The following is a 52,977-nucleotide window of genomic DNA, read 5'->3' as shown; positions in this document are numbered from 1 at the left end:
CGCTCGCAATGACGAGCGGAGTCACCCCACCACGATCTCCCCCGCCTCGCCCCCGGACCCCACACCCGGCGGCACCGGCATCGGCACCGTCACATAATCCTTCGGCAGATTCACCGGCCGATAACCGGGCTCCACCGCCATCCGCTTCAACACGCTCTCATGCACATGCGCGCCTTCGGGGATCAGGCGCGGTTCGCAATCGGGAATGTAGAGCCCCATAAACACCTTCCGCTCCGGCCATTCCTTGTAGGTCGCGCTCTTCGGCAGATACTCCAGCACGCGCCAGGGCGCCGTCATCGAATTGTGCAGCTCGCCGGTCTTGCCGGTGAAGGCGGGCGGCACGTATTGAAACGGTGAGTTCTTGCGCTGGATGCCCCAGGCGAGCTGGTTCACCGTGCGCGGGTTGAAGTTCAGCCCCGCCTTGGCCGCCTCCTCGATCATCCAGAGCAGCGGATATTTGGACTCGCCGCTCTCGGCTTCCGGATAGCCGCCGCCGACGTCGCAATGCACGCCGGCGAACCACACCTGCAGGATGTCCTGCGGCTCCTTCTTGTCGTCGGGCACGAAGCGGTTGCGCCAGTAATCCTGCGGCTCCTCATACTGCTTGAGGCGGAACATGCAGCGCCGCTCGTCGATGGCGATCGCCTGGCGGAAGATGTTGACGCTGGGATTGCGCAGCGTGAAGGCGAGCTCCTCGAAGCTCGGCAAATAGCCCCGGTCGGCGCGCGGCACGATCACGCTCGCCACCGTGTCCCAGACGCCGATGAAGTGGATGGTCGGCCAGCGCGACGAGGTGATGCGTGCGAACTGGGCGGCGAGATCGAACTTGTTTTTCGGCAGCGGCCCGCTGTCGTCAAAACCCTCATCGACGAGGTCGCTGACATCGTTGCCGCGCCCGGTGCCGGAATATTGCTTGTAGGCGACGAGGCCACTGCCTGCGAGGTTGGCCTGCTCCGGCGAGATCAGGCCGATCTTGTGGATCAGCCCCGCCAGCACGCGCACGGTATAGGCGCCGCGCGAGAAGCCGAACAGGTAGATCCTGTCGCCCGGCGCGTAGTGCTCGACCAGGAAGCAATAGGCCGACAGCGTGTTGTCATCGAGCCCGTAGCCGGTGGCGAGCCCCAGCACCAGATTGATGTTGGCTTTCCAGCGGTGCCACGTCGACGGCTCGGTCACCGTGCCGACCCCGGGATCGTAGAACACCAGCTGCCGCGGCCGCGTCTTGTCGGTCTTGCGCAGGCAGCGATACAGCTTCAGGACGTTGGAGATGTTTTCGGAAATCTCGTTGCCGGTGCCGTCACAGCAGATGACGAGATTCTTCGGCTCGGATGTGTGGTCGGCGTTGCGCTCGTGCTCCACAGGATACCCCTCCCGCTGATGCTACCCGGGCGAGTATAGCGGAAAAGCACGGGGAGAAGGAGATGTATGGCCGGAAGTTCGACTGCGGCCATCCTTCGAGACGCCCGCCTGCGGCGGGCCCTCAGGATGAGGGATGAGTGTGCGGTGGCATTTCAACGCAGATGAGTGCAGCCAAGCCTCATCCTGAGGAGACCGCGAAGCGGTCGTCTCGAAGGACGAGGCGCTCGCTCAGGCGCCGCTGAGCGTCATATGCGAGAGCCCCGCCGTTGTGAAAGAGGCCGCCCCGCTACTTCTTCTTCTGCCCGATCTCCGGCTGCCACGCCGCATCCTTGCGGCTGGGCGCTGCGGCGCTGGTCTTGATCTTGTCTTTCTTCGGCTTCTTGGTCTCGCGGTTGCTGCGTTGCTGTCCCTTGGCCATGACGTCGTCTCCTCCTGGGTTTCGAGTTCGTCCGCGTGCGAGATCGGCGCTGCAATGGTCGCTGGGCGAGGGCTGTGAGATGCACCCGCCCGAGCCATTGAAGATCGCCGCCGCGCACACGAGGCGCGAAAGATGCAGCGCAACATCGACGCGCGGCAATTGCGTGAGCTGCGCTGACGTGGTCGAGCGTACGCCCGCGCCCTGCCGATGGCGAGGACTAAAACGCCGCGCGCGAGTGTCGCGCTTGCAGCTTAAGTCCCGGCCCGCGCTGACATAAAGCTGGCTATTGCCGGGTAACAAGCGCATGGTTCGCCACGGCTGGCGTCGGTTGGGGCCCCTTCTTTGCGAAAGGCAGGCGCGCATGACCATCCGCTCGCGGCGAGAAACCATCACCTTCAAGCATCCTTTTCACATCCGCGGCCTCGAACGCGAGTTGCCGGCCGGCGCCTATGAGGTCGTCACCGACGAGGAGATGATCGAGGGCCTGTCCTTCGCGTCCTATCGCCGCGTCGCCACCATGATCACCGTGCCCTCCGAGGGCGTGCGCGGTGCGACGGAGATGCTGTCGATCGGCTCGGTCGACCTGGCGGATGCCCAACGTATCGACGCGAGTGCCTGAAATGACTGACATCCCGGTCGATCTCGACAGCCACCGCGGCATGGCCGCCCAGAAGGCAACCGATCTGCGCCGCGCGCTGGCCGATGTCGAGGCCCAGGTCAGGGAGCTGCGCGAGCGCGAGGCCGAGCTCGAAAACCGCATGATGTCGGTGCCCGCCACCTCCTGGCCGGAGGCCGCCGTGAAGGCCCGCCATCTGCTCAACCTCTATGCCGCGAGCCTGCCCACCGAGGACACCCGCCACCGCGCGCTGGTGGCCGCGCTGTTCGACGATTTCGCAAGGCTCAACGGCGACGGCTGACGCGAGCCAATTCGGGCGTCGTCCTGGCGAAAGCCAGGACCCATAACCACCGAAGCGAATTGTTGTGCACCCTCGTGCCACAGCGTGCTTCGATAACGCTGACCGGCGTCCCAATCGCGCACAAGGCCGTCACGACGCGCGGACGCCAAAGGAGTACCCCATGACACTCACCACCAGCCGCTTCATCGCCCACGACCAGGACCGCGGCATCGTCCAGTTCTCGATGCAGGACGGCAGCAAGGAGATCGCCTGCGCGATCTCGACCTCCGCCATGGACGACCTCGAGCGCGGCCCGCGCGCCAGGCCCAGCGAGCGCGAAGAGCAGTTCACCCGCCTGCGCGAACGCATCGAAGCCTGCACCGGACGCAAATATCAGGCGACGGAGTTCGAAGGCACGCCGCCGGGGATCGTGCTGCGGAGCATTGATTTTCGGGGGTAGGGGGAGCCAACATAAAAGGCATGTGCACGACCCGTTCTTGGACCATCTTCTGAGGCCGCGCGCTTATTGCTAGTGCAGCTAGGGCTTCCCATTCATCAGAAGGACGCAAGGGTCGCCCTTGGGGGTTAGGATTGTGGTCTGAAATCGGGCGCGGGTTACGCTGACGCGAAGATTCTGACGATCTTGGCCGATATTGGTGCTGGTGATGTTGTTTCGTACTATCCGATCTGGATTCGAAACGATCTTGCGTCCGGCGAGCCGAGGCCAGCCTTCAAAGATGATGACTTCATCAAATTGTTTACCTTTGGCCTTATGCATATTCATGATGATCACGCCGCGCTCGGGTCGGCCGGCAGTCGCAAAGTGTTCCTGAACGAAAGCTTGTCTGACGATAGCTAGTGCATTCTGGTATTTGCCATGGGCACGCCAGTCTTGGGACAATGACTGACGCAATACCTGGCCTCGCTCTAAGATCCGAATACTGCGAGCCTCCTCGGCAATCTCCCTAAGGCGCGGGCAGTCGCATTCATCAAGCAACGTTCTTAGCTTTATCCAGTCTTTGTCTGGGTCTCCTGAGAGTAGCTGCGACTGGACCTCATCTACAGTGCGGCGTATCGCCTGAACGACGCTGTTAGCAGGCCAAGCCTTCCCTTTTTTACGCTTCTGATAGGCCTTTTCGATCGCGTCGGCTTCCGCAAGGTTTCCCTTACCGGGGTCGTCTCCATCGCGTCCCCGATAGAATGCACACAATAGTTCGATGCAATCTTTAAGGCCTGTGTCGGCTTCTTGTTGGAGCAGGCAAGCAATCGTCTCCGCGGCGAGTATAGGGCCGTCCATGTCGACGGCGGCCGTGTGAGATATCGACGGCATCTTGGCTGTCGGCTCGCGAAGAGATTCGGATACTTGCCGAGTCATTCGTTTTGTTGGAACCAGAATCGCCACCGTCCAATTTTTCTTGCCTGCCTTTAGCCGTCTTTGTCTTGCCTGTAACGTATGTCCGCGTAATGTGGCCAATGCCTGGTTGGCATTCGGCTCAAACCCCGAAAATTGAATGCCTACATAACGATCTTGACTGAAGTGTCCCCTGAGTAAATCGTTTCCAAATTTTGCGATGTCCGTACCTTTGCTCCGGTGATTGTCCGATTTCAGATCAAACTCGTTTGGATGAAATGTGTCTCTGAACTGCTGGAGTCGCTTTTCTTCTGCACCTGCGAATTCAAAAATTCGTTGTTCGGGATCGGCTAGGGCAATTAATGTGTTGTGCTTGCCTATAGCCTTCAGAACGCTCCATTGGTCGGCCGTAGTATCTTGAAATTCGTCCAGAATGATTATTGGAAACGCGGTCGCGATCATTGATCGAATTTTCTTTGAGCCTTTCACGAGCGCGCCTACGAAGTGCGCGAAGACGTCAAAGCAAATCCGCCCCTCCTGCTGGGCGAGACGTATTCGTTCAACGTCCTCGGACTGACGCCTCCTCTTTCGTTCATCTTCTGATAATTTCGAGTTTGATTTGTACTTACGTCGAATAGCAGCGAGAGCAATGGCTTCGTTTGGGGGCGTGACTAGAGTTACGCGCCTTGGCAACCCAACCAGGTACCCGTGCGTTCTCAATATGCGCCAGAAGAATGCATGATAGGTATCAACCTCTATCCTTTGCTTCGCTGTTGGTGAAACTCCTTCTTCCTCGATAGTCTCGATTATTCGGGCTACAGTAGCCCTTGCGAAGCTAAGGAAGAGGATGCATTGAGCCGGCCTTAGAACTGTAGACTGCTGGGCAGCCTTCAGGATTGCGATCGTCGTCTTGCGCGAACCTGGTCCGCCACGGATCAATAGAGGGCCAGCTGCGCCCAAGATTTCGTTCTGCGTCTTTGTGAGATCTACCACGACTCTATTTCGGAAATTTTTCGGAGTGCGGAGACGGGATGACAGGTTCACACGATCGCTTCAGCGAGATGCAAACATCACGTATCCATTGAGGCATCTCAGTCTCGGAGCATTGAGCTAGATAATCAGCGAGCCCCCAGTTTCCCTTGGCGGATCCAAAGAACTCTGCAAGGGCAGCTAGTGGATCGTCCTTCAAGTTGGGATGATTCGCTTTGATGTGCGGGGGCCAGTCTAATCCTGATGCAAATCGTTTTAGCGCGGATTGAGAAGTGTTCTTGAGCACAAGGTTCTCCATGCCTGTCTCATCATGCATAAAGAGAGTCTTCACTACTGCTTCAATCGCAGTTTTGCTGTCATCGGACTGTTTGTCGCAAAAGGCGAATACTTCTTTGTCGAGCTTTGCATATAGACGGGCTAAATCGACAATCTGTGTTTCTGATCCTGCATCAAGGACTGAAATGCCGAGAGCTTCGAGAGATGAGTAACTTTGAGGGTTTAGTTCACTCAGTCGTCGTGCTGCAGACGAGAGTGCAGTCGCCTCGGTTGCGCCTTCGGCTACGAGGACGCGTCGAGCCAGAAGACTTTCACAGAAGCGGGTGCGGAATTGCTGTCGATACCTTTTGAGCTTGATGCTATCGGGCAGGGTTACTGTCGATTGGAGCATTTTTCCTGTTGAGGATCGGCTCAGAACTACCGTTTCTTCGATGGTAAACTCTTCCAGAACGTAGGGAGAATGCGATGTGAAAAGTGTCTGCGCGGAAAGCTTGCGCAGCTCATGCACAATGCGTTTTTGTGCATATGGAGGGATTGCGGTTTCCGGCTCCTCCATCGCAAAAATCACGTTCTGCTTGTCTTCCGCAATCTGCGACAACATCGCGAGGAGCAGCAGGTTGATGGTGCCCGTGCCTTGGCGAAAATAGGGCGCAGAATACGAGCCCGTTCCGGTATCGATAAACGCCGTAATCACTTCCCGCAGATGTCTTCGCGTAAGAGCCGAGACCCTGAGATGAGGTTGGATGCCCCACTCACGCGGGACATACTTTTTTAGTGCTCTATCAATGCTGCTTAGGACACCAGAGATACCTAGCTCGGGGGCGCTTGCTACATCGAAGTTTGACAATTCAGAAAGAGTGGATTCCCACATCTTTGGCCGTATTTCTTTAAGGCGAAGAATTATGTCGAGGAGACTTCCTCGCTCAAGGCTAAGGGCCCTCGCGCCCGTACGGAGCGATCGTAGATATAGAAATCCACATTTCTGCTTGTCCGACTTTGTAAAATGCTCCGGCTTTTCATTTTCATCTATTGTTCGGGTGTAATAGGTCTTCCCTTCAAAGTCGTCCTCCTGGGGATTGTAGCTCCCAATGAACGTGACGCGTAAGGCAGGAATAGTAGCGGACAGATCAAGCTCGGCGGGATCAGATGCATCTGACATCGCGTGTTTCAATACGTCCCACCACTCGATGTAATCTCGAAAGTGTATCTGCTGTTCTTCGGAAAGCCCGGTGACGGTTGCTTCTACAATTATTCGCGGCGCAGTCTCTGAACCATCAGGACGGGCATCGCCTGCCAAATACTGACCAAGATGAAAGTCGTGTTCATCAATGGGGGATTGTCGCGAGAGGCGATCTGGTCCCATGACCAAATCGAGCGCTTCGAGAAGCGTCGACTTGCCGACGTTATTGTCACCTATGAGAACCGCGTGATCTGGAAGGAGCACAGAAGCGGCGCTGATACCGCGAAAATTTTCGATGAAAAGGTGGCTGATCTTCAAAATAACCTCGGACAACGGCGCTCAGTCTAATGCACGTCATGGTTGTCTGATCACTCGCTAAAAGCAATCCATCTTCTTGTTAGACTTCAGTGAGAAAAGCCTCTTGCATCGCACAAACAAAACGGCCGGATCTTCCGATCCGGCCGTCACGCAAAACTCTACTTGGCTCAGCCTACGCCACCCGACGCAAGCCTCCGCCCAATACGAAAATTCTCAGCTCGCCTTCTTCTCCGGTGCCGGCGTCGGGCCGACTTTCTTCTGGATGGCGCGCTTCAGCTCGAGGGCGCGGGGCGAGAGCACGGCGGCCTTGGCCTTGAGCAGGAAGGGATCGAGGCCGCCATTGTGGTCGACGCTCTTGATCGCGTTGGTGGAGACGCGCAGGCGCACGTTGCGGCCCAGCGCTTCGCTGATGAAGGTCACGTTGACCAGGTTCGGCAGGAAGCGGCGCTTGGTCTTGATGTTGGAGTGGCTGACCGTGTGGCCGACCTGGGGGCCCTTGGCCGTCAATTCGCAGCGGCGAGACATGGCTAAATCCTCAATCTTTCCCAACGATGTGCGGCCGCCATTCGGGGCGCCACGGGCAAATTCTCTGTCCTTGCAGGGAGCGGGCGGACGTATAGGGGGGAAGCGGCGGGACGTCAAGGTTTTGGGGCGGGTTTCGTGCTCCAAGGTAGGTGTCATCGCCCGGCTCGACCGGGCGATCCAGTACTCCGAGACGGCGCGGCTGACCAGAGGGGCCGCGGCGTACTGGATGCCCCGCCCCAGTGCGCAAAAGGCGGGGCATGACAGCGGTGGAGGTGGCGGGGTGAGGTGCGCGGTTCTGACCCGCCCCGATCACCAAAACGGCAATGATTATCGCGCCTTACCATCACATAAAGGGCGTATTCGCGCCCGAAGAGTCCAGTGGAGTTCCGGACGCGGAGTGGCCCGGACACATTGCTTGGCGCGCTATTTGGCTTAAGTAACAACCGTTCGCGCCCCGATTGGATTGTTTCGTGCTCACAACGTCTCATCTTGCGCCAAGCCTGCGCCCAAATGAGCTGCGCTCAGCGAAGCGGCGCGCAAGGAATCCACGCGCAAGTCATCCGCGCCCTGCCGGCCGCTGGGTCATGGCGGCCCTTTTCGGGCTGGTGTTGGCGTGGGCGGCGGAGCCTGCGGCGGCGCAGGGCAAGCTCGAGGCACAATACGAGGCGACGCTGTCGGGCATTCCCGTAGGCCGAGGCGCCTGGAACATCGACATCCAGGACGATGTGTTCGCGGCCGCGGCCTCCGGCGGCACCTCGGGGCTTCTAAAATCCTTCGCGGGCGGGTCGGGCACCGGCGCCTCGCAGGGCCGCGTGGTCAACGGCGCGCTGGTCGCGACCGGCTACCAGGCCTCCACCACCACCTCGAAGAAGACCGAAGAGATCCGCATCACGCTCGACAAGGGCAATGTGAAGGATTTTGCCATCCTGCCGGAGCCGCCGGTCGATCCCGACCGCATCGTCGTCACCGACGCGCATCGCCGCGGCGTCTGGGACCCGATGACGGCCTCGCTGGTGCGCGTATCCGGCACTGGCGACGTGCTGTCGGCGGACGCCTGCCACGGCAGCGCCGCCGTGTTCGACGGCCGCATGCGCTACGAGCTCAAGCTCGATTTCAAGCGCATGGAGAGCGTGAAGGCGGAGAAGGGCTATCACGGCCAGGTCGTGGTCTGCTCGCTGTATTTCGTGCCCATCGCCGGCTACATTCCCGACCGTCCCGTGATCAAATATCTCGCCGCCCAGCGCAACATCGAGGTCGCGTTCGCGCCGATCGCGGGAACGCGCATCCTGGTGCCGTTTTGGCTGAAAGTGCCGACCCCGCTCGGGCCGGCCATGCTGGAAGCCACCAGCTTCATCACCACGGCCCAGCCGCCCAGGATCGCGAAGACGCAGTAGAGGGGCGTCCCGTGCTGAATCTCCCTTTTGGCGAAAATAAACGCAAGCGATTTCAATGGCATCCCTACTGTGCATGGGGTTGTTTTCGCACTTTTTGTTTGGGAGGGCTCCAGGGCCGGGAATCCATTTGACTCCTCCCCGATTCTGATTCGACTCCGCGCCGTCCCCAGCTTTAACGAATCCGCCACCGAAACGTCGCTTGTGCGGCGGGCCAAAACTCCATCTAGTGCGAACCACTAAGCCTCCCGCGACATCTTGCGAGAACGGAACAGGACTCAAGGGGGAGTCAGCGATTCGGCCGCGATTCGTTCTCAACTCGTTCCGAAGCTTAAAGCCAACGGGAAAAGCGTCGCAAAGTGAGACAGTTGCGCGAGGTTCGGGGAAGGGCGCCGCATTCTCCGCCGTCATGCCCCGGCTTGACCGGGGTATCCAGTACGCCGCGCCCTCTCGGTTTGATCTGCGCCGCCTCTGGAATACTGGATCGCCCGGTCGAGCCGGGCGATGACAGCAGTGTGTGAGGCCGGCCCTTCGCGCCCTCGCCCCAAAACAGCACTGACATTCGCCCCAATCGCCATTACCTAATCCTCCAGATGCCTTTTTCCTCCTCCCCCTTCGCTTCCGAGCGGCTTCCCGGCGCCGGCGTCACTGCGGTGCTTGGTCCCACCAACACCGGCAAGACCCATCTCGCCATCGAGCGGATGCTCGCGCATCCCTCCGGCATGATCGGGCTGCCGCTGCGCCTGCTGGCGCGCGAGGTCTACAACAAGATCGCAGCAAGGGTCGGCCCCGACGCCGTCGCGCTCGTGACCGGCGAGGAGAAGATCAAGCCGAAATCGCCGCGCTACTGGGTCTCGACCGTGGAGGCGATGCCGCGCGATCTCGACGTCTCGTTCCTCGCCGTCGACGAGGTGCAGATCGCGTCTGATCTGGAGCGCGGCCACGTCTTCACCGATCGCATCCTCAACCGCCGCGGCCGCGACGAGACGCTGCTGCTGGGCGCTGCCACGATGCGTCCGATCATCGAGCGGCTATTGCCCGGCGTCTCCATGATCACGCGGCCGCGTTTGTCGCAGCTGGAATTCGCCGGCGACCGCAAGATCACGCGGCAGCCGCGGCGCACCGCCATCGTCGCCTTCTCGGCTGACGAGGTCTACGCCATCGCCGAGCTGATCCGGCGGCAGCATGGCGGCGCCGCCGTGGTGCTGGGCTCGCTGTCGCCGCGCACCCGAAACGCGCAGGTTGCGATGTTCCAGAACGGCGAGGTCGATTACCTCGTCGCCACCGACGCCGTCGGCATGGGCCTCAATCTCGACGTCGACCACGTCGCTTTTGCCTCCGACCGCAAGTTCGACGGCTACCAGTTCCGCCGCCTGACGCCGTCCGAATTCGGCCAGATCGCCGGCCGCGCCGGCCGCGCCACCCGCAACGGCACCTTCGGCACCACCGGCCGCTGCGCACCGTTCGAGCCCGAGCTCGTCAATGCGCTGCAGAACCACACCTTCGATCCCGTGAAGGTTTTGCAATGGCGCAATTCGAAGCTGGATTTCGCTTCCCTCGGCGCGCTCCAGGTCTCGCTGAACCTGGCCCCCGGCCACGAGGCGCTGACGCGCGCGCCCATCGCCGAGGACATGCGCGTGCTCGACCACGCCGCCCGCGACGCTGAGGTGCGCGATGTCGCGCATGGCAAGGATGCGGTGGAACGGCTGTGGGAGGCCTGCCAAATCCCCGATTATCGAAAGCTGTCGCCGGCCGCCCATGCCGAGCTGGTCACCACGCTGTACGGCTTTCTGATGCGGAAGGGATGTATCCCCGACGCCTGGTTCAGGACCCAGATCGACCAGGCCGACCGCGTCGACGGCGATATCGACACGCTGTCGGCCCGGATCGCGCAGATTCGCACCTGGACCTTCGTCGCCAACCGTCCCGACTGGCTGAAAGACCCCGAACGGTGGCAGGGGATCGCCCGCGAGGTCGAAAATAAATTATCGGATGCGCTCCATGAACGCTTGACTGAGCGTTTCGTTGATCGCCGGACCAGTGTATTGATGCGCCGCCTGCGGGAGAACACGAGCTTGAATACTGAAATCGGCAAGACCGGCGAAGTCATCGTCGAAGGCCATGTCATCGGCCGCCTCGATGGCTTCACCTTTGCACCGGATGCGGCGGAAGCCGGCTCCGATGCGAAAGCGTTGCAGGCTGCAGCGCAGGCCGTGCTCGCCGGCGAGATCAACGCGCGCGCCGAAAAACTGGGCAATGCGCCGGACGAGCAGTTCGTGCTGACTTCGGAAGGCATCATCCGCTGGACCGGCGATGCCGTGGCGCGGCTGTCTGCCGCAGAGGACGCGCTGCATCCGCGCATCCGCATCATCTCCGACGAACGCCTCACGGGCGCCCCCCGCGACAAGGTGCAGGCCCGGCTCGAGCTCTGGCTCAAGACGCATATCGAAAAGCTGCTCGGGCCGCTGTTCGAGCTCAGCAAGGCCGAGGACGTCACCGGCATCGCCCGCGGCATCGCCTATCAGCTCGTGGAGGCGCTCGGCGTGCTGGAGCGCCCGAAGATCGCCAACGAGCTGAAGGACCTCGACCAGCCCTCGCGCGCGACCTTGCGCAAATATGGCGTCCGCTTCGGCGCCTATCACCTCTATTTCCCCGGCCTGCTCAAGCCGGCCGGGCGTGCTCTGGCCGCGCTGCTCTGGGCGCTGAAGCAGGACAATGTCGATCCCTCCGCGCTGTCGGGCGCGCAGCATCTGGCAAGCTCCGGCCGCACCTCGTTCCCGGTGGACAAGCAGCTGCCGCGCGATGCCTATCGCGTGCTCGGCTACAAGCAGGCCGGCGAGCGCGCCGTGCGCGTCGACATCCTGGAACGTCTTGCCGACCTGATCCGTCCGGCGCTGGCCTGGCGCGAGAACGCGTCCGGCGAAAAGCCCGCCGGTGCATTCGACGGCCGCAGCTTCGTGGTGACGCAGGCGATGACCTCGCTCACCGGTTCGGCCGGCGAAGATTTTGCCTCCGTGCTGCGTGCGCTCGGCTATCGCATGGACAAGCGCCCGCCGCTGCCGGCGAAGCCGGCCGCGCCTGTTGCCGAGACGCCTGTTGCTGAAGCCTCCAGCGAAGAGGCACCCGCAACCGAAACGCCGGTCGAGGACGCCGCAGTGCCTGCGGAAACCGCGATCGAAGCCGCCGCCGAGCCTGTGACCGTCGAAGACGCGCCCGGCATGGAGCAGCACGACGAGCCGGTGCAAGACGAGCCGGCGCTTGAAGCTTCCGTCACGCCGGAAGACGCTCCCGGCATCGCGCCGCCTGCGGAAGAGGCTGCGGCACCCGTTGAAGCCGCCGAAACCGCTCCCGCCGAAACCGCACCTGCCGAGACCGCGCCTGCAGAGACTGCTGCAGCCGAAGCCGCTGCGTCGGCCGATGCGGCTGCGCCTGTGGAAGCCGCGGCAACGCCCGCCGAGCCCGAGCTCATCGAGGTCTGGCGTCCCGCCGGCCGTCACGATGATCGCAAGCCGCGCCACGAGCGCCATCGCAACCAGCGTCATCACCAGCCGCGTCCGCAGGCGGCCGCTGAAGCCGGCGCTGCGCCTGCCGAAGGCGAAGCCCAGCCTGCCGCCGACGGCGAGAAACGCGGTGAGCGTCATCGCCATGGCGGCGGTCATCGCCGGGATTCCGGCCGCGATGGCGGCAGGGACTTCCGCAAGCCGCGCGAAGGCGGCGCCGAAGCCGCGCCGCGTCCCGAGGGGCGCGACGACAAGAACCGTCGCTTCGAGGGCAAGAATGGCGGCAACAAGGACCGCGACAACAAGGATCGCAACAAGGGCAAGTTCGGTGGCGGCGATCGCGACAAGGGTCGCGACAACCGTGGCCGCGACCGCGACAAGGGCCGCGACCGCCAGGGCGGACCCTCGCTGCGTCCCTATGCATCGAGCGCCAATCCGCGCGAACGCGATCGTCCTGTCGATCCGAACTCGCCGTTTGCAAAACTCGCTGCGCTAAAGGAGCAGCTGTCCGGGCGTAAGGAGTAGCACAGCGTTTTCAAGCGAAGTGCGGAGCGGTTCGCGTGAAGAAAACGCGTCAGAGGGAATAGGGTCACGACCGAGCGGCAGCGCATCGACAAATGGCTATGGCACGCGCGGGTGGTGAAGGCGCGCACCTCCGCTGCCGAGCTTGTCGAGTCCGGCCATGTTCGCGTCAACGGTGCACGCGAGAAATCGCCGGGGCATGCGATCAAGATCGGCGACGTGCTCACCATCGCGCTCGATCGCACTGTGCGCGTCTTGAAAGTCACCGCCTTCAACGAACGCCGCGGCGATGCCGCCTCGGCCCGTGTGCTCTACGAAGAGCTCGGTGAAGGCCATCCGAATTCTCAGCGCAATTAATTGCGCTTTGAATTCATTTCTTGGTCGATCAAGCGCATAAAGCCGTCATGATCGGCCGTTCCTGAGCTTGCGGCGCCGGGCCATCCGCGCTACGCAAGCCGCGACTTTTAAAAGAGCTTTTCGGAGCGTTGGATGACTTACGTCGTCACTGAAGCGTGCATCAAGTGCAAGTACACCGACTGCGTCGAGGTCTGCCCGGTCGATTGTTTCTACGAGGGCGAGAACATGCTCGTCATCCATCCTGACGAGTGCATCGATTGCGGCGTGTGCGAGCCGGAATGTCCCGCCGATGCCATCAAGCCGGACACGGAACCGGGCCTGGAAAAGTGGCTCACGGTCAACGCCGACTACGCCAAGAGCTGGCCGAACATCACCCAGAAGAAAGAATCACCTGCCGACGCCAAGGATTTCGACGGCATGGAGGGCAAGTTCGACAAGTATTTCTCCGCGAACCCCGGCTCCGGCGACTAATTCGGGTCAAACTTAACCCTATTAGCGGCGTTACCGCCGAAAACCAGCCCTTAAGACCCCTAAATCATTGATTTTTGCGGGAAATGTGCTATATTGGGCACATTGAGCCGAACCCTGGTTAGCCCCGTCGGCCCCGTTGGGTTCCCGTGAAACCAAATGTCGAACAGGGGCGTGGCAGTTTCCGCGCGCAGGCTGTGTCACAGAAAACGCGTAAAAAGAGTACTTCAGCGAAGGCTTCCCATAAGGACGCCAAGAAAGTCGCCACGGCCAGCCGTAGCGCATCCAAGGGTCGGACCGCGACTAAGGCGCCGGCTGCAAAGTCCTCGAAGAACAAAAGAAGCGCAATGCCTAACAAGACTGCCAAGCCGGCCGCGAAAGCGACCGTTGCCAAGCCTGTTGCCGCCAAGCCTGCCGCCAAGCCCGCTGTTGCCAAGACGCCCGCTGCCAAGGCTCCCGCTGCCAAGCCCGCCGCGCCAAAGGCTCCTGTTGCGGCTGCTCCTGCCAAGGCTCCCGTCGCTGCCGCCAAGCCGGCCGTGAAGCCCGCGGCTGTTGCGCCGAAGGTCGAGGAAAAGAAGGTCGTGACCCAGCGTCAGGGCTTCAAGGCCAACGAATTCGTCGTCTATCCCGCCCACGGCGTCGGCCAGATCCTGGCCATCGAGGAGCAGGAGATTGCCGGCGCGAAGCTCGAGCTGTTCGTCATCAACTTCATCAAGGACAAGATGACGCTGCGCGTGCCGACCGCCAAGGTCGCCAATGTCGGCATGCGCAAGCTGTCCGAGCCCGCGCTGGTGAAGCGTGCGCTCGAGACCCTCAAGGGCCGTGCCCGCGTCAAGCGCACCATGTGGTCGCGCCGCGCCCAGGAATACGAAGCGAAGATCAACTCGGGCGACATCGTCGCGATCGCGGAAGTCGTGCGCGACCTCTATCGCTCCGAATCGCAGCCCGAGCAGTCCTACAGCGAACGCCAGCTCTATGAAGCCGCGCTCGACCGTCTCTCCCGCGAGATCGCGGTGGTGCAGCACTCGACCGAGACCGAAGCGGTCAAGGAGATCGAGGCCCAGCTCGCCAAGAGCCCGCGTCGCACCGGCGCCAAGTCCGAAGCCGCCGAAGGCGAAGCCGACGCCGAGGGCGATAGCGACGAGACCGAGGGCGGAGCCACGGTCGCCGACGAGGCCGCGTAAGCGGCTCGCGCGTCGATCGCAACAGATCAAAAGCCCGGCCGTTTGGCCGGGCTTTTTGTTTGGGGCGCCGGATGATCTTGCTCGGTCCGTAGGGTGGGTTAGCCGAAGGCGTAACCCACCATGCTGCCGCAAAGAAGTGGTGGGTTACGCTTCGCTAACCCACCCTACAAAGTTGACCAACCTCACTTCACCGGCCGCTTCTCGAGCTTCCGCGCCAGCGTCCGACGGTGCATCCCGAGCCGTCTTGCCGCTTCCGAGATGTTGAAATCGGTCTCGATCAGGGTCTGGTGGATGCGTTCCCATTCTAGTGTTTTGATCGAGGTCGGCCGGACGTCGAGCGCGACCTCGGCATTGCCTGCGGCCTTGTTGAAGGCGGCCTCGATGTCGTCGGTGTTCGATGGCTTCGCCAGATAGTGGCATGCGCCAAGCTTGATGGCCTCGACGGCGGTGGAGATGCTGGCAAAGCCCGTCAGCACCACGATCAGCATCTCCGGATCGTGCGTGTGCAAGAGCTCGACGCAGGCCAGCCCCGAGGCGCCGCCGAGCTTGAGGTCGACGACGGCATAGCCGAACGATCGCTCCTCCAGAACTTTCCGCACGCCCTCGATCGAGGCGGCGAGCACGACCTCGTAGTCACGGCGCTCGAACGAACGCTTCAGGGTGCGGGCGAAGCCGGCATCGTCCTCGACGACGATGAGCGAACGGTCAGGCGTCAAAGCTGCCTCCGATCGCGAGCGTGGCGAGCGGCAGCGTGAGGCGGACCGTGGCGCCGCGCTTCCTGTGGTTCTCGGCAGTCACGCTGCCGCCAAGCTTGCGCACCACATTCACCACCAGGAATAGGCCGAGCCCGCCGCCGGCGCGGCCCTTGCTCGACTGATAGGGCTTTCCGAGCTGTGCCAGCATCTCCGGCGCAAAGCCGGGGCCGCGATCGCTGATCGACAGCACGAGACTATCGCCCTCGCGCTCGGCAACGAGCTCGACCCAGTCGCGCGAGACCTCGTAGGCGTTGTCGAGCACGTTGAAGATCACCTGTTTCAGCGCGACGTCTGAGGCGATCGCGACGTCTTCGCCGAAGGTGTTGACGAAATACAGCGTGCGCGCCGAGCGCGCGTCGCGCCACTCTTCCACCAGCGCCGTGACGAAAGCCGCCACCGTCGTCGGCGACGATCCTTCGCCGCGTGCTTCGCCCGCCGACACCAGAATGCCTGTCACGATCGACTTGCAGCGTTGCAGCGAGGTCTCCATCTCCGCGAGGTCCTCGGCCAGCTCCTGATCGGCGGCAAGGTCGGGCATGCGGCGCCAATCGCCGAGGATGACCGAGAGCGAGGCGAGCGGCGTCCCGAGCTCGTGAGCCGCGCCGGAGGCGAGCAGGCCCATGCGCACGATATGATCCTGCTCGGCGGCATGCTGGCGCAGCGCCGCCAGATGCGCGTCGCGCTCGCGCAAATTCCTGTTGATGCGGGTGACGAACACCACCAGCAGCACGGCGTTGAGCACGAAGCCCAGCAGCATGCCGGCAACCGTGAGCGTATAGGTCTCGCTCAGCGGGTTCGGCGGCAGATCGAGCGGCCGATAGGCGACGGTCAGCCAGACGAAGCTCGCGCAGGTCAGCGCGACCAGCGACCAGGTCGAGCGGCCATCGAGCAGCACCGCGCCCAGCGTCACCTGGAGCAGGAACAGCGAGGTGAAGGGATTGGTGGCGCCGCCGCTGAGATAGAGCTGCGCGGTCAGCGCAGCGACGTCCAGCATCAGGGCGACCAGCAGCTCGTTGTTGGTGATCGCGGCGCGATGGCGCACCCACACCAGGCTGGAGACGTTGAGAAATATCAGTGCGCCGATCACCGCGCCCATGCGGGTGAGAGGCAGGGGAATGCCGAGCCAGACATGCACGCCGCCGATGGTCACGATCTGCCCGACCACTGCGGTCCAGCGCAGCTGGATCAGCAGCGCCATGTTCTTGCGGTTGGTCTCGTCGTCGGTCGGCGCAGCGCCGATCAGCTCGCTGCGCGCGTCCGCCTGCGATTGCAGCGTGACGGCGACATGCGTTCTTCCGTCGTCAGGTGGGCTCGACGATCGTTCCAGCATCTGATCCCGTCCTGCGGGCGTCGGCATCGGAGCCGTCGGCCGCTTCGTGGACGAAGCCGCTCCAGGGCTTCCTGCGGCGGAACAGCCCGCCGCCGAATGTGACGATAAGTCTGCCGGCTAGCATGAAAGCCAGGGCAAACCACGTCAGCGCGTAGATCAGGTGGTTATTGGGAAAGCTGATCACGGTCAATCCGCCGATTGGGCCGCCGCCGGATTGTGATCCAGCGTCGGCATCGACGAAGAAGGGCGCGACATGGTCGAGGCCGCGTGCCGCCGCAATCGCGGTGACATCCCGCGAGTACCAGCGATTGTGCTCAGGCACGTTGGTCCTGAGGAATCCGCCTTTTGGCTCGGTGACGCGCAAGAAGCCGGTGATCTCGACCTCGCCTTGCGGATTGCCGTCCCGGCGCGTCGAGACGTCGCGCCGGTCGGACGGCACGAAGCCGCGGTTGACCAGTACCAGCGTGCCGTCGTCGCGCCTGAGCGGTGTCAACACCCAATAGCCCGGGCCTTCTTCGGTAACGGCCTGAACCAGCGTCTCACGGTCATGCATGAAACGGCCGCTGACGCTGACGTGCCTGTATTCGTCGTTTGCGGCGGAGACGGTCGGCCATGCCGCTGGCGAGGGGATCGGCTGCGCCGGGGCATGAACGCGCTGCTCGACGCGGTCGATCAGCGCCAGCTTCCAGGCGCGGCGTTCGATCTGCCAGACGCCGAGCGCGATCAGAAGTGCAATGGCCGCGAGCGAGAGGACCGTGAGCCACAAGGACGGGTGCGCAGCGTCGCGGCGCGCCCCGTTTGCCTTGCTCGTCTCGGTCCGGATTTCGTTCATTTCATCCCGTTCATCTGGTGGATCGGCATCATGTTGCTGTTGAGATGGTTCATCACCCACAGCGAACCGGACAGGGCGATCACCACCATGACGATGGTGAAGATCAGCGCCATCATACTCCAGCCGTTCTCGGACGTCGTGTTCATGTGCAGGAAGTAGATCATGTGCACGACGATCTGCACGACCGCGAAGGCCATGATCACGAGCGCGGTGATCTGCTTGCTCGGAAGCGCGCCGCTCATCACCAGCCAGAACGGAATCGCGGTGAGCACGACCGAGAGCACGAAGCCGAGCATGTAGGTCGAGAACGAGCCGTGGGCGTTGGCGTGGCTGTCGCCGTGGTGATGATCGCCCGCATGGGCGGCGTGAGTATCGGTGTTCATCGCAGAACTCCCAGGAGGTAGACGAAGGTGAAGACACCGATCCAGACCACGTCCAGGAAGTGCCAGAACATCGACAGGCACATCAGGCGGCGGCGGTTGGCCTCGATCAGGCCGAACTTCCAGACCTGCACCATCAGGGTCACCAGCCAGATCAGGCCGCAGCTGACGTGCAGGCCGTGGGTGCCGACCAGGGTGAAGAAGGCGGACAGGAAGGCGCTGCGCTGCGGCGTCGCGCCTTCATGGATCATGTGGGCGAACTCCGACAGCTCGATGCCGATGAACGCGGCGCCGAACAGGCCGGTGATCGCCAGCCAGATCTGGGTCTGGGCGATCTTGTTCTGCTGCATCGTCAGCATCGCAAAACCATACGTGATCGACGATAGCAACAGCATCGAGGTGTTCACCGCGACCAGCGGCAGCTCGAACAAATCCTTCGGCGCCGGACCGGCGGCGTAGTTGCCGCCGAGCACGCCGAAGGTGGCGAACAGGATCGCGAAGATGAGACAGTCGCTCATCAGGTAGATCCAGAAGCCGAGCGAGGTGCTGTAGCCTTCCGGATGCGGGTGTTCGTCGGCGAGGTAGAACACCGGCTCGCCGGTTTGCGTGGGATTGACAGCGACAGTCATTTACTTGGCTCCGGCGAGCAGTTTGGTGCGCACGTCCTCGGCCCGGATGACGTCCTCGGCCGGAATGTCGAAATCGCGGTGATAGTTGAAGGTGTGACCGATGCCGACGGCGAGCATCGCGATGAAGCTCGCGGCGGCCAACCACCAGATGTACCAGATCAGGCCGAATCCCATCGCGGTGGCAAGGCCGGCGAGGATGATGCCGGTGCCGGTGCTGCTGGGCATGTGGATCGGCTTGAACCCGGTGAGCGGGCGCTGATAACCGCGCCTCTTCATGTCCCACCACGCGTCATTGTCGTGAACGACAGGAGTGAAGGCGAAGTTGTAGGCCGGCGGCGGCGAGGAGGTCGCCCATTCCAGCGTACGCGCATCCCAGGGATCGCCGGTGACGTCCTTGAGCTGCTCGCGCCTGAGGAAGCTGACTGCGAACTGCATCAGCATCGAGAGGATGCCAAGGAAGACCAGGAAGGCGCCAATGCCGGCGACGATGAACCAGATCTGCAGGCTCGGATCGTCGAACACGCGGAGGCGGCGGGTCACACCCATCAGGCCGAGCACATAGAGCGGCATGAAGGCGAGATAGAAACCCGTGACCCAGAACCAGAACGACAGCTTGCCCCAGAACGGGTCGAGCTTGAAGCCGAACGCCTTCGGGAACCAGTAGCCGATACCGGCGAACGCGCCGAACACCACGCCCCCGATGATCACGTTGTGGAAGTGCGCGATCAGGAACAGGCTGTTGTGCAGGACGAAGTCGGCCGGCGGCACCGCGAGCAGCACGCCGGTCATGCCGCCGAGCACGAAGGTCAGCATGAACGCGATCGTCCACATCATCGGCAGCTCGAAGCGGATGCGGCCGCGATACATCGTGAACAGCCAGTTGAACATCTTCGCGCCCGTCGGGATCGAGATGATCATCGTGGTGATGCCGAAGAAGGAGTTGACGCTGGCGCCCGACCCCATCGTGAAGAAGTGGTGCAGCCAGACCAGGTACGACAGGATGGTGATGACCACCGTGGCGTAGACCATCGAGGTGTAGCCGAACAGCCGCTTGCCCGAGAAGGTCGAGGTCACTTCCGAGAAGATGCCGAAGGCGGGGAGAACCAGGATGTAGACCTCGGGATGACCCCAGATCCAGATCAGGTTCACGTACATCATCGGGCTGCCGCCGAAATCGTTCGTGAAGAAGTTGGTGCCGACGTAACGGTCGAGAGAGAGCAGCGCGAGCACGACGGTCAAAACCGGAAAGGAAGCGACGATCAGCACGTTGGTGCAGAGCGCGGTCCAGGTGAACACCGGCATCCGCATCATGGTCATGCCGGGGCACCGCAGCTTGACGATGGTGCAGATCAGGTTGATGCCGGACAGTGTCGTTCCGACGCCCGCGACCTGTAGTCCCCATATGTAATAGTCGACGCCGACATCCGGACTGTAGCCGATGTTCGACAGCGGCGGATAAGCGAGCCACCCGGTGCGGGCGAATTCGCCGATGAACAGCGAGGCCATCACCAGCACCGCGCCGCCGACCGTCATCCAGAAGCTGAAATTATTCAGGAACGGGAACGACACGTCGCGCGCACCGATCTGGAGCGGCACGACGAAGTTCATCAGGCCGGTGACCAGCGGCATCGCCACAAAAAAGATCATGATCACGCCGTGGGCGGTGAAGACCTGGTCGTAGTGATGGGAGTTGAGATAGCCCTCCGAGCCGCCGAAGGCGAGGGCCTGCTGCAACCGCATCATCAGCGCGTCGGCGAAGCCGCGCAGCAGCATCACGATGCCGAGGATCATGTACATGATGCCGATGCGCTTGTGGTCGACGCTGGTGAACCACTCGCTCCAGAGATAACCCCAGACGCGGAAATAGGTCAGGCCGGCAAACATGATGAGGCCGCCGGTCGCCACCACGGCAAAGGTGCCGACGACGATCGGCTCGTGCAGCGGCAGCGATTCGAAGGTGAGCCGGCCGAAGATGAGCTTGAGAAGATCAGGAGACATGCGGGATCTCTTTACGAATCTGACTTCGGACGTTGTCCGAGGAAGAAGGACGAGGACTTCAGCGGCGTGAAACTCGGCCGCTTCAGGCCAGCGCCGAGCAGCGGCGCGGTGTCGAGAGGCGCCGTGATGGAGGCGGTGGTCCTGCCCTGCGGCGCATCGGGCGTGCAGGTGCCGGCGACGAAGGTCGGCTCCGGCCCAAGCGCCGTGCCGCGGCGAGCGTACTTGTCGTAGGCCAGCGGCAGCGTGTTGTTCAGGCCCTCATGGCCGAGGCCGCCCTTGGCGTCGATTGCCATCATCTCGCTCTGGCACATCTTGCCGGTCTCGACGCACATGTTGAGGATCAGGCGGTAGAGATCGGAATCGACGGTGCCGTAGCGCCGCACCGGCTCGTTCTGGCTGGGTTTTTCGAGCTGGAGATATTCGGCGCGGCCGAGCGAGCCGCCGGACTTGGCGCTTGCGATCCAGGCGTCAAAGCCCTTGTCGTCGAGACCCTGGAAGTTGAAGTGCATGCCGGAAAAGCCGGCACCGCTGTAGTTCGCGGAAAAGCCCCGGTAGGTGCCGGCGTGGTTCACGACGGCGTGGAGCTTGGTCTCCATGCCCGGCATCGCGTAGATCTGGCCGGCCAGCGCGGGGATGTAGAACGAGTTCATCACCGAGGACGCGGTGATGCGGAAGTTGATGGGACGATCGACCGGAGCTGCCAGATCGTTGACAGTGGCGACGCCGTAGTCCGGATAGATAAAGAGCCACTTCCAGTCGAGCGCGACGACGTCGACCTCGAGCGGGGCCTTGGATTGGTCCACGGCGCGGTCGGCATGGATGCGGCCGAGCGTGCGATAGGGGTCGAGCAGATGCGTGCCCATCCAGGTCAGCGCGCCCAGGCAAACGATGATCAAGAGCGGCGCCGACCAGATCACCAGCTCGAGGCTGGTCGAGTGGTCCCATTCCGGCTCGTAGCGGGCGTCGGTGTTAGACTGGCGATAGCGCCAGGCGAACAGCACCGTCAGCGCCATCACGGGCACGACAATCAGGAGCATCAGGACGGTGGAGATGATGACGAGGTCGCGCTGCTGCGCTGCGATATCGCCGGCCGGCGCCAGCACGACGTAGTTGCAGCCGCTGAGCGCAACCGCCAGGGGTAGCAGCGCCAGAATCTTGAAACGGGACAAGGGCCGAGCCTTATGAGAATGAGTTTCTTTTGCGGGGCCAAGGGGTAGCTGCGGCGCAGCAATCCGGACATTGGACAATTTGTCCAATGTTGCACTGCGGGATGTTGCGCCAGACAAGGCTAGATTGCCTGGCGCCTCGCCGGGCGGTCAGCTTTGGTTTTCAGGACGTTAAGGGCGCGCGAATGGCGATGGCACAGACCCCCGCAATGGCAGACCACTCGGGCGAGCACGGCCACGACCAGGCCAGTCCCGGCGAGATCGCTATCGGCGTCATCATCGGCCGCACCTCGGAATTCTTCGACTTCTTCGTCTTCGCGATCGCCTCGGTGATCGTGTTCCCGCGCCTGGTGTTCCCGTTCACGAGTGAACTGACCGGCACCCTCTATTCCTTCATGATCTTCGCGCTGGCCTTCATGGCCCGGCCGATCGGCACCGTCATTTTCATGACGGTCGACCGCGAATACGGCAAGACGGCCAAGCTGATCTCGGCGCTGTTCCTGCTCGGCACCGCCACCGTCGCGATCGCGTTCCTGCCCGGCTATCACGAGATCGGCGTTGCCGCGATCTGGCTGCTGGCGCTGGCGCGCATCGCACAGGGTCTGGCCTGGGGCGGCGCCTGGGACGGCATGGCCTCGCTGCTGGCGCTGAACGCGCCGCCTTCAAAGCGCGGCTGGTACGCGATGGTGCCGCAGCTTGGTGCGCCGCTCGGTCTGATCGTGGCGAGCGGGCTGTTCGCCTATTTCGCCGGAAATCTCTCGGCCGACGACTTCTTCGATTGGGGCTGGCGCTATCCGTTCTTCGTCGCCTTTGCCATCAACGTCGTGGCGCTGTTCGCGCGCCTGCGCATGGTGACGACGGAAGAATATGCCTCGCTGTTCGAGACCCGCGAATTGCAGCCCTCGCGCATCTCCGAGACGGTGGCGCGCGAAGGCCAGAACATCATGCTCGGTGCGTTTGCGCCGCTGGCAAGCTTCGCTCTGTTCCATATGGTCACGGTGTTTCCGCTGTCCTGGGTGTTCCTGTTCACCCGCGAAAGTCCGGTGCGCTTCCTGATCATCGAGATCGTCGCCGCCGTGTTCGGCGTCGGCGCGATCGTGCTCTCCGGCGTCATCGCCGACCGCGTCGGCCGCAAATCGCTGCTGATGGGATCGGCGATCGCGATCGCGATCTACAGCGGCTTCGCCCCGCAGCTGCTCGATGCCGGCGCGTTCGGCGAGACCATCTACATGGTGATCGGCTTCATCCTGCTCGGTCTGTCGTTCGGCCAGTCGTCGGGTGCGATCGCCTCGAACTTCAAGCAGGCGTATCGCTACACGGCTTCGGCGCTGACCTCCGACATGGCCTGGCTGTTCGGCGCCGGCTTTGCACCGCTGGTCGCGCTGTTGCTGGCGACCAACCTCGGCGTCATCGCCTCGGGTGCGTACCTGCTGTCGGGCGCGTTCTGGACCTTGCTCGCGCTCTGGCTCAGCGGCCAGCGCGAGGCCGGCGATATGGACGCGGGGCGCTGATCGGGCGGAGCTTGTAGGGTGGGCAAAGGCGCGTAAGCGCCGTGCCCACCATCTTTCAATAATCCTGATCGGGAATGGTGGGCACGCTTCGCTTTGCCCACCCTACGGCAGTTTAGCGTACGTCAATCCGCCACGACCTTCACACGATCGCGCACCTTCACCTGCGCGTTGCGATCGAGCCCGTTGAGGACGCGAAAACGTTCGGCCGGGTGATCGACGCCAGCCATGCGGTGGGAGAGCGATTCCACGGTGTCGCCGGGCTGCACGGTGATGACCTTGATGCGCAGCGGGCGCGCGGCCTGGATCTCGTCGAGCGTCAGGCGGCGGAATGAACCGACGGTCTCGCGCGCATTGCGCTCGCTCTCGGTCGACTTCTGCCGTGCCGCGAAGATGAAGCGGTAGACGTCGCTGCCGAACCGCAGCGCATAGACCTTGAACTGCCACTGGTCGCCCTTGGCGGTGGCGGACGCAGCCGGAAAACCGTTGATGGTGATGTCCTCGGTGGAGGCCTTCTCGACGCCTTCCATCCAGCCGGAATTCAGGTAATCGCCGAGCGACTGTTCAGCCGGCACCCGCACGACGTCGAACCGCATCGCCTGCGAGCCGCCGTCGCGCACGCCGATCACGGCCTGCGCAGTGTTGTCGAGCGTAAAATTGTCCGGCGCCTGGAAGGTGAAGCCGAGCTTCGGATGCAGGAAGCGCCGGCCGCGGACAAAACCTTCGCTGGGGTCTTCGCCGTAGACGAGGTTGTCGATCGCGGCGAGATAGGTCTCGCGGTCGCGCTCGCCGCCCTCTGGCGCTGCGTATTGCCGCGCGATGGTCTGCGCGTTCTGCACGCGCTCGGGCGTCGCCGGATGCGACGAGGTGAAATCCTGCGCGCGCGGATCGAGCGAGGTCTTGCCGACCTTCAGTTCGGCATTGCGCTCCATCGCCGAGAGAAAGCGTGCGGCACCATAAGGGTCGAAATGGGCCTTGGCGGAAATCCCGACGCCGACGCCGTCGGCCTCGAACTCCTGATTGCGCGAAAAGCTCGCCATGGTCAGCTTGGTCTTGGCGAGCGCGAGCGCAGTGAGATCGGGATCGTTGCTCATGTCGGTGACGACGCGGGTGACGATCGCGGCCTGGCGGGCCTGGTCCTCGCGCATCGCGGCGTGCTTGGACAGCACATGCGCCATCTCGTGGCTGAGCACGGAGGACAATTCCGACGTATCGCTCGCCAGCGCAAGCAGGCCCCGCGTGACATAGAGCTGGCCGTTCGGCAGCGCGAAGGCGTTCACCGCGCCGGAATTGAGGATCGTGACCCGGTAACCCTGGTCGGGCCGATCGGACGCAGCGACCAGCCGGTCGACGGTCTTGGTGACGAGCGATTCGAGCCTGGCGTCGTCATAGGTGCCGCCATAGCTCGCCAGGATGCGCTCATGCTCCTTCTCGGTGGCGGGGGTCTGGGCGACGGCCGGCTTCGGCTTGGGCATCGCGACGGTCGGCGGGGCCGCCGCGGTCTGGAAGCGGCCCATATCGCCGCAGCCGGCAAGGGCTGAACCCAGCACGAGGCATAGCACAGCCGGCGCTGCCCGCAGGCGGCGTTCACCTTGTCCGTGCCGTCCTAGCACCCCATTCACGTCGCTTAACCCGTGCCTGGCCCTTTTTAGGGCCTTACCCCTGTCGGCTCGTTTGCGCCCAGCAACTCGATTTGTCCTACGAGGCGTATATCGATACGCGGCCCCGTATTCCCCTCAGCCCAGCCTCGGACACGAATACGTTTATTTTCCAGAGACTTAAGAGCGATCCCGGCGCTTTCGAACGCGGGTACCATGCGCTTTGAAATAGTCACGGCGAAGCCGCGTGTCCAGTTTCGTCCGAAGTTGAGGTAGGTCATTGCCCCAGCTTGCCGGACCGACAGGACTTTGCCTTCGACCACCACAAAACGCCCGATCCCCGCCAAAATATCGTCCGGACTTTCCGCGTTTTTTATGGCCGACGGGTCAGCCCAGCTGCCCTTTTTTTGGCGCCTCGCCTCGGCCTCCGACGCCATCAGGGCCGCCGCGCAGTCCTTATCGGCAATCTCGGCGGAGACGATGGCGTCGCCCTGGGCGAGGAGCGTCGCCTGCACGGAGATGTCGCTCTCGCCGACAAAGACCAGCGCGCCCTGGCGGCCATAGCGGTCAGGCGTGTCGTCGGCGCTGCGCAGGATCACGTCGTGCCCGACCAGCAGCGAGGTCAGCGCCTGCTTCGTGGTCGCGGTCGGCTCGATGCCGGTCAAGCGGATTTCCCGGCCGTCATCGAGCCGCAGACTGCGCGCATCGATCGCGGTGACGCGGCCTTCGCCCTGGGACTCGAACTGGCACGGGCTCGCGAATGCGCTCTGCCCCGCGACGAGAAGGATTGCGATCAGCTGAAGCCGTTGCGTCACGTTGCCCGGTGAGGTTGCGTTGCGCTCCAATTATAACTCAAGCGCGGTGGGGCGCGAAGACTGTTTGTTCATACTCCGTCATTGCGAGCGCAGCGAAGCAATCCAGAGTCCCTCAGAGGAAAGATCCTGGATTGCTTCGCTGCGCTCGCAATGACGGCGGAGGCACTCTTCCGCATCTCGTCATTCCGCTTTGCGGAAAGCGCGTGTTGATCGCTCATCTGCATCGTCCCGCGCGCTTGCTGCGCTGTCGCGCATGCGGCATGATTGCGGCAACACCAATAACCAAGCCGCCATCAGAGTACGGCGCGATAAGGGAGGCCTTTTTCGATGAAGCATGTTGTGTCGGGTATTTTTGCTGCTGCGTTGGCGCTGAGTGCAAGCGCCGCACAGGCCCAGGACAAGCCGCCACTGAAGATCGGCGGCATCCTCGACATGTCGAGCCTGTATGCCGACATCACCGGCCCCGGCAGCGAGACCGCGGCCAAGATGGCCGTGGAGGACTTTGGCGGTGAGGTGCTCGGCCGCAAGATCCAGGTGCTGGCTGCCGACCATCAGAACAAGGCCGATCTCTCCGCCAATATCGCCCGCGACATGCTCGACAATCAGGGCGTCGAAATGATCTATGACGTCGCGGCGTCCGCGACCGCGCTTGCCGCCGGCGAGATCGCGAAAGCGCGCAACAAGATCATCATGTTCAACGGCCCGGGCTCGATCCGCCTCACCAACGAGGCCTGCGGTCCCTACACCATTCACTATGTGTTCGACACCTACGGCCAGGCCAATGTGACCGGCCTTGCGGCCGTGAAGTCGGGCCTCGACACCTGGTACTTCCTCACCGCCGACTACGCCTTCGGCCAGGATCTGGAGAAGGACACCAGCGCCGTCGTGACCAAGACCGGCGGCAAGGTGCTCGGCAGCGTGCGCCATCCGCTCAACACGTCGGATTTCTCGTCGTTCCTGCTGCAGGCCCAGGCCTCGAAAGCAAAGGTGATCGGGCTCGCGAACGCCGGCGGCGACACCGTCAACGCCATCAAGCAGGCGGCCGAGTTCGGCATCACCAAGGGCGGCCAGAAGGTCTCGCCGCTGCTCGCCTTCGTGACCGACATCGACTCGATCGGGCTCGAGACCGCGCAGGGCCTGTTGCTTGCGGAAGCCTTCTACTGGGATCTCAACGACGACACCCGCGCGTTCTCGAAGCGCTTCCAGGAGCGCATGAAGCGGCCGCCGACCTCGGCGCAAGCCGGTGTCTATTCTTCCGTGACGCACTATCTGAAAGCAGTGAAGGCGGCCGGCACGACCGACGCCGCGACGGTGATGAAAATGATGAAGGAGACACCGATCAACGACTTCTTCGCCAAGAATGGCAAGATCCGCGAGGACGGCCGCATGTTGCACGACATGTACCTGTTCGAGGTCAAGAAGCCGTCGGAATCCAAGGGCCGCTGGGACGACTACAAGCTGCTCGCCACGGTGCCCGGCAGCGAGGCGTTCCAGTCGCTGGAGCAGTCGCGCTGTCCGCTGGTGAAGAAATAAACACCGTCATTGCGAGGAGCGAAGCGACGAAGCAATCCAGGCTGTCTCCGCGGAAACGCTTCGCTCGCAATGACGAGTGTGGTGATAGATCAAGCAAAACAACGACAAGGGAGAAGCCCCATGAACGACATGGTTCTGCAGAAGCTCGAGGGTGGGCTGCTCACCATCACCATGAACCGGCCCGAGCGGAAGAACGCGCTCAACCCGGACATGGTCGCCGGGCTGGTCGTGGCGGCGCGTCGCGCCGCTGATGATCCGGAGGTGCGCGCGGTCTTGTTGAAGGGCGCGGGCGGCTCGTTCTGCGTCGGCGGCGACGTCAAGTCGATGGCGGAGGGCCGGGCGCCGCTGCCGTTCGAAGTGAAGATGGCGAACCTGCGCCGCGGCATGGAGGTGTCGCGCATCCTGCACCAGATGCCGAAACCCGTGGTGGCGCAGCTCGATGGCGCGGCGGCCGGCGCGGGTCTGTCGATGGCGCTGTCGTGCGACCTCCGCGTCGCCTCCGAATCCTGCAAGATCACGACCGCGTTCGCAAAAGTCGGCTTCTCCGGCGATTACGGCGGCACCTATTTCCTCACCCAGCTGCTCGGCAGTGCGCGGGCGCGCGAGCTCTATCTGACCTCGCCGGTGCTGACCGCGAAGGAGGCTCATGCGATCGGCATGGTGACCAAGGTCGTCCCCGACGCCGAGATCGACGCGGCCGCGCACGAGCTCGCGCTGTCGCTGGCGCAAGGCCCGTCGATCGCGCTCGGCTTCATCAAGCGCAACATCAACAATGCCGAGCATCTCGCGCTGGAGGATTGCTTCGACGGCGAGGCGATCCACCACACCCGCTGCAGCGACACCGAGGATCACAAGGAGGCCGCAAAGGCGTTCGTCGAGAAGCGCAAGCCGACCTTCAAGGGCGCATGACGATGGCGCCCTATATGCGGTTGCGGCAGATCTGCCTGGTCGCGCCGCAGCTCGCGCCCGTGATCTCCGACATCGCTGATATCATGGGCCTCGCTGTCTGCTACCGCGACGGCAATGTTGCGAAATACGGCCTGGAGAACGCGCTGCTGCCGGTCGACACGATCCTGCTGGAGGTGGTCGCGCCGTTCAAGGACGGCACCACGGCCGGCCGCTTCATCGAGAAGAGCGGCGGGCGCGGCGGCTACATGGCGATCTTCTGCTGCAACGATCCCGACGAGCGCGGCCGGAACGCCAACGCGCTGGGTGTGCGCACCGCCAACGTCATCGACCACGCGCCCTATCACGGCGTGCAGCTCCATCCCCGCGACTGCCGCGCCGCCTTCATCGAGTTCAACCACACCGAAGGCAGCGACGACATTTTGGGGCCGTATCCACCTGCCGGCCCTGACTGGCAAAAATTCATCCGCAAGGACGTGACGCAGGCGCTGACTTGCGTAGAAATGCAGAGCCCGGACCCGCAACGGCTGGCCGAGCATTGGGGCAAGATCATCGGCGTTGCGCCGACTGGCGATGCCGAACTGAAGCTGCCCAACGCAACATTCCGCTTCGTGAAGGGCGCCAGCGAAATCATGAGCGCGCTGGAGTTTCGGGTCACTGATGTTGCCGGCGTGCTGCATGCTGCGAGGGCGAAGGGACATGCCGTGGCGGGCAACGAGTTCTTGCTCGGTGGGGTGACGTTCCGCGTCAGTTGAGTGCTTGGCAGTGATCCGTCACCCTGAGGTGCTCACCTCTTCGGCGAGCCTCGAAGGGCGACGGCCACCGGCGGGGCCGCTCATCCTTCGAGGCTCCCCGCACGGTGCTATGCAGCGCGCGGCTCGCACCTCAGGATGACGGTCTGGATACGGCGGTGCACGAAGAATAAGAAGGGGATCACTCCATGCCGCATCCGCTCGATAGCTTCTTTGCACCCGCCAGCATCGCGCTGATCGGTGCCTCGCGCGATCATGAGAAGATTCCGGGGCGGCTCTTGTCGATGTTGCGCAAGAACGAGTATCCCGGAAAAATCTATCCGGTGAACCCGAATTACGCCGAGATCGACGGCCTCATTTGCTACAAATCGATCACCGACATCGGCACGCCGATCGATCTCGCAATCATCCTCGTTCCCGCCCGCGCGGTGCTTGCCGCGCTCGAGCAATGTGCCGCCGCCGGCGTGAAGAACGCCGTGATCATCTCCTCCGGCTTTGCCGAGGAGGGCGGGGAGAGCGCGGCGATGCAGGACGCGATCGCGGCGCTGGCGAGACGCACCGACATGCGGATTTCCGGCCCGAACGCCGAGGGTTTTTTCAGCCAGGTGCAGCGCGTGGCGGCGACGTTCAGTCCCGCCGTGGACGTCAAGCCGGGCGTGGTGCCGCTGGTCGCCGCGACGAAGCGGATCGGCATCGTCGCGCAGAGCGGCGGCATCGGCTTTGCCTATTATCACCGCGCCAGCGCGCTCGGCATTGCCGTGAGCTATGTCGTCAGTGCCGGCAACGAATCCGATCTCGGGGCCGGCGAGTTCCTGGACTACATGGTGCAGGACGCTTCCACGGACGTGATCCTGCTGTTCATCGAAGGCATTCGCGACGTCGACAAGTTTCTCGCGGCAGCGCGGCGCGCGGCCGAGTTGAAAAAGCCTGTCATCGTGACGAAAGTCGGCCGCTCCGGCGCCGGAATGCGCGCTGCCGCCTCGCACACCGCGAGCATGGCCGGATGGTCGGCGGCCTACGACGCGGTGTTTGCCAAATATGGCTTCATCGTCTCCAACGATCTCGACGAAGCCCTGACGATCGCAGCGGTGCTTGCGAGCAATCCGTTGCCGAAAGGCGATCGCGTCGCCGTCGTCACCGTCTCCGGCGGTGCCGGCATCTGGGGCGCCGATGCCGTGGCGCTGCAAGGTTTGCAGATGCCGGAGCTCTCCGAAAAAGTCCAGGCGCAGATCAGGACGCTGATGCCGTCCTACGGAACCGCGCGCAACCCGATCGACGTCACCGCGCAGGGCGTGACCTCGGGCGGCTTGCAAAAGAGCGTCGATGTGCTCACCGCATCCGACGAGATCGACGCGATCCTGGTCGTGCTGTCGCTGTCGAGCGAGATCCGCAAGCCCTTTAGGGAAGCCGAGCTGACGCCGGTGCTGGCAGCGCAGCACAAGCCTGTGGTGTTCTATTCCTACACGGTGCCGTCCGATTTCGCCCGGCGCGAGCTTGCCAAATCCGGCGTCGTGGTGCTCTCGGGCCTCACCCATGTCGGCGTCGCGATGCGGCAACTCGTGGACTACGCCAAGTTCAAGCTCCAGAAGCCCTTGGACGTTGCGCAAGTCCCTGTGCGGGACATCTCTGCGCACCTGCAATCGCCGGCGCTCTCGGAAGCCGACAGCAAGGCATTGCTCCGCACCGCGGGCATCGCGCTGCCGGACGAAGTGCTGGTGAAGGACAAGGGCGGGCTCGACGACGCCGTCGCCCGCATCGGCTTTCCGCTGGTGCTGAAGATCCAGTCGCCGGACATCGCGCACAAGAGCGAGGTCGGCGGCGTGCGCGTCAATATCACCACAAAGGGCGAAGTGTTTCTGGCGTTCGAGGCGCTGCTCAACAACGCGCGCAAGCACAGGCCTGAGGCGGCCATTCAGGGCGTGCTGGTCTGCCCGATGGCGAAGCAGGGTGTCGAGATCATCATCGGCACGATGACGGACAAGACGTTCGGGCCGATGGTGATGGTGGGCCTTGGCGGCATCACGACAGAGCTATTCCGCGACGTCGTCTATCGTCCGGCGCCGGTCAGCGCAGAAGAAGCCGGCGCGATGCTGGCGCGCTTGAAAGCCGCACCGCTGCTGACAGGATTTCGCGGGGCCGCGATGGCGGATGTTGCGGCACTGTCGCAGTTGATCGCGGATATCTCTCTGCTTGCCGCGCAGCATGCAGAGGAGATCGCGGAGATCGAGCTCAACCCGGTGCTGGTGCACGCCGAAGGCCAGGGCGTGACCATCGTGGATGCGCTGGTGGTGGGGCGGAGATAACAGTCACAATTAACGCCTTCGCCGGGACGACATGGGAAGTTGTGGCCGCGCCAAAGTGATCCGGCCAAAAGTCGGAATCACCGCCCCCTGAAATTCGCCGCCCGCCGCTCTTCCGTGGCCTTCACGCCTTCCTTGAAGTCTTCCGTCGCGCGCAGCCGCGTCTGCTCCTCGAGCTCGTGATTGGTCGCCGCCATCACGCGATCGGCGAGGCCAGCGCGCATGGTGGCGCGGGTGGAGACGAGGCCGAGCGGGGAGCATTCGGCGATTTCGCCGGCGAGCTTCAGTGCGGCCGCCTTGACCTGGTCCTGCGGCACCAGTTCGTTGGCGAGGCCCCATTTGAAGGCCTCTTCGCCGGTGACGCGGCGGCTGGTGTAGAACATCAGCTCGGCGTTGTTCTTGCCGATCAGCTCGGGCAGCGTCACGGTCAGGCCGAAGCCGGGATGGAAGCCGAGTTTTGTAAAGTTCGCGGAGAAGCGCGCTTCGGGGCAGGTGACCCGGAAGTCCGCGGAGACGGCGAGGCCCAATCCGCCGCCGATGGCGGCGCCCTGCACGGCCGCGACGATCGGCTTCTTGGCGCGGAAGATGCGCACGGCCTGGATGTAGAGGTGATTGATCGCTCCGAGGCTGTCGGCCGGATCGCCCTTGGCCGTCTTATCGGCTTCGCGCGCCTCTTGGGCCTGCCGTGCCGGGTCCTGGAAATTGGCGCCGGCGCAAAATGCCTTGCCCTGCGCCGACAGCACCGAGGCGCGAATCTCGATGTCGCGATCGAACTCGTCGAGCGCGTCCGCGATCTGGTTGATCAGCGAAATGTCGAAGAAGTTGAGCGGCGGGCGGCGTATCTCGATGGTGCCGACGTGACCAACTTTTTCGACGCCGATATCTTTATAGGTGCTCATGATGTCCTCGAAGAGTTAGCGCAAACCAAGCCCGCGGGCGATGATGCCGCGCAGCACCTCGGTAGTGCCGCCCTGGATGGTGAGTTTCGGCGCGGTCTTGATGGCGAAGTCGAGCTGCCGCTCCAGCGTCTCGCGGTTGGTCGCGGTCTCCTCGACGAAGGCGGCGAGATCGCGCACGCGGTGCGGCAGCTGCTGCTCCCACACCGTGCCGATGTCCTTGACGATGGAGGCTTCGACGACCGGCTCCTTGCCGGCCTGCAGCATGCCCGCGACCGAGACCGACATGCGCCGCATGGTGTGGAGCTGCGCCACCAGCCGGCCGATGCCTTCGGCACTGCGGGTATCAGGATTGGGGCCGACCGCGCGAACCAGCTCGGTCAGCACGTAATAGGTCTCCAGGAAACGCTCGGGGCCCGAACGCTCATAAGCGAGCTCGCTCGTCGCCTGCTTCCAGGCGCCGTCGACTTCGCCGAGCACGTGATCGTCGGGTACGAAGAAATCGGTGAACACGACCTCGTTGAACTCGTACTGGCCGGTGATCTGGCCGATCGGGTTCACCCGGATGCCCGGCTGCTTCATCTTGACCAGGAACTGGGTCAGGCCGTGACGGCGGTTCTCCTTGGTCGGCTGCGACGTCCGGAAGATCGCGATCATGTAGTCGGCGATGTGCGCCGACGAAGTCCAGATCTTGGTCCCGTTGATGAGATAGCCGCCGTCAGTCTTGGTCGCGCGGGTCTTCGCGGCGAACAGGTCCGAGCCGGAGTTCGGTTCGCTCATGCCGATCGCGAAGCAGATCTCGCCGCGGCAAATGCGCGGCAGGATGTCCATCTTGATGTGCTCAGGCGCGTATTTGATCAGCACCGGCCCGCTCTGGCGATCGGCGACGAAGAAGCGCCGCGTCGGCGCGTTGGCGACGCGCATCTCCTCGGTCACCACGTAACGTTCGAGGAACGAGCGCTCCTGGCCGCCATATTTCTTCGGCCAGGTCATGCCGAGCCAGCCCTTGGCACCAACCCGCCGGGAGAATTCCGGCGCGTCGGTGTCTTCGCGGTTGGGCTTGTGCGGATCGAAGGTGCCGGCCGCGATTTCCTCGGCGAGGAAGGCGCGCACTTCCTTGCGCAATTGCTCGCATTTCTCGGGCAGGCGGATCGGATCGAAACGGAGGGCAGCGGTCATTGTTGTCTCGTCCCTGATCAGCGCGAAGCCACGAGCGGCCATAATTCGTCGGCGCCGCGGTTGGCAATGAGCTTGCCGAGCTCGACGGCCCAGTGGCTTTCCGAACCGAAATCGTCGCGCCAGGCCAATGCCCGCAGCGAATAGCGGTGCAGGATGTGCTCCAGGGTGAAGCCGATCGCGCCATGGACCTGATGCGCAATGGCGCCGCCCTTTTCCGCGGCTTCCGCGCAGCGGATCTTTGCCGAGGCGGCTTCGAGGTAGACCGCGTCGTCGAACGATCTTGCGTTCGCGATGGCATCGGCGGCCGAGGTCGCCGCGGCAAGAGCGGCAGCCGACTCGCCGGCGAGGCGGGCGAGATTGTGCTGCACCGCCTGGAATTTGGAGATCTTCTTCTCGAAGGCGACGCGCTCATTGGAATAGCGCACGGAGATGTCGAGCATCGATTCTAGCGCGCCCGCGATCTGAAGGCTGCGAGCGACGCCGCCCATCAGCATCATTGTGGTCTGGTCAAAGCCCTTCGGTGCGGGCTTGATGGCGACGGGCTGCACCTTGTCGAGTGTGACGGTGTCGCTGTGGTCGTAGCCGACATTGAGTCCGGTCTCGATCCGACCCTTGCTCGCGTCGACCAGCGCGATCGAGGCGCCGTCCTTGCCGTGGGCCAGCACTGCGAAGTGCTTTGCCGCCTTTGCGAACGGCACGCCGCGGGCACGGCCGGAGAGCGCGCCGTCGGCATCGCGGGTGATGCGATCCTTCGGCGACGCCGGCAGCACCGTCATCTCCCCCTCGGGGGATGCGATCTTCGCCTGCGCCAGCAGCCAGCCGGCCAGCATGGTTTCGGCCAGGGGAACCGCGACTGCGAAACGGCCGGCGGCGTTCAGCAGCGCAAAACCGTCGGCAAGACTCGTGCCGGAGCCGCCGAGATCGTCCGGCACCCAGGCCAACGGCAGGCCGGCTTCGCTCAGCGCCTGCCACAGCGGCGCCTGCCACGAATCCTTCTTGTCGTTGTTGACGGTCTGCGGATCGGCGAGATCGGCGAAGATTTTCTCCGCGGTCTCGACGACGATATTGTCACTCTCCGCCACAGCGTTCCCCGTGTCTTGCCATTGGCGCATCCGGCCCAGTAGGGGCGGACGCGCAGGTTCTTCTTGCGCCCGATGATCCGAAAAAGCCATGGCCCTGACAAGCGTTGATCGCAGATCAACCTGCGGCGCGGGCATGGGCGCAAGGGACTATAGAAGGCTAATTCCGCTTAGCGGAGTTTGCTCGATTTGCAGGGCGCGGCAAACTCGCTAAACAGAACGTCGATATTCAATCAAGGGGAAGGAAATCCGGATGGCAAAGGACAGTTTGTGCGCAATCGTGACGGGGTCCGCCTCCGGCCTGGGTGCTGCGACCGCGGAAATTCTCGCACGGAGCGGGGCGCGGCTCGTCATCAACTATTCCTCGAGCGAGAGGGAAGCCGAGGCGACCGCGGAGCTTTGCCGCAAGGCGGGCTCACCGGAAGTTCTGGTCGCGCAGGGCGACGTCTCAAAGGACGACGATTGCCGCAAGATCGTTGCGGCAGCTGGCGGCTGGGGCCGGCTCGACGTGCTCGTCAACAATGCCGGCACCACCAAGCATGTCGCCCATGCCGATCTCGACGGATTGTCTGCGGAGGATTTCCAGCGCCTGTACGGCGTCAACACCATCGGCCCGTTCCAGATGGTGCGCGCGGCGCGCAGCCTGCTCGAGGCCGGCGCCAAGGCCTCTGGGCGGCCGTCCGCCGTGGTCAACATCTCCTCGGTCGCCGGCATCAGCGGCGTCGGATCGTCGATCGCCTATGCCGCGAGCAAAGGCGCGCTCAACACCATGACGCTGTCGCTGTCGCGCGCGCTGGCGCCGCTGATCCGCGTCAACACGGTATGTCCCGGCTATATCGATACGCCCTGGTTCACCAAGGGCCGTGGCGAGGCGGGCGCCAAGCAGGTGCGCGACAGCGTCGTGGCCAAGGTGCCGCTGAAGGTCGCATCATCGGCGGAAGACATCGCCCAGCTCGTCTGCTTCCTGGCGATGCCGGCCTCCAGCAACATGACCGGCGAGGTCGTGCGCATGGATGCGGGGATGCATTTGGTGACGTGAGGGCGCGCGGCTAGCGCGGCAAATACGGGCGTCGTCCCGGCCTAGTGCGCAATTGCGCACGGGGGGCCGGGACCCATAACCACAGGCCGTGGTTGTTGCGCGAAGTCGGCAATTCCCAATCTTCGCCAAACCAAATTCGGTGGCTATGGGTCCCGGCCTTCGCCGGGACGACACCGAACTTGTTGATCGACCACACCGCAAAGCGACTGTGGTCTACCCCTTGATCACGCCGCTCGCCACCAGCCGGTGCCAGATGAACAGCACCACCACGGCGCCGATGGTGGCCATGATGAATCCCGCGCCCTGGTCGGGACTGTAGTGCCCGATGGCTTGGCCGATGAACGTCGCGAGAAATGCGCCGGCGATGCCGAGGATGGTGGTGAGGATGAAGCCGCTCGGATTGTTCGGTCCCGGCGCCAGCCAACGCGCGATGAGGCCGGCGACGAAGCCGACGACGATGATCCACAACAAGCCACCCATGCTCATGTCCGTGCTCCCCTCGTTTGACTAAACTAAATCAGACTCTGCCCGCGATCTCTTGCTCGGTCGGCAGCCGTCCGTCCGGCGTCAGATGATCGACCACCTGCGGCAGATATTGGCTGAGGCCGGAGAGCAGCTCGTCACGCGACAAGCCGCTCTGGGCCGACAGGCTCTCGATCTGGTCGGCGCCGAGCGCAGTGGCGAGATCGCCTGGTGCGATCGCCTTGTTCTCGCCCTTGCCGACCCAGGTATTGGCGGCGTCGCCATGACCGCTCTGCTGGAGCTGGTTGAGGAGATCGCCGAGACCGCCGCTGAGCACGCTTCCGGCCGCGCCGCCCGCGAGCAGGCCGCCAAGGCCACCCTTCAACAGATCACCGAGGCCGCCGCCAGCGCCTGCATTCACCGACGGGGGGAGATGCGTCGGCGTCGGTGCCGGGGACGGCTGCGGCGCGCTGCCGGTTTGGTTGCCGCTCAAATGCTTGAATGCCTTCCAGGCGAGCAGGCCAAGGAGCGCCATGGTCATGGGCGACATGCCGCCGCTGGATGAGGATTGTGAACTCGGCGTGCTTGGGCCGCGCGGGCCGTTCTGCATGCCGTTGAGGACGTCGAGCAAACCCATGGCGTTCTCCCTTGGCGCTTTCTTGCTGGTAACAAGCCCCGATCGAAAACATATGAGGCCGTCATGACGGTTACAAGGCGATTGCGCCGCAACTGCGGGAATGGGCAGCAGGCAGCGCCTCTGCTATCGAGGGCAGACCGTTAAGGAGACAAGCCAAGGTGGTTACGGATCGACCGATCGTGGTGGCCGGCGCAGGCGCCATCGGATGTTTCGTCGGCGGCACCCTGGCGGCTGCCGGCCGCCGCGTCGCGTTCCTGGTGCGGCCGCGGGTGAAGGCCGAGATCGAGCGGTTCGGCCTGCTTCTGACCGATTTCGACGGCTCCGAGAAGAAGATCGGCGCGGGCCAACTCGCGCTGTCGGAAGATCCCGCGATCTTCCACAGCGCCGGCATCGTGCTGGTCACGGTGAAGAGCGCCGACACAGCCGGTATCGCGGACCAGATCGCGCAGCATGCGCCGCAGGAGGCCGTCATCGTCTCGCTGCAAAACGGCGTCGGCAATGTCGCGGTGCTGCGCGAGCGCCTCGGCGACCGCCGCGTGCTCGCCGGCATGGTGCCTTTCAACGTGGTCGCGATGGGCGAGGGCCGCTTCCACCGCTCGACCTCCGGCGACATTCATGTTGGTCAAGATGATACGAACACGGCCGCAGCGCTGTCGGTGCCGGGGCTCACCATGCGCGCGAGCCGTGACATCATCGGCGTGCAATGGGGCAAGCTGATCATCAATTTGAACAACGCGCTCAGCGCCTTGTCCGACATGCCGCTCGCCGCGCAATTGGCGAACCGCGACTGGCGACGGCTGTTCGCCGATCAGATGGCGGAGGGGCTGGCTGCGATGAGGGCCGCCGGCATCACGCCGGTCTCGGCGACGCCAATCCCGTCGTCCTGGACGCCCACCTTGCTGAGACTGCCCGATCCGATTTTCAACCTCATCCTGGGACGGACCATGAAGATCGATCCCGAGGCGCGTTCCTCGATGTGGCAGGATTTGAAGCAGGGCCGTAAGACCGAGATCGACTATCTCCAGGGTGCGATCATCGCGCTCGCCGAACAAAACAACATCGACGTGCCGCTGTCGCGCCGCATTATTGCGCTGATCAAACAGGCTGAGGCCGCGGGCAAGGGCCCGCCACGCCTGACGCCGCAGCAGATTCGCGGGTAACGCATGAGTGCAGGCTGCGCGACCGGAGGAGCAACGATGAAGCGTCATCTGATGATCGGATTCGCGCTGGCCGTGCTCTGCGCCGCGTCCTTGGTCGCGGAGGCCCGGCCGCCGACGGTCATGAACTCTCCCGGCTATGACAGGCGATTGCAGGAGAGCAGGTCGCAGTTGAGCAGTTCTCCGACGACAACGGCGCCTGCGAATTCCCCGGTAGCTCAACCGAAGCGCAGCAAGAAGAAGCCTCTGAACTGAGGATGTAAGCGCGGTCTCCATCACACCCGTCATTGCGAGCGCAGCGAAGCAATCCAGAATCCCCACGCGGAAAGACTCTGGATTGCTTCGCTGCGCTCGCAATGACGGCGGTGACTCAGCCCTTCTTCGCGGGCTTGCTCGGCGTCGGGCTGAACAGCTTTTTGATGTCGTTCAATCCATCCGACAGCCGCGGCCATTCGCAGGAGAACGAGCCCTTGGTGCACGGGGCGCCTTTCGGCCGCGGTCGCGCGTCGCCGATGGCGGCCTGCTGGACCTTGGGCCGCTCGACCGGCACCGGCACGCGCTCGACCTCGGTTCGCAACGCGACCCGCTGGAGCTGCTGCACCTGTTGTTCCTGCTGCTCGCGCTGCTGGCGCGCGGTGGCCTGCGCGGCTTCATTGCTGCGGCGCTGATTTGCGAGATAGGCGGTGTAGGCTTCGTCGATCTTCTTCTGCTCCTCCGGTGTCGGATTGGGGCCGGCGATGTCGAAGGTGCGGTCCTGGAGGAAGTCGTAATAGGAATAGCCGCCGCCTGCCTTGCGCCGGCCGGCGAATTTGGCGTTGCAGTCTGCAAGCGCAGCCGTCTTCTCGGATTTGGTCGTCGCTTTCTCGGCGGCGTCGGCGCAGGCCTCGAAGTCGACAGGCGCGCGCTTCCACCATTGTGCCTGGGCATGCGACGGCGCCAGCAGGAAAAATCCTGCTGCGGCAGCGACAAGCGCCGCACGACGCGATGCAACTACGTCCGACATTCTACGAGAGCATTCCTTGCAAAACTCAACCCGAACTGAGTCGGACTGATTTTTGCCCCTTTATGGCCGGCTTGTCACCCATGGAACCCGGGAATTTCATGGCTGCGATGCTGACATTTTTTGCTTGACGTGGCGCAGGAGTCACAGCGTCACTTCATCCTGCGCTCGCCTCATTGGCGACGCCAAGAAAACGAAGTGGAAACGCCTGATGCTGCTGCCCCTGTCCGATGTGCCGCGCTGGTACGCCGAGCGCAAACCGCAAGGCACGATCGCCGTCCGTCACGGGCAGGATACGCTGACATGGGACGCGCTCGAACGCGGCGCCAACCGGCGCGCACGGGCGTTCATGGCCAAGGGCGTCAGGCCCGGCGATTTTATCGCAATCGGTTTGCCCAACGGCAATGCGTTCTTCGAGACCTCGTTTGCGGTGTGGAAATGCGGAGCGACGCCGACCTCGCTGTCATGGCGGCTGCCGCGCGGCGAAGCCGCCGCGGTGCTCGATATCCTGAAGCCGGCGCTGGTGGTCGGCGGCGAAGCCGACTGGAACGCACCGAACCGTCTGCCCGCGGATTTCGTGCCGGAAGGATTTTCGGACGAGCCGCTCGCCGCACCGGTGGCGCGCTATTGGAAAGCGATGACCAGCGGCGGATCGACCGGGCGGCCGAAGGTGATCCTCGATCACCAGCCGGCGGTGACCGACACCGTCGCCGCGCCGCCGCTCAACATCCCCTTCGGGGTCTCGCTGCTCAATCCCGGTCCGCTCTATCACAACGCGCCGTTCATCGTGTCGCACTACGCGCTGTTCACCGGCGGCCAGCTCACCGGTCTCGTCAAGTTCGACGCCGAGGAGGCGCTGCGACAAATTGCGCGCGAGCGCGTGCAATGGGTCAATTTCGTGCCGACCATGATGCACCGGATCTGGGCGCTGCCGGAGCACGTGCGCAACGCCTATGACGTGTCGAGCCTGCAGACCGTCTTCCACATGGCCGCTCCGATGCCGCCCTGGCTGAAGGAGAACTGGATCGCCTGGCTCGGGCCTGAGCGGATCTGGGAGCTCTATGGCGGTACCGAGCGACAAGGCTCCTGCATCATCTCCGGCACGGAATGGCTGACGCACAAGGGCTCGGTCGGCAAGATCGGCGAGATGGCGCGCTTGCGCATCATCGGCGAGGACGGCAACGACGTCGCGCCGGGCGAGAGCGGCGAAATCTATTTCCTTAACAATGACGGCAAGGATGCCACCTATCACTATCTCGGCGCCGAGCCGAAGCGCCGCGCGGACGGCTGGGAATCGCTCGGCGACATCGGCAGGCTGGACGCGGAAGGCTACCTTTATCTTGGCGACCGCCTCGCCGACATGGTGCTGCGCGGCGGCGCCAACATCTATCCCGCCGAGGTCGAAGCTGCCGTCTCCGCCTGTCCGGGCGTGCGCTCCTGCGTGGTGGTGGGATTGCCCGATCCGGAATTGGGCCAGCGCGTGCACGGCATCATCGAGCCGGAGGGCGGTGCGGACGGTCAGGCCATCGCCGACGGCATGGCGGATTTTTTGAAGGACCGGCTCAGCCGCTACAAGCATCCGGAAACTTTTGAGATCGTCAGCGCCCCGCCGCGCGATGATTCCGGAAAAGTTCGTCGCACGTTGTTGCGCGACGAGCGCGCGGCGTGGATGAAGGAGGGGCGCGCCTTCCGGATCTGGCCGGCGAAGGCGCGGGCGGACGCAGATTAAGAGAATTCACGGGAAGGACCGAGATTATGACCATCACCATCGCCGCGAACGCCGTGCCGAAGCCGCCGGCCGAGATCATCGAGGGTTTTCGCGGTGCGCCGACCTCGGTCATTTCGGACAATCTCGGCCGGCTGCCGGGCGCAGTGGGCCTCAAGCCCTATCATCGCGGCGCCAAGCTGGTGGGCACGGCCTTCACGGTTCGCACCCGTCCCGGCGACAATCTGGCCATCCACCGCGCGCTCGAGCTGGTGGGCCCCGGCGACGTCATCGTGGTCGATGGCGGCGGCGATGAGACCCGCGCGCTGGTCGGCGAGATCATGAAGAATATCGCGCAATGGCGCAAAGCCGAAGGCTATGTCATCGACGGCGCGATCCGCGATGTCGCGGCGTTCGCGGCCGATGACTTTCCCTGCTACGCTCGCGCGGTGATCCACCGCGGCCCCTACAAGAACGGCCCCGGCGAGATCAACGTGCCTGTTTCGATCGGCGGCAGCGTGATCTCCCCCGGCGACATCGTCGTCGGCGACGAGGACGGCGTGGTGTCGTTTGCCGCAGCAGGTGCCGCGGCGCTGCTCGACGCCGTGCGCGCCCAGGTCGCGCGCGAGGAGGAGACGCTGAAGGCGATCCGCGAGGGCCGTTATCAGGGCTCGTATGGCAAATCCTGATCAGCAAAAAAAACGAGGAGAGAATAGCGTGAGCCAGAAGGACGAATTCCACAATCTCGACGATACCGCCGACGGGCTGTTTCGCGAACTTGCGGCAGGGGTGACCACGCGCATCTTCTCCGGCGAACAGGCGATGCTGTCGGTGGTGACGCTGGCGCCGCATGCGCAAGGCACGCTGCATCATCATCCAGAGGAGCAATGGGGCGTGCTGCTCGACGGCTCCGCCATCCGCGTCCAGGGCAGCGAGGAGATTGCCGTGAAGAAGGGCGATTTCTGGCGCACGCCCGGCAACGTGCCGCACACCATGCGCGCCGGCCCCGACGGCGCCCGCGTGCTGGACATTTTCAGCCCGCCGCGGCCAGAATACAGAAAAGCGGGATCCGGTTTCGGAACGACTTAAAGCGCCAAGAGCAAAAGCCGGGCGCGAGAAAACAGGGGAGGGGACCATGACGATCACACGACGCGCGCTGCTCGCAGCGCCGGCTATTCTCGCGATGACGCCGGCATTGGCGCAGGCTTCAAAAATCACGCTGGTGGTGCCGTTTCCGCCGGGCGGATCGACCGATGCGATGGCGCGGCTGCTCCAGAGCCATCTGCAGACCAAGCTCAACCGCATCGTCATTGTCGAGAACAAGTCGGGCGCCGCCGGTGCGCTCGGCGCGGCGCAGGTCGCCAAGAGCCCGCCTGATGGCTCGACGTTCCTGGTCACCTTCGATTCCCACGCGGTGATCCCCTCCATCCTCGACAAGCCGCCCGTCGATGTCGAGCGCGAGCTGATGCCGGTGTTGCTGGTCGGCACTGCGCCTTACGTGATCGCCGCCGGTGCGGGCCGTCCCTACAAGACCTTCGCCGACGTGGTGGCGGCCTGCAAGGCGACGCCCGGCGCTGTGAAATATGCCTCCGTCGGCATCGGGACGCTCGGCCATCTCGCCATGACCGTGCTCGGCAACAAGGCGGGCGTCGAGATCACGCACGTGCCCTATCGCGGCGGCGGCCCCGCGATGAACGACGTGCTCGGCGGCCATGTCGATCTGATCGCGGGATCGGCGGCGCTGGTCGCAGCCCAGCTCGGCACCAACATGCTGCGTCCGATCCTGCAGCTCGGCCGCGAGCGGCTGCCCGGCCTGCCGGATACGCCGACCGCGATCGAGGCAGGCTTCCCGGATTTCGAGACGCTGGCCTGGTGGGGCATCTTCGCGCCCACCGGCACGCCGCCGGACATCGTCGCAGCCCTCGCGACGGCGTCCAAGGAGATCCTGAGCGAGCCCGCGACCGCCGCCCAGCTCAAGGAGACGCAGCAGATGACGCTGCTGCTCGAGGACGGTCCCGCCTTCAAGACCTTCTTCGACAAGCAGGTTGCCACTTGGGGCAAGGTGGTCCGGGACAACAATATCCGGGCGTAAGATGACCGGCAGCCCTCCGCATTGAGCAACGCGTAGGGCTTCCGATCTCCCCTCCGCTTTGATATGAAGCCCCGGTAGCCCGCTCTGCGGGTTCCGCGGTCCCGTAGCTCAGCCGGATAGAGCGACGGTTTCCTAAACCGTAGGTCGGAAGTTCGAGTCTTCCCGGGATCGCCAGCGAAATCAAGGTCTTATCAGCCGACCCAGACTGCCGGTGAAGCCCCGAAACTCTTCGGGGTAATGGCCGGGGTAGTGGCAACCGCCACCCCTTTTTTCAAAAGTCGGGGTCGAAAATAGTCCCGTCATTTTCGCGCGGCTTGTGTCATCACCGTCGGGCCGGGGCTTTGATGGAGGGAGATTCAGATGACTGTAGAAAGACTCGTCGCCGAATTCGTCAACACCTGCATCGACCAGATCTGTTTCATCGACAATAGACACCCAGACGAAATCAGCGACGTCGATCGCGCTAGGGTCGCTCTTATCAAAAAATTCCACGACGAATTCCTCGCAGCGGGGAATTTAGAGAAGGATGGATCAGCATGACGACCCAGGCTGTACATCTTCAACGCGATAACAATCGCGACTTAAGTGCAATGTTTTCCGACGACCGCTTCACGGGCGATGCGGAGTAGAAACCCAATAGGAGTGACCCAATGCCAGCATCTTTAGAAACGGTTCGCGACAAGATGAAGGTCGATCCCACCCCAAACGATAAAGGTCTCATCCTCACGCTCACAGTGACGGCCTATGACAACGGTATGATCATGGTCGATGGTCGTCCGATCAACGAACCGTCAGACCCAACCCTTGGCTGGATTGGTGCTAACGAAGTCGTCGGGATGGCGATGACCGAATTCTACCGGCAGTTCGTTGCTCGGAAAAAGTCGAAGGCATAGCAGGCGTCAAGTCCGGCGATTTCCCATCACTATCCGGGCGGACCGTGATGGGTGTTGCTGGCTCCGCCAACCACGGGCAGCTCTTCGGGGACAACCCCCAACGCAATCGCCGAACTAACCTCAAACACCGCGCGGTGATGCGCCAGCCGAGCTGACACGCTTCACCCGATCGTCTCGACGGCCATAAGAGCGAACAATGAGCCTTGAGGAGTCAATCCTTGGCTTCCTCGCGATGGAATTCTACATTTGCGTGCATCGCGCCGATTCTTATTTAGGTGATTGCATGCCGACCGACATGAAAACTCTTGTTACTGGCCTATACGACCTTCTCGAACCTGCTGATCCGTCCGAACGCAAGAAGGCACTCAAGGCCGCAATGGCAATGCTCGGCGATGACGCGAGCGTGACCGAACAGAAAGAAGCGAAAGGCGGCGCAGCCGACAACGAGGTCGATGACGGCGAACTTGGCTTGAACCAAAAGGTCAAGACGTGGATGTCGCGGAATAGCGTCACGGTCGAGCAGATCAACCACATTTTCCATATCGAAGATGAAACGGTGGATCTGATCGCCGACACGCCGCACGGCAAGAATCAGAAAGAGCAGAGCATCAATGCCTACCTGCTCGCCGGTGTCGCAGAATTCTTGAAGACAGGTCAGACGACGTTCACAGACAAAGCCGGTCGTGAAGCCTGCAAGAAGATGGGCTGCTACGGCGACACTAATCACGCCACTTATTTGAAGAAGCCCGGCAACATCTTGAGCGGATCAAAGGAGAGAGGGTGGACGGTTACGGGTCCGGGCCTAAAAGCAGGAGCGGAGCTAGTCAAACAGCTCAATCCTGAGTGAGCATCGATGCAGCCACGATGCTTGCCGCCATTCCAGCAAGCTTGCGCCACCCGTTGCTCGAAACCTACCGGGAAATCGCATCGAATTTTGCCGAACACCGCTGGTCGCCATCAGAACTCGAGGGCGGCAAGTTCTGCGAGGTCGTGTACTGGATCTGTCACGGTTTCATCAGCGGCACCTATGTCCCCGCGCCGACAAAGCCGCCCAATATGCGGGATAACTGTCGCGATCTGGAGCGCAATACGAACACAGGAAAGCCCGGCGACCACAGCCTGCGCATCCTGATCCCGCGCATGTTGCCGGCGCTGTACGACATTCGGAACAACAGGGGTGTGGGTCACGTCGGCGGCGACGTTGACCCGAACCTCATGGATGCCACAGCGGTATATTCAAACGCGAGCTGGATTCTCGCCGAGCTCGTGCGCGTCTTCCATAACGTAAAGACACCGGAAGCACAGGAAGCCGTTGATGGGTTGGTTGAGCGCAAAACGCCGCTGATCTGGTCGGCCGGGACCGCAAAGCGCGTGCTGGATACGAAGCTGGGCGCAGCCGACCAAACCATGCTTCTGCTGCACCAAGCGCTCGGGTGGATGTCGGAAGCCGATCTCCTTGCCTCGATCGAATATAGCAATCCGAGCGTATACCGCCGTAAGATCTTAAAGGTGCTCCATAAGGCGCGGAAAATTGAATACGACGAGGCGGCGCAACGGGTTCACATCTCGCCCAAAGGTAGCGCGCATGTGGAAGAAAAAATCGTCGCTCCGCACGTGGCATTGAAGAAGAAGTAGTCAGTCCGTGCAACCCCGACAAATCGTCCGGGGAGAACGATATCCGGTGTTGTAGCGTTCACTGCCTTAGCAAGGCAGCGCAACTCCGGTTTGCTTCTTAAATCCGGCGCTTAGCGCCAATAAAAAAACAACAGCAATTACGATCAGCACCCAATGCATGCTCGAACTCCCAAGAGCCCACCTTAGCTTTGACCACCTAAGGTCACAAGACGTGCCGCCAGCGTCCCGCGCTGGCAGGATAGCGCTGAAAAACCGCCTCTAGTGTCGCGATAATCTGCGTCGCTGGGCCAATATCGATCTGCGTCGCTGTGCGAAGGTCGGTGATGATGTTTGGGTCCGCTTCGGGATCGGCTTCTGCTGCCGCCAACATATCCGCCAGCGTTAGCGTCATTTCTGGTAGGTCGCGCGCCCAATCCTCTACCGTTCGCGCCATCCTCCCTAACGTCAGCCGAAGTCTGTCGTTAAGAGGCTCAGAACGATTTGAGCCGAACGTATCGAATGTTTCCTGCGGGAAGTCATCATCGTCAACGTCCATGGATTGAGCGTCGTCTTCGGGGCCGCCGTGTTTTGCCGGCGAGGGTTTCGTGCGCGGTAAACTCCAAGCCGGGTACAATGCCTTGGCTTCGTTGGCTGTCGTTTCACAACTCACAGACCCGTTCGCCAGCCAATCTTTAAGCCTTGCAACAGGGGCGCGGCTGAGGATGTAAAGTGTCCACCACGATGGCGGTAGCAAATCCCAAGTTTCCTTGGATTTTAGGAGGGGGTGGCGCGCAATCGCCATCAGGCATCTTGCTGTCTCTTGCCCGAACGGCAATTGATCTGGCCCTTTAAACATTGCGCCCCATGCGCCGTGCCCCAACTTGGCTTTGGCCTCGATTAGCAATCGACCCGTTTCGACAATCGCGCTGACCTGCCGTCGCCACGCCACCTTGATCCGCAGTTGGTAAGTGCGTTTGGCAGGCTCCTTTGGTTTGCGGGCACGGGTCGCGGTTTTGCGAGCAATCATGGCAAGCCTTCCTTGCAGACACGCGAAGGAATCGCGGTCGCGATTTGGGGAGAGGTGCCACGCGCGGTCCCGGCAGGCTTTGCTGCCTAAAAAGGGTCGCCGTGGACTTTTGCCATACCTAATGGTCAACAGGACTGGCCTGTGACCGCGACCAATTTAGCACTCGGCTCGCGCATGCCTCAAGTTCAAAAAATCCCCCGCACCGCGAGGGATTGAAATTGGCAGCGCTGCTGACGGATGTTAGTCGGCAGCGGTCTTCGCTGGCGCTTTCGCAAGATAGGGCGGAGGGTGGGCGGGGTTTCTAATGCTCTAGGGACGGTCTTTGGGTTGTATTTCCCTGCCATGGCTTAGAGTGCCCGTGCTCAGCAATCCACTTGACCGCGTCGCCTTCCGTAATAAAGCCCTTGATTGCTTCCGTTTCGCCATCGGGCCACAGAATATCGACCCCCCAGCCAGGTCCGGGATTTTTCCGAGCGATGAAAGTTGGCCGCTGCTCGAGCATCCGCCGAATATGCGCCTATGGTGCCCAGGTTCAAGCCAGCTACCCTGCCGCAATCAAACTGTCCGCACCTACGACGCGCAGTAGCAGCGCTGCTGACGGATGTTACTCGGCGGCAGTCTTCGAGCCGCGTCGCGCCCTAGTGGCGATCTTCGCGGCGACCTTCTTCGCGGCTGTCTTCTTCGTGGTCTGGAAGTCCGGTCATCGGAGGTCCGGACGCACGATCGGGCGTTCCGTTTCACCCTCAAGAACAGACGTCGCCAGCCGGGCCTGTCAGGGCCGAAAAGGGCCAGGAAGAGACATTTATCTCGCGCTGCGCGTCATGCGATCTGAGCCCGTCTCGCGCGCTGTTGCCCTTCTATGCCCCAGCGGTTGTGTGAAACCTCCGCGCGTTCATAAATCGTGAGTTGTGTTTGCCGTTGATCAGATCATGCTCGTCCGGTCGACTAGGTAAGCGTGTGGCCGAATCCGACATCTAGTGCGCTGCTAGGCTCGCCGCTCGGCACGCAGTGACACGCAAAGTTCGAGCCGAGCTGACGCGGCTCTAAACGGTATCAGTCAGCCCCACCTTGACATCTTTTCGCGACACGTTAGTGCCGCTGCTTGAACCCGCTGCCGCTGCTGCACTCCCCGCTGTGCCACTGCTCATCGAAAGGTAGGGCTCAGTTCCTGGGCAGTTGCAGCGATCAGCGCCGTTCACGACGTACCATATTTCGTTAGGTTTCTCGGGCCTCGCGACGCCGCGATGGCCGCAATGTCTCGATCTCTGGGAGGGAGAGACATGATGAAGCGATCGCCTATTCTCTCTTTGGTGGCCGTCGCGAGCTTCACCGTCCTATGGTTTGTTCTGGATGCCGATCTGCATTTTAGAAACGCGGCTGCCAATACAACAACAGCCATGCCACCCGAGGTCGTAGCTCCCGAGCCCTTCAGAACGGCCCACGCCGCTAACAAAAGGTCGATGACGATACTTGCACTGGATCAGGCTAAGCATCTCGCTTTCTGGACGTCTGTTTTGAAGAATAGAAGGCAGGCCTGTGGTGCTGTTGTTCGGACCATGTATCAAGGCGGCACCGAATCTGGGGTCGATGCTTGGCGCATTGGCTGCCGGGACGGCAACGAATATTCGATAACGATTAATCCGGACGCGCAAGGCTCTGAGGCGGAGTTTCCGGTTTCAGTTTGCAGTGGAATCGCTTTCGCCCGAGATGCTGAATAGCCTCGTCATTGAGCGTTCAGCACCCGCGAGATCGCCTCTTTATGCCAGCTGTTATCCGCTGTCCCGGCGCGTCCTCGCGAATGTGCGAGGATGATCATGACGATTACCCGATCACGACGTGAAACGGTGGAGTTCGAGCACCCATTTCGGATCACAAGCTTCGAGCGGATACTACCGGCTGGCTCGTATGAAGTGATTACCGACGAAGAGTTAATGGAAGGGATGGAAAGATTATCATTTCCGTCCTTTCGGCCCGTCGCCACCATGATGATGGTGCCTGCGCCGCCGCCGCGCAGCTCTTTCGTCGAGATGGTGGCGATCAGTTCGATCGATCTGTCCGATGCCCGGGAGCCGATGCGATCGTATCCCGTTAGTGACGCGCCGGCCGACCTCGACAAGCATCGGACTGCGCTGAACATTGACATTCGCCGGACGCTGGCGGAGATCGAGCGAAATGCGTTGCGCGGACTGCATCCGCAGCCCGAACCCGAGTTGCTCGCGGCGCCTGCGATGCCATTGGCGGGCGCGCTGCCGGAGCCGAAAGGGCTAGGCCGCGACCTACGCATCGATGCTTGCCGCGGCCTCGCGCTCTGGTGCATCTTTCTGAATCATTTCCCCAACAACATCGGAAGCTGGCTAACGCTGCGGAACTACGGCTTCAGTGATAGCGCGGAAGTATTCATGTTCGTCTCGGGTGTGACCTGCGCACTGGCTTACGGCAGCGCACATTCGCGCGATGGCTGGCCCGGCGTCATCACCCGTACGCTGTGGCGAAGCTGGGACATTTATGCTGCATTTCTATTGCTCACTGTAGCTTGCGCCATCATGGTCTACCTAACCGGCGGTGGCCGGATCGCCGACGAGAGCAACACGCGCCTTTTGCTGGAACATCCGGGTGCGGCGCTCGCGCATGCGGCGATCCTGCAATACCGTCCGGTCAATACCGACGTCTTGCCGATTTTCGTGGTTTATCATCTTTTGTTTGCACCACTATTGTGGTTGCTGTTGCGAGTGCCGAACGTGACACTCGGCGCGTCGCTCTTGCTTTATGCGCTGGTACACGTCTTCGGCTGGACCGTCCCGGCCTGGCCCAACAACGTGTGGTTCTTCAACCCCCTGGCTTGGCAGTTGCTGGTTGTGCTCGGCGCCTGGTGTGTCATTGCGGGCAAGGGAGTCTGGCCTTGGATGACCTGTCGCATCGCGCTTGTACTTGCAGTTCTCTATCTGACTTTTAGCCTGATCGTCGCGTTGAGTTGGTGGCTCACGACCCTGGAAGATCTGGTCCCACAAGCGCTCGCCAATGTGGTTTACCAAGTCGACAAATCGGATCTCGCTCCCTTGCGGCTGCTGCATTTTTTAGCGCTTGCGATTTTGGCGGTATGGCTCGTACCTCGCGATTGGCAAGGACTGCCGATGCCGCTGATGCGCGCAGCGATCCGCTGTGGGGAGAATTCGCTGGCAATCTATTGTCTCGGTGTTCTGCTGGCGCTCGCCAGCCAAATAGCGCTGGTCGACATCTCGAATGGGCTTGCGATGCAGATCGCGCTCAGCCTCGCCGGCATCCTGCTGATGATCGCCGCCGCAACGCTGCTGAACTCAATCAGGATCAAACCCAGGCAGCCACGATTGATTTGAAGACTTGAGGAAACTTGAGGGCCAGAGAGGGGCGAGCAGGCAAAATTCGGCAAGAAGAGGCTGCCAACGGCCAGCCTCCACGTCTTCTCTTCCGGGAGGCGATCAAGCTGCGAACTTCACGCGATCACACGATTTGCAGCGTGATGCGAACGTTGAGATGCTTCCTCCCAAAATCGCAACATGTCCGCACTTGCCGACATCTTGCCGTCCGGCGCTGGTGTCCGATAAGCGCCCTTAACGGACTCCAGCGCCTGATCAGCCGTAGGACATTGTTGACAGCGTATACGCGCTGATCCGATCAAGCTGAACCCGCCAAAGAGCCCCCGGTCCCGTGACGCTTGTCGGTGCCAAGATCGGCTTTGCATCACGAAGATGGAGGTAGGCGGGCTGGAACGTATCATCGGCTAAAATATTGTCGCCTTCTGCGCGGGTGTAAATCTGAGCGAAGTTGCCCACGATCGTGCCGAGACCTTCCACGATCTCCTTGTTCTCTGGGGTGCGGGACGGTGCGGTGCCGATCTGCTTCCCGACTTCGACGAAGAACTTTTTCCCGCTAATAACAACTCCGCTCATCATTTGACCGTCGGCCAGGATCGTTACTCCCACCTCGAGGCCGCCCTCGGCCATCCTCACGATGTAGGCAAGTAGCCAGTCGACACCCGACCGCTGGTCAAACATGGTTGGCGCGCTTTCCTGCGGTTCCTCATCGGGCATCGATTATCTCCGGATCTAGGTTGCGAATCGGACTTACTGGGCTCAACTCTGAATTGAGGTAGATAGGATGTCTACCGAGCTCGTCGACCCGATGGCCTCGGTACGCGCCTATCTCAAGGCGGAAAAGTCTTCCAACACCCGCAAGGCTGCGTCCCAAACGCGGCCAGTTACCTTGGAAGAACGAAAGAAGAAGCGGTTTTGCTCTGGTTTGTAGGCGGCTCATCCATCCGTTATTACAAGGCTCGCAGACAACGCGAAGCCTTTTCGAAAGTGTGGCGCCAGGTCTTTGCAGCACGCCAACCGAGCCGGGATCCGATGAGGAGCGGTGAGCAGGTATTTACGACTTCGGCGCTGTTAGCTCGTAACCGGGATCTGGTGGTATGGTAGGGCTGCCGTCCTGCAACTCTGTGAGTATAGCGATATAGGTTGGCGTTTCCAGCAGCGGCAACAAGCGAAGCTCCACAGCCAAAACGCGCTTACCAGGGTCCGTCAGATCTTCGAATGCCCGTACTCGAAAGATCAGCGGTTCTTCTGGTTCGAGATGATGTTGTTGAGAAGGAAGGATGAGCCCGTTTTTGCCGCCGATGAGATGGTTTGCGTGAGGGTCCCACTTTTTAACCAGAGATTTAAGAGCTGACTTGCCTACGAGCCCGTATCCGTATTTGGCGACGCCGTAGCAAAAGGCAATTTTTGCAATCCAGCGATAAAAAATATCGATCATCACCCCGCCGCTTTCTGTAGTGACAGATCGCACTCCAGGGCGTGTCCTGAGTTCTTCGCGCAGGGCGTTGTCTACTTTTGGCCTCAGAATCCCAAGGGAGGTGGCGCCTGGGTCTACTCCCCGAAGGATGCCGGGTCGCTCCAGAACTGGAAGCATCCATAGGATGGGAAACTCTGCCGGCGCGACTTTCTGCTTCCACAGGCGGCCGTCGGTACCAACGAACTGAACAGGAAAGCCATCTGGGCGCTCCTTCGGCGTGTTGTGTAAGGCGAGCCGAACTCGCGCGTGTAAAAGAGTGGAGCGCATGCAGACGGTTTCGATGTGCTTTGTTAGTTTTGCGCACTCGTCGCAGCTAGCTTGCGGTAGCGTTACGGCTCCTGACATGCCTTTTGGCACGACATGTTCAGTAGTCAGCCTCCCTTCGCGACTGTCACAGTAGACGCAGTGACCGATCGGCCTGATATTCCGGAGATCGAGAGGGGGAAGATGGGCGATCACCTCCTGGTACCCCACGCTTTGCGCTGATCGTAGGTCATTCTGGCCATTGTAGGCCGGCACCGCACGGTTGGTCCACTCCCTCAGGGATATCGGCTGGCTCCGTTCAAGGCAGCGGCCGCTCACCTCGGGGGCGTGTACGGACTAGCCGCGCAACTGACGCTTCAGGCGAGTCTCATATACGCGTTGGTGGGCTTCGTTGACCCGGATGCGGACTACGAATTCGACGCTTCCGCCTCCAGGCGGCGGTTTTATTTTACAAATCAGCAGCTCCTCCGCGCCCCGGTCGATCCTGTAACCGTTAAAATCGATTGCGTTGGCGCTCTTGGTGATTTGTCCAAAACGGGTGGCGATCAACGTGCCTCCACTACAGGATAGAGACAGCACTGCGATCGAAACATCGGCTCTGTTGGTTATCCGGAGCTCGATATCAGAGTCCTTTCCTGGAAAGCCGGTGAGATCGAGGTCGACGGAGGGATCTTTGGCCGCTTGCGTGGCTTGGCGTTCTACGTGCTTGTCGTATCGCCCCCAGACAAAAGCGATAAATGCCACCACAAGGGCAAGGCCCGAGACGACCCGAGCGAACCAGTCTACCGAAGGAGGCGGTACAATCACGGTAGCGCCACCGCTCGGTACCATAGGATCGGCCCAAACGTGCGCTGCAGCGAACAAGAAGGTGACGACAGCTGCTGAGCGCGCGATCGCAACGGTTGGGCGCATGATCGATCCCCCTGAAAAAGCGGCCACAATGCAAGCACCGATTGCGATCGTCAACAACGGCTGACGCCCCCTCAGGGTGAGCGCACGGTGCGGAAATTCTGGTGTCCGTTAAGGGCGGTTATCGGACGTCAGATTGCGGCGGTCCAGAAGGTCGGCTATGGGCCAGAAGCGGCCGTCAGGTGGCAGACAAGCGCCGCCTAGCACCCTCTGCGCTGGCCCACTCAGGACGAGAACCACAGTCCGGCATGAATCAGACGGCTCCTTTGGGGCCGTCTGATTTAGCCTCAGAGCGGATGACCTATTGGCAGAGATGGGAGAGACCGTCAGCACCCTTGAAATTGGTGCCGGGCCTGCAGGTGATGCCGTTGCGGGTAGCATACGTACTCCAGTTGCCGTACCAGCCGTTGGGGCCGTAGCCCATGCCGCCGGACCCCATCCCACCGGACATGGCGTAGGAATTGCTCCAGCCGCCGACGGTTGCAGCCGCCGCCACCGGATGGCGATGCGCCGTTCGCCGATATCGATAGACGGGGGTAGTCCCGGTTCCAAGACCCGTGCAGTTGGCAAATTCAGCTTGGCATTCGTCCGGATTCGAGAGAGCCGCCTGGGCCAGTGCAGCAGAGCTGGACAGGGCGGATGCCGCAATAACGACCGCGCCAAGAACTTTCAGATTTATCATGGCTTGCTCCTTGCGCTTGGTTGAATCTTCTTCAAGCGGGGGGATCGGGCGCGCCTTCTGATGCAGGTTCCTTGACGTAGATCAACGAAGGCGGGCGAGCCTTGTCCATTGTGTCGATCGCTGGGCCGGTCTTCTCCACCAGCCCAGTCTTCAACAAGGCCCGGCCGGGTCCCGATCCCCAGCCGGGCTTTATATGGTCATGAACTCCCAGGGGCCGATTCGACCTGAGCACCGTGAGACGCGGCGGCCCTTTGATTCATTGCGGATTCCGGGGATTG

50 protein-coding genes and 1 tRNA gene are annotated in these 52,977 nt (G+C 62.5%); 25 read left to right on the top strand and 26 right to left on the bottom strand.

Going from position 1 to position 52,977, the window contains the following annotated elements; genetic code table 11:
• Positions 1–21: 21 nt before the first annotated feature.
• The gene (locus FXB41_RS34035) at positions 22–1,359 is read right to left on the bottom strand and encodes a T6SS phospholipase effector Tle1-like catalytic domain-containing protein (protein ID WP_219684851.1); all 1,338 of its coding nucleotides are present in this window, start codon (positions 1,357–1,359) and stop codon (positions 22–24) included.
• 286 nt (positions 1,360–1,645) lie between these two features.
• The gene (locus FXB41_RS41610; protein WP_007599247.1) at positions 1,646–1,777 is read right to left on the bottom strand and encodes a hypothetical protein; all 132 of its coding nucleotides are present in this window, start codon (positions 1,775–1,777) and stop codon (positions 1,646–1,648) included.
• 361 nt (positions 1,778–2,138) lie between these two features.
• Here FXB41_RS41610 and FXB41_RS34030 point away from each other — a divergent pair, with 361 nt between their 5' ends.
• The 3 genes from FXB41_RS34030 (at position 2,139) to FXB41_RS34020 (ending at position 3,133) form a co-directional block, all read left to right on the top strand.
• Positions 2,139–2,396, top strand: a complete 258-nt coding sequence (locus FXB41_RS34030) for a hypothetical protein (protein WP_027515171.1) — start codon at positions 2,139–2,141, stop codon at positions 2,394–2,396.
• A gap of 1 nt (position 2,397) precedes the next feature.
• Positions 2,398–2,694, top strand: coding sequence for a hypothetical protein (locus FXB41_RS34025; protein WP_018452940.1), 297 nt, complete (start codon positions 2,398–2,400; stop codon positions 2,692–2,694).
• A 160-nt stretch (positions 2,695–2,854) separates the two neighbouring features.
• Positions 2,855–3,133 carry a DUF1488 family protein gene (locus tag FXB41_RS34020; protein ID WP_007599254.1) on the top strand — a complete coding sequence of 93 codons (279 nt, stop codon included), beginning with the start codon at positions 2,855–2,857 and terminating at the stop codon, positions 3,131–3,133.
• Between the two features lie 78 nt (positions 3,134–3,211).
• Here the strand turns inward: FXB41_RS34020 and FXB41_RS34015 are convergent, their stop codons facing one another.
• The 3 genes from FXB41_RS34015 to rpmB all read right to left on the bottom strand — a co-directional run bounded on the left by FXB41_RS34015 (position 3,212) and on the right by rpmB (position 7,313).
• Positions 3,212–5,017, bottom strand: coding sequence for a UvrD-helicase domain-containing protein (locus FXB41_RS34015; RefSeq protein WP_219684850.1), 1,806 nt, complete (start codon positions 5,015–5,017; stop codon positions 3,212–3,214).
• Positions 5,018–5,021: 4 nt separating this feature from the next.
• Entirely contained in the window at positions 5,022–6,803 is a 1,782-nt protein-coding gene (locus FXB41_RS34010; RefSeq protein WP_246649419.1) for an ATP-dependent nuclease, read from the bottom strand.
• A 198-nt stretch (positions 6,804–7,001) separates the two neighbouring features.
• On the bottom strand, positions 7,002–7,313 hold the full coding sequence (rpmB, locus tag FXB41_RS34005; protein WP_026232426.1) for a 50S ribosomal protein L28: 312 nt from the start codon (positions 7,311–7,313) through the stop codon (positions 7,002–7,004).
• Between the two features lie 584 nt (positions 7,314–7,897).
• On the opposite strand from rpmB, the gene FXB41_RS34000 reads away from it, so the two are divergent.
• From FXB41_RS34000 to FXB41_RS33980, 5 genes are all read left to right on the top strand, one after another.
• Entirely contained in the window at positions 7,898–8,707 is an 810-nt protein-coding gene (locus FXB41_RS34000) for a DUF3108 domain-containing protein (RefSeq protein WP_219684849.1), read from the top strand.
• Positions 8,708–9,297: 590 nt separating this feature from the next.
• Positions 9,298–12,729 carry a helicase-related protein gene (locus FXB41_RS33995; RefSeq protein ID WP_219684848.1) on the top strand — a complete coding sequence of 1,144 codons (3,432 nt, stop codon included), beginning with the start codon at positions 9,298–9,300 and terminating at the stop codon, positions 12,727–12,729.
• Between the two features lie 84 nt (positions 12,730–12,813).
• Positions 12,814–13,083, top strand: a complete 270-nt coding sequence (locus FXB41_RS33990; protein WP_083869901.1) for an RNA-binding S4 domain-containing protein — start codon at positions 12,814–12,816, stop codon at positions 13,081–13,083.
• Positions 13,084–13,215: 132 nt separating this feature from the next.
• The gene (fdxA, locus tag FXB41_RS33985) at positions 13,216–13,554 is read left to right on the top strand and encodes a ferredoxin FdxA (RefSeq protein ID WP_007599264.1); all 339 of its coding nucleotides are present in this window, start codon (positions 13,216–13,218) and stop codon (positions 13,552–13,554) included.
• Between the two features lie 344 nt (positions 13,555–13,898).
• Positions 13,899–14,735, top strand: coding sequence for a CarD family transcriptional regulator (locus tag FXB41_RS33980; protein WP_007599265.1), 837 nt, complete (start codon positions 13,899–13,901; stop codon positions 14,733–14,735).
• 182 nt (positions 14,736–14,917) lie between these two features.
• Here FXB41_RS33980 and FXB41_RS33975 read toward each other — a convergent pair whose 3' ends face one another.
• Genes FXB41_RS33975 through cyoA form a run of 7 tightly spaced genes read right to left on the bottom strand, consistent with a single transcriptional unit; the run spans position 14,918 to position 21,828 of the window.
• Positions 14,918–15,451, bottom strand: coding sequence for a response regulator transcription factor (locus FXB41_RS33975; protein WP_219684847.1), 534 nt, complete (start codon positions 15,449–15,451; stop codon positions 14,918–14,920).
• Entirely contained in the window at positions 15,441–16,820 is a 1,380-nt protein-coding gene (locus tag FXB41_RS33970) for an ATP-binding protein (protein ID WP_219684846.1), read from the bottom strand. Before FXB41_RS33970 ends, FXB41_RS33975 begins: the two co-directional genes overlap by 11 nt.
• Positions 16,792–17,652, bottom strand: a complete 861-nt coding sequence (locus FXB41_RS33965; RefSeq protein ID WP_219684845.1) for an SURF1 family protein — start codon at positions 17,650–17,652, stop codon at positions 16,792–16,794. The genes FXB41_RS33970 and FXB41_RS33965 overlap by 29 nt, the downstream gene beginning before the upstream one ends.
• Positions 17,649–18,035, bottom strand: a complete 387-nt coding sequence (gene cyoD / locus FXB41_RS33960; RefSeq protein ID WP_219684844.1) for a cytochrome o ubiquinol oxidase subunit IV — start codon at positions 18,033–18,035, stop codon at positions 17,649–17,651. Before cyoD ends, FXB41_RS33965 begins: the two co-directional genes overlap by 4 nt.
• Positions 18,032–18,661: a cytochrome o ubiquinol oxidase subunit III gene (gene cyoC, locus FXB41_RS33955; protein WP_007599270.1), complete on the bottom strand. Its 630-nt coding sequence runs from the start codon at positions 18,659–18,661 to the stop codon at positions 18,032–18,034. The genes cyoD and cyoC overlap by 4 nt, the downstream gene beginning before the upstream one ends.
• Positions 18,662–20,659, bottom strand: coding sequence for a cytochrome o ubiquinol oxidase subunit I (gene cyoB, locus FXB41_RS33950; RefSeq protein ID WP_219684843.1), 1,998 nt, complete (start codon positions 20,657–20,659; stop codon positions 18,662–18,664). It abuts the gene before it with no gap.
• Between the two features lie 11 nt (positions 20,660–20,670).
• Positions 20,671–21,828 carry a ubiquinol oxidase subunit II gene (gene cyoA / locus FXB41_RS33945; RefSeq protein ID WP_219684842.1) on the bottom strand — a complete coding sequence of 386 codons (1,158 nt, stop codon included), beginning with the start codon at positions 21,826–21,828 and terminating at the stop codon, positions 20,671–20,673.
• Between the two features lie 182 nt (positions 21,829–22,010).
• On the opposite strand from cyoA, the gene FXB41_RS33940 reads away from it, so the two are divergent.
• Entirely contained in the window at positions 22,011–23,336 is a 1,326-nt protein-coding gene (locus tag FXB41_RS33940; RefSeq protein WP_007599274.1) for an MFS transporter, read from the top strand.
• A 122-nt stretch (positions 23,337–23,458) separates the two neighbouring features.
• Here the strand turns inward: FXB41_RS33940 and FXB41_RS33935 are convergent, their stop codons facing one another.
• A complete protein-coding gene (locus FXB41_RS33935) occupies positions 23,459–24,850 on the bottom strand; it encodes a M48 family metalloprotease (protein ID WP_246649422.1) in 1,392 nt (463 codons plus the stop codon).
• Between the two features lie 131 nt (positions 24,851–24,981).
• Positions 24,982–25,776, bottom strand: a complete 795-nt coding sequence (locus FXB41_RS33930) for a thermonuclease family protein (RefSeq protein ID WP_007599283.1) — start codon at positions 25,774–25,776, stop codon at positions 24,982–24,984.
• Between the two features lie 297 nt (positions 25,777–26,073).
• Here FXB41_RS33930 and FXB41_RS33925 point away from each other — a divergent pair, with 297 nt between their 5' ends.
• From FXB41_RS33925 to FXB41_RS33910, 4 genes are all read left to right on the top strand, one after another.
• Complete coding sequence (locus FXB41_RS33925; protein ID WP_219684841.1) at positions 26,074–27,279, top strand: ABC transporter substrate-binding protein; 1,206 nt, start codon at positions 26,074–26,076, stop codon at positions 27,277–27,279.
• A gap of 120 nt (positions 27,280–27,399) precedes the next feature.
• Positions 27,400–28,188 (top strand): enoyl-CoA hydratase, encoded by a 789-nt coding sequence (locus FXB41_RS33920; protein WP_007599286.1) that lies wholly within the window; start codon positions 27,400–27,402, stop codon positions 28,186–28,188.
• A gap of 2 nt (positions 28,189–28,190) precedes the next feature.
• Positions 28,191–28,940, top strand: coding sequence for a VOC family protein (locus FXB41_RS33915; protein WP_219684840.1), 750 nt, complete (start codon positions 28,191–28,193; stop codon positions 28,938–28,940).
• A gap of 185 nt (positions 28,941–29,125) precedes the next feature.
• Positions 29,126–31,240, top strand: a complete 2,115-nt coding sequence (locus tag FXB41_RS33910) for an acetate--CoA ligase family protein (protein WP_219684839.1) — start codon at positions 29,126–29,128, stop codon at positions 31,238–31,240.
• A 77-nt stretch (positions 31,241–31,317) separates the two neighbouring features.
• Here the strand turns inward: FXB41_RS33910 and FXB41_RS33905 are convergent, their stop codons facing one another.
• The 3 genes from FXB41_RS33905 to FXB41_RS33895 are packed head-to-tail and all read right to left on the bottom strand — an operon-like array spanning position 31,318 to position 34,394.
• Complete coding sequence (locus tag FXB41_RS33905; RefSeq protein WP_219684838.1) at positions 31,318–32,136, bottom strand: enoyl-CoA hydratase/isomerase family protein; 819 nt, start codon at positions 32,134–32,136, stop codon at positions 31,318–31,320.
• 15 nt (positions 32,137–32,151) lie between these two features.
• Complete coding sequence (locus tag FXB41_RS33900; RefSeq protein WP_007599295.1) at positions 32,152–33,312, bottom strand: acyl-CoA dehydrogenase family protein; 1,161 nt, start codon at positions 33,310–33,312, stop codon at positions 32,152–32,154.
• Between the two features lie 17 nt (positions 33,313–33,329).
• On the bottom strand, positions 33,330–34,394 hold the full coding sequence (locus FXB41_RS33895; RefSeq protein ID WP_219684837.1) for an acyl-CoA dehydrogenase family protein: 1,065 nt from the start codon (positions 34,392–34,394) through the stop codon (positions 33,330–33,332).
• A gap of 250 nt (positions 34,395–34,644) precedes the next feature.
• Here FXB41_RS33895 and FXB41_RS33890 point away from each other — a divergent pair, with 250 nt between their 5' ends.
• On the top strand, positions 34,645–35,430 hold the full coding sequence (locus FXB41_RS33890) for an SDR family NAD(P)-dependent oxidoreductase (protein ID WP_219684836.1): 786 nt from the start codon (positions 34,645–34,647) through the stop codon (positions 35,428–35,430).
• A 213-nt stretch (positions 35,431–35,643) separates the two neighbouring features.
• Here the strand turns inward: FXB41_RS33890 and FXB41_RS33885 are convergent, their stop codons facing one another.
• Entirely contained in the window at positions 35,644–35,916 is a 273-nt protein-coding gene (locus FXB41_RS33885) for a GlsB/YeaQ/YmgE family stress response membrane protein (RefSeq protein WP_196236584.1), read from the bottom strand.
• Between the two features lie 31 nt (positions 35,917–35,947).
• On the bottom strand, positions 35,948–36,529 hold the full coding sequence (locus FXB41_RS33880; protein WP_219684835.1) for a YidB family protein: 582 nt from the start codon (positions 36,527–36,529) through the stop codon (positions 35,948–35,950).
• Positions 36,530–36,687: 158 nt separating this feature from the next.
• On the opposite strand from FXB41_RS33880, the gene FXB41_RS33875 reads away from it, so the two are divergent.
• Entirely contained in the window at positions 36,688–37,689 is a 1,002-nt protein-coding gene (locus tag FXB41_RS33875) for a 2-dehydropantoate 2-reductase (protein ID WP_219684834.1), read from the top strand.
• A gap of 367 nt (positions 37,690–38,056) precedes the next feature.
• Here FXB41_RS33875 and FXB41_RS33870 read toward each other — a convergent pair whose 3' ends face one another.
• On the bottom strand, positions 38,057–38,689 hold the full coding sequence (locus tag FXB41_RS33870; RefSeq protein WP_219684833.1) for a hypothetical protein: 633 nt from the start codon (positions 38,687–38,689) through the stop codon (positions 38,057–38,059).
• 208 nt (positions 38,690–38,897) lie between these two features.
• Between FXB41_RS33870 and FXB41_RS33865 the strand changes: the two genes are divergently transcribed.
• The 5 genes from FXB41_RS33865 to FXB41_RS33845 all read left to right on the top strand — a co-directional run bounded on the left by FXB41_RS33865 (position 38,898) and on the right by FXB41_RS33845 (position 42,657).
• Positions 38,898–40,415: an AMP-binding protein gene (locus FXB41_RS33865; protein ID WP_219684832.1), complete on the top strand. Its 1,518-nt coding sequence runs from the start codon at positions 38,898–38,900 to the stop codon at positions 40,413–40,415.
• Positions 40,416–40,441: 26 nt separating this feature from the next.
• Positions 40,442–41,080, top strand: a complete 639-nt coding sequence (locus FXB41_RS33860; protein WP_007604635.1) for an RraA family protein — start codon at positions 40,442–40,444, stop codon at positions 41,078–41,080.
• 28 nt (positions 41,081–41,108) lie between these two features.
• The gene (locus FXB41_RS33855) at positions 41,109–41,480 is read left to right on the top strand and encodes a dimethylsulfonioproprionate lyase family protein (protein ID WP_007604636.1); all 372 of its coding nucleotides are present in this window, start codon (positions 41,109–41,111) and stop codon (positions 41,478–41,480) included.
• 46 nt (positions 41,481–41,526) lie between these two features.
• Positions 41,527–42,483 carry a tripartite tricarboxylate transporter substrate-binding protein gene (locus FXB41_RS33850; RefSeq protein WP_219684831.1) on the top strand — a complete coding sequence of 319 codons (957 nt, stop codon included), beginning with the start codon at positions 41,527–41,529 and terminating at the stop codon, positions 42,481–42,483.
• 97 nt (positions 42,484–42,580) lie between these two features.
• A tRNA-Arg gene (locus FXB41_RS33845) sits at positions 42,581–42,657 on the top strand.
• 6 nt (positions 42,658–42,663) lie between these two features.
• On the opposite strand, the gene FXB41_RS33840 is transcribed toward FXB41_RS33845, so the two are convergent.
• Positions 42,664–42,975, bottom strand: coding sequence for a hypothetical protein (locus tag FXB41_RS33840; RefSeq protein WP_219684830.1), 312 nt, complete (start codon positions 42,973–42,975; stop codon positions 42,664–42,666).
• Between the two features lie 158 nt (positions 42,976–43,133).
• On the opposite strand from FXB41_RS33840, the gene FXB41_RS33835 reads away from it, so the two are divergent.
• The 3 genes from FXB41_RS33835 (at position 43,134) to FXB41_RS33825 (ending at position 45,011) form a co-directional block, all read left to right on the top strand.
• Positions 43,134–43,376 (top strand): hypothetical protein, encoded by a 243-nt coding sequence (locus FXB41_RS33835; RefSeq protein ID WP_219684829.1) that lies wholly within the window; start codon positions 43,134–43,136, stop codon positions 43,374–43,376.
• A 196-nt stretch (positions 43,377–43,572) separates the two neighbouring features.
• Positions 43,573–44,223, top strand: a complete 651-nt coding sequence (locus tag FXB41_RS33830; protein WP_219684828.1) for a hypothetical protein — start codon at positions 43,573–43,575, stop codon at positions 44,221–44,223.
• Positions 44,220–45,011 (top strand): hypothetical protein, encoded by a 792-nt coding sequence (locus FXB41_RS33825; RefSeq protein ID WP_219684827.1) that lies wholly within the window; start codon positions 44,220–44,222, stop codon positions 45,009–45,011. The genes FXB41_RS33830 and FXB41_RS33825 overlap by 4 nt, the downstream gene beginning before the upstream one ends.
• 202 nt (positions 45,012–45,213) lie before the next feature.
• Here FXB41_RS33825 and FXB41_RS33820 read toward each other — a convergent pair whose 3' ends face one another.
• Entirely contained in the window at positions 45,214–46,017 is an 804-nt protein-coding gene (locus FXB41_RS33820) for a DUF3102 domain-containing protein (protein WP_219684826.1), read from the bottom strand.
• 1,280 nt (positions 46,018–47,297) lie between these two features.
• Between FXB41_RS33820 and FXB41_RS33815 the strand changes: the two genes are divergently transcribed.
• Both FXB41_RS33815 and FXB41_RS33810 read left to right on the top strand, forming a co-directional pair.
• A complete protein-coding gene (locus FXB41_RS33815) occupies positions 47,298–47,735 on the top strand; it encodes a hypothetical protein (protein ID WP_219684825.1) in 438 nt (145 codons plus the stop codon).
• Between the two features lie 510 nt (positions 47,736–48,245).
• A complete protein-coding gene (locus FXB41_RS33810; protein ID WP_376707531.1) occupies positions 48,246–49,370 on the top strand; it encodes an OpgC domain-containing protein in 1,125 nt (374 codons plus the stop codon).
• A gap of 255 nt (positions 49,371–49,625) precedes the next feature.
• Here the strand turns inward: FXB41_RS33810 and FXB41_RS33805 are convergent, their stop codons facing one another.
• From FXB41_RS33805 to FXB41_RS33790, 4 genes are all read right to left on the bottom strand, one after another.
• Entirely contained in the window at positions 49,626–50,084 is a 459-nt protein-coding gene (locus FXB41_RS33805) for a GvpU-like protein (protein WP_219684824.1), read from the bottom strand.
• A 337-nt stretch (positions 50,085–50,421) separates the two neighbouring features.
• On the bottom strand, positions 50,422–51,111 hold the full coding sequence (locus FXB41_RS33800) for a hypothetical protein (protein WP_219684823.1): 690 nt from the start codon (positions 51,109–51,111) through the stop codon (positions 50,422–50,424).
• A gap of 333 nt (positions 51,112–51,444) precedes the next feature.
• Positions 51,445–52,077, bottom strand: coding sequence for a hypothetical protein (locus FXB41_RS33795; RefSeq protein ID WP_219684822.1), 633 nt, complete (start codon positions 52,075–52,077; stop codon positions 51,445–51,447).
• 241 nt (positions 52,078–52,318) lie between these two features.
• Positions 52,319–52,699: a hypothetical protein gene (locus FXB41_RS33790; RefSeq protein WP_219684821.1), complete on the bottom strand. Its 381-nt coding sequence runs from the start codon at positions 52,697–52,699 to the stop codon at positions 52,319–52,321.
• Positions 52,700–52,977 lie beyond the last annotated feature (278 nt).

Source organism: Bradyrhizobium canariense, from assembly GCF_019402665.1.
GTDB lineage: Bacteria > Pseudomonadota > Alphaproteobacteria > Rhizobiales > Xanthobacteraceae > Bradyrhizobium > Bradyrhizobium canariense.
Note: the sequence above shows the minus strand (reverse complement) of the source record. Positions and strands in the feature narration are given on the sequence as shown.

Coding starts and splice junctions, on each gene's coding strand:
- FXB41_RS41610 (WP_007599247.1), bottom strand. CDS start 1,777: ATGGCCAAGGGACAGCAACGCAGCAACCGCGAGACCAAGAAGCCGAAG.
- FXB41_RS34030 (WP_027515171.1), top strand. CDS start 2,139: ATGACCATCCGCTCGCGGCGAGAAACCATCACCTTCAAGCATCCTTTT.
- FXB41_RS34025 (WP_018452940.1), top strand. CDS start 2,398: ATGACTGACATCCCGGTCGATCTCGACAGCCACCGCGGCATGGCCGCC.
- FXB41_RS34020 (WP_007599254.1), top strand. CDS start 2,855: ATGACACTCACCACCAGCCGCTTCATCGCCCACGACCAGGACCGCGGC.
- rpmB (WP_026232426.1), bottom strand. CDS start 7,313: ATGTCTCGCCGCTGCGAATTGACGGCCAAGGGCCCCCAGGTCGGCCAC.
- FXB41_RS34000 (WP_219684849.1), top strand. CDS start 7,898: ATGGCGGCCCTTTTCGGGCTGGTGTTGGCGTGGGCGGCGGAGCCTGCG.
- FXB41_RS33995 (WP_219684848.1), top strand. CDS start 9,298: ATGCCTTTTTCCTCCTCCCCCTTCGCTTCCGAGCGGCTTCCCGGCGCC.
- fdxA (WP_007599264.1), top strand. CDS start 13,216: ATGACTTACGTCGTCACTGAAGCGTGCATCAAGTGCAAGTACACCGAC.
- FXB41_RS33980 (WP_007599265.1), top strand. CDS start 13,899: ATGCCTAACAAGACTGCCAAGCCGGCCGCGAAAGCGACCGTTGCCAAG.
- FXB41_RS33970 (WP_219684846.1), bottom strand. CDS start 16,820: ATGCTGGAACGATCGTCGAGCCCACCTGACGACGGAAGAACGCATGTC.
- FXB41_RS33965 (WP_219684845.1), bottom strand. CDS start 17,652: ATGAACGAAATCCGGACCGAGACGAGCAAGGCAAACGGGGCGCGCCGC.
- cyoD (WP_219684844.1), bottom strand. CDS start 18,035: ATGAACACCGATACTCACGCCGCCCATGCGGGCGATCATCACCACGGC.
- cyoC (WP_007599270.1), bottom strand. CDS start 18,661: ATGACTGTCGCTGTCAATCCCACGCAAACCGGCGAGCCGGTGTTCTAC.
- cyoB (WP_219684843.1), bottom strand. CDS start 20,659: ATGTCTCCTGATCTTCTCAAGCTCATCTTCGGCCGGCTCACCTTCGAA.
- FXB41_RS33940 (WP_007599274.1), top strand. CDS start 22,011: ATGGCGATGGCACAGACCCCCGCAATGGCAGACCACTCGGGCGAGCAC.
- FXB41_RS33935 (WP_246649422.1), bottom strand. CDS start 24,850: ATGGGCCGCTTCCAGACCGCGGCGGCCCCGCCGACCGTCGCGATGCCC.
- FXB41_RS33925 (WP_219684841.1), top strand. CDS start 26,074: ATGAAGCATGTTGTGTCGGGTATTTTTGCTGCTGCGTTGGCGCTGAGT.
- FXB41_RS33920 (WP_007599286.1), top strand. CDS start 27,400: ATGAACGACATGGTTCTGCAGAAGCTCGAGGGTGGGCTGCTCACCATC.
- FXB41_RS33915 (WP_219684840.1), top strand. CDS start 28,191: ATGGCGCCCTATATGCGGTTGCGGCAGATCTGCCTGGTCGCGCCGCAG.
- FXB41_RS33910 (WP_219684839.1), top strand. CDS start 29,126: ATGCCGCATCCGCTCGATAGCTTCTTTGCACCCGCCAGCATCGCGCTG.
- FXB41_RS33905 (WP_219684838.1), bottom strand. CDS start 32,136: ATGAGCACCTATAAAGATATCGGCGTCGAAAAAGTTGGTCACGTCGGC.
- FXB41_RS33900 (WP_007599295.1), bottom strand. CDS start 33,312: ATGACCGCTGCCCTCCGTTTCGATCCGATCCGCCTGCCCGAGAAATGC.
- FXB41_RS33890 (WP_219684836.1), top strand. CDS start 34,645: ATGGCAAAGGACAGTTTGTGCGCAATCGTGACGGGGTCCGCCTCCGGC.
- FXB41_RS33885 (WP_196236584.1), bottom strand. CDS start 35,916: ATGAGCATGGGTGGCTTGTTGTGGATCATCGTCGTCGGCTTCGTCGCC.
- FXB41_RS33880 (WP_219684835.1), bottom strand. CDS start 36,529: ATGGGTTTGCTCGACGTCCTCAACGGCATGCAGAACGGCCCGCGCGGC.
- FXB41_RS33870 (WP_219684833.1), bottom strand. CDS start 38,689: ATGTCGGACGTAGTTGCATCGCGTCGTGCGGCGCTTGTCGCTGCCGCA.
- FXB41_RS33865 (WP_219684832.1), top strand. CDS start 38,898: ATGCTGCTGCCCCTGTCCGATGTGCCGCGCTGGTACGCCGAGCGCAAA.
- FXB41_RS33860 (WP_007604635.1), top strand. CDS start 40,442: ATGACCATCACCATCGCCGCGAACGCCGTGCCGAAGCCGCCGGCCGAG.
- FXB41_RS33850 (WP_219684831.1), top strand. CDS start 41,527: ATGACGATCACACGACGCGCGCTGCTCGCAGCGCCGGCTATTCTCGCG.
- FXB41_RS33835 (WP_219684829.1), top strand. CDS start 43,134: ATGCCAGCATCTTTAGAAACGGTTCGCGACAAGATGAAGGTCGATCCC.
- FXB41_RS33830 (WP_219684828.1), top strand. CDS start 43,573: ATGAGCCTTGAGGAGTCAATCCTTGGCTTCCTCGCGATGGAATTCTAC.
- FXB41_RS33820 (WP_219684826.1), bottom strand. CDS start 46,017: ATGATTGCTCGCAAAACCGCGACCCGTGCCCGCAAACCAAAGGAGCCT.
- FXB41_RS33815 (WP_219684825.1), top strand. CDS start 47,298: ATGATGAAGCGATCGCCTATTCTCTCTTTGGTGGCCGTCGCGAGCTTC.
- FXB41_RS33810 (WP_376707531.1), top strand. CDS start 48,246: ATGCCATTGGCGGGCGCGCTGCCGGAGCCGAAAGGGCTAGGCCGCGAC.
- FXB41_RS33805 (WP_219684824.1), bottom strand. CDS start 50,084: ATGCCCGATGAGGAACCGCAGGAAAGCGCGCCAACCATGTTTGACCAG.
- FXB41_RS33800 (WP_219684823.1), bottom strand. CDS start 51,111: ATGCGCTCCACTCTTTTACACGCGCGAGTTCGGCTCGCCTTACACAAC.
- FXB41_RS33790 (WP_219684821.1), bottom strand. CDS start 52,699: ATGATAAATCTGAAAGTTCTTGGCGCGGTCGTTATTGCGGCATCCGCC.